The organism is Photobacterium chitinilyticum, assembly GCF_004104355.1.
In the GTDB taxonomy this organism is placed as follows: domain Bacteria; phylum Pseudomonadota; class Gammaproteobacteria; order Enterobacterales; family Vibrionaceae; genus Photobacterium; species Photobacterium chitinilyticum.
Window position 1 is genome coordinate 1 of sequence record NZ_RJLM01000002.1, and the last position, 57,671, is coordinate 57,671.

Annotated in this window: 49 protein-coding genes, 2 tRNA genes and 2 pseudogenes (1 of these 53 running past the window's edge); 26 read left to right on the forward strand and 27 right to left on the reverse strand. The window is 47.0% G+C overall.

Annotated elements, in window-relative coordinates:
- The 9 genes and pseudogenes from EDI28_RS06275 to EDI28_RS06315 all read right to left on the reverse strand — a co-directional run.
- Positions 1–235 (reverse strand): annotated as a pseudogene (locus EDI28_RS06275) (Na(+)-translocating NADH-quinone reductase subunit A); the annotation flags it as partial.
- 45 nt (positions 236–280) lie between these two features.
- On the reverse strand, positions 281–1,789 hold the full coding sequence (locus tag EDI28_RS06280; RefSeq protein WP_128783518.1) for a fumarate hydratase: 1,509 nt from the start codon (positions 1,787–1,789) through the stop codon (positions 281–283).
- A gap of 130 nt (positions 1,790–1,919) precedes the next feature.
- Positions 1,920–3,242 (reverse strand): anaerobic C4-dicarboxylate transporter, encoded by a 1,323-nt coding sequence (locus tag EDI28_RS06285; RefSeq protein WP_128783013.1) that lies wholly within the window; start codon positions 3,240–3,242, stop codon positions 1,920–1,922.
- 79 nt (positions 3,243–3,321) lie between these two features.
- Positions 3,322–3,684: a fumarate reductase subunit FrdD gene (frdD, locus tag EDI28_RS06290; protein ID WP_128783014.1), complete on the reverse strand. Its 363-nt coding sequence runs from the start codon at positions 3,682–3,684 to the stop codon at positions 3,322–3,324.
- Positions 3,685–3,694: 10 nt separating this feature from the next.
- Positions 3,695–4,078: a fumarate reductase subunit FrdC gene (gene frdC / locus EDI28_RS06295; protein ID WP_128783015.1), complete on the reverse strand. Its 384-nt coding sequence runs from the start codon at positions 4,076–4,078 to the stop codon at positions 3,695–3,697.
- 2 nt (positions 4,079–4,080) lie between these two features.
- Positions 4,081–4,821 (reverse strand): succinate dehydrogenase/fumarate reductase iron-sulfur subunit, encoded by a 741-nt coding sequence (locus EDI28_RS06300; protein ID WP_128783016.1) that lies wholly within the window; start codon positions 4,819–4,821, stop codon positions 4,081–4,083.
- The gene (gene frdA / locus EDI28_RS06305) at positions 4,821–6,635 is read right to left on the reverse strand and encodes a fumarate reductase (quinol) flavoprotein subunit (RefSeq protein ID WP_128783017.1); all 1,815 of its coding nucleotides are present in this window, start codon (positions 6,633–6,635) and stop codon (positions 4,821–4,823) included. Before frdA ends, EDI28_RS06300 begins: the two co-directional genes overlap by 1 nt.
- Before the next feature lie 138 nt (positions 6,636–6,773).
- Positions 6,774–8,363: an oxaloacetate-decarboxylating malate dehydrogenase gene (gene maeA / locus EDI28_RS06310; protein ID WP_128783018.1), complete on the reverse strand. Its 1,590-nt coding sequence runs from the start codon at positions 8,361–8,363 to the stop codon at positions 6,774–6,776.
- A 9-nt stretch (positions 8,364–8,372) separates the two neighbouring features.
- On the reverse strand, positions 8,373–9,617 hold the full coding sequence (locus EDI28_RS06315) for a 2-hydroxycarboxylate transporter family protein (protein WP_233353297.1): 1,245 nt from the start codon (positions 9,615–9,617) through the stop codon (positions 8,373–8,375).
- Between the two features lie 289 nt (positions 9,618–9,906).
- Here EDI28_RS06315 and EDI28_RS06320 point away from each other — a divergent pair, with 289 nt between their 5' ends.
- Positions 9,907–11,511 carry an ATP-binding protein gene (locus EDI28_RS06320; RefSeq protein ID WP_128783020.1) on the forward strand — a complete coding sequence of 535 codons (1,605 nt, stop codon included), beginning with the start codon at positions 9,907–9,909 and terminating at the stop codon, positions 11,509–11,511.
- Complete coding sequence (locus EDI28_RS06325; RefSeq protein WP_199287381.1) at positions 11,504–12,184, forward strand: response regulator; 681 nt, start codon at positions 11,504–11,506, stop codon at positions 12,182–12,184. Before EDI28_RS06320 ends, EDI28_RS06325 begins: the two co-directional genes overlap by 8 nt.
- A 17-nt stretch (positions 12,185–12,201) precedes the next feature.
- Here EDI28_RS06325 and EDI28_RS06330 read toward each other — a convergent pair whose 3' ends face one another.
- Both EDI28_RS06330 and EDI28_RS06335 read right to left on the reverse strand, forming a co-directional pair.
- Positions 12,202–14,166 (reverse strand): alkaline phosphatase D family protein, encoded by a 1,965-nt coding sequence (locus EDI28_RS06330; RefSeq protein ID WP_128783021.1) that lies wholly within the window; start codon positions 14,164–14,166, stop codon positions 12,202–12,204.
- Between the two features lie 114 nt (positions 14,167–14,280).
- On the reverse strand, positions 14,281–15,165 hold the full coding sequence (locus tag EDI28_RS06335) for a LysR family transcriptional regulator (protein WP_128783022.1): 885 nt from the start codon (positions 15,163–15,165) through the stop codon (positions 14,281–14,283).
- Between the two features lie 112 nt (positions 15,166–15,277).
- Here EDI28_RS06335 and EDI28_RS06340 point away from each other — a divergent pair, with 112 nt between their 5' ends.
- Positions 15,278–16,648 (forward strand): MATE family efflux transporter, encoded by a 1,371-nt coding sequence (locus EDI28_RS06340; protein WP_428431837.1) that lies wholly within the window; start codon positions 15,278–15,280, stop codon positions 16,646–16,648.
- Positions 16,649–16,735: 87 nt separating this feature from the next.
- Here EDI28_RS06340 and EDI28_RS06345 read toward each other — a convergent pair whose 3' ends face one another.
- On the reverse strand, positions 16,736–17,941 hold the full coding sequence (locus tag EDI28_RS06345) for a NupC/NupG family nucleoside CNT transporter (protein ID WP_128783024.1): 1,206 nt from the start codon (positions 17,939–17,941) through the stop codon (positions 16,736–16,738).
- A 248-nt stretch (positions 17,942–18,189) separates the two neighbouring features.
- The gene (locus EDI28_RS06350) at positions 18,190–19,125 is read right to left on the reverse strand and encodes a LysR family transcriptional regulator (protein ID WP_128783025.1); all 936 of its coding nucleotides are present in this window, start codon (positions 19,123–19,125) and stop codon (positions 18,190–18,192) included.
- 153 nt (positions 19,126–19,278) lie between these two features.
- Between EDI28_RS06350 and EDI28_RS06355 the strand changes: the two genes are divergently transcribed.
- Positions 19,279–20,592 carry an FAD-dependent oxidoreductase gene (locus tag EDI28_RS06355; protein ID WP_128783026.1) on the forward strand — a complete coding sequence of 438 codons (1,314 nt, stop codon included), beginning with the start codon at positions 19,279–19,281 and terminating at the stop codon, positions 20,590–20,592.
- A 164-nt stretch (positions 20,593–20,756) separates the two neighbouring features.
- The gene (locus EDI28_RS06360) at positions 20,757–22,394 is read left to right on the forward strand and encodes a tetratricopeptide repeat protein (protein WP_199287382.1); all 1,638 of its coding nucleotides are present in this window, start codon (positions 20,757–20,759) and stop codon (positions 22,392–22,394) included.
- A gap of 106 nt (positions 22,395–22,500) precedes the next feature.
- Here the strand turns inward: EDI28_RS06360 and EDI28_RS06365 are convergent, their stop codons facing one another.
- Genes EDI28_RS06365 through EDI28_RS06375 form a run of 3 tightly spaced genes read right to left on the reverse strand, consistent with a single transcriptional unit; the run spans position 22,501 to position 24,109 of the window.
- On the reverse strand, positions 22,501–23,169 hold the full coding sequence (locus tag EDI28_RS06365) for a hypothetical protein (RefSeq protein ID WP_233353298.1): 669 nt from the start codon (positions 23,167–23,169) through the stop codon (positions 22,501–22,503).
- 26 nt (positions 23,170–23,195) lie between these two features.
- Positions 23,196–23,663: an enoyl-CoA hydratase gene (locus tag EDI28_RS06370; protein ID WP_128783027.1), complete on the reverse strand. Its 468-nt coding sequence runs from the start codon at positions 23,661–23,663 to the stop codon at positions 23,196–23,198.
- A 14-nt stretch (positions 23,664–23,677) separates the two neighbouring features.
- Positions 23,678–24,109: a c-type cytochrome gene (locus EDI28_RS06375; RefSeq protein ID WP_128783028.1), complete on the reverse strand. Its 432-nt coding sequence runs from the start codon at positions 24,107–24,109 to the stop codon at positions 23,678–23,680.
- 136 nt (positions 24,110–24,245) lie between these two features.
- Between EDI28_RS06375 and EDI28_RS06380 the strand changes: the two genes are divergently transcribed.
- Together EDI28_RS06380 and EDI28_RS06385 are read left to right on the forward strand one after the other, a co-directional pair.
- On the forward strand, positions 24,246–24,869 hold the full coding sequence (locus EDI28_RS06380) for a cytochrome b/b6 domain-containing protein (RefSeq protein ID WP_128783029.1): 624 nt from the start codon (positions 24,246–24,248) through the stop codon (positions 24,867–24,869).
- A gap of 10 nt (positions 24,870–24,879) precedes the next feature.
- Positions 24,880–25,308 (forward strand): MarR family winged helix-turn-helix transcriptional regulator, encoded by a 429-nt coding sequence (locus EDI28_RS06385; protein WP_128783030.1) that lies wholly within the window; start codon positions 24,880–24,882, stop codon positions 25,306–25,308.
- Here EDI28_RS06385 and EDI28_RS06390 read toward each other — a convergent pair.
- Entirely contained in the window at positions 25,282–25,521 is a 240-nt protein-coding gene (locus EDI28_RS06390) for an LD-carboxypeptidase (protein ID WP_128783031.1), read from the reverse strand. The two genes, EDI28_RS06385 and EDI28_RS06390, sit on opposite strands and share 27 nt — an antisense overlap.
- Positions 25,522–25,628: 107 nt before the next feature.
- Here EDI28_RS06390 and EDI28_RS06395 point away from each other — a divergent pair, with 107 nt between their 5' ends.
- Both EDI28_RS06395 and EDI28_RS26875 read left to right on the forward strand, forming a co-directional pair.
- A complete protein-coding gene (locus EDI28_RS06395; RefSeq protein WP_128783032.1) occupies positions 25,629–26,183 on the forward strand; it encodes a TetR/AcrR family transcriptional regulator in 555 nt (184 codons plus the stop codon).
- Positions 26,180–26,335, forward strand: a complete 156-nt coding sequence (locus EDI28_RS26875; protein ID WP_164918485.1) for a hypothetical protein — start codon at positions 26,180–26,182, stop codon at positions 26,333–26,335. The genes EDI28_RS06395 and EDI28_RS26875 overlap by 4 nt, the downstream gene beginning before the upstream one ends.
- A 447-nt stretch (positions 26,336–26,782) precedes the next feature.
- Here the strand turns inward: EDI28_RS26875 and EDI28_RS06400 are convergent, their stop codons facing one another.
- Positions 26,783–27,985, reverse strand: a complete 1,203-nt coding sequence (locus tag EDI28_RS06400) for an ankyrin repeat domain-containing protein (RefSeq protein ID WP_128783033.1) — start codon at positions 27,983–27,985, stop codon at positions 26,783–26,785.
- Positions 27,986–28,750: 765 nt separating this feature from the next.
- On the opposite strand from EDI28_RS06400, the pseudogene EDI28_RS06405 reads away from it, so the two are divergent.
- Together EDI28_RS06405 and EDI28_RS27630 are read left to right on the forward strand one after the other, a co-directional pair.
- Positions 28,751–29,091, forward strand: a pseudogene (locus EDI28_RS06405) (aminotransferase class III-fold pyridoxal phosphate-dependent enzyme); the annotation flags it as partial.
- A 494-nt stretch (positions 29,092–29,585) separates the two neighbouring features.
- A complete protein-coding gene (locus EDI28_RS27630) occupies positions 29,586–29,657 on the forward strand; it encodes a hypothetical protein (RefSeq protein ID WP_128783522.1) in 72 nt (23 codons plus the stop codon).
- Between the two features lie 53 nt (positions 29,658–29,710).
- Here EDI28_RS27630 and EDI28_RS06415 read toward each other — a convergent pair whose 3' ends face one another.
- Entirely contained in the window at positions 29,711–30,721 is a 1,011-nt protein-coding gene (locus EDI28_RS06415; protein WP_128783034.1) for a DUF2860 domain-containing protein, read from the reverse strand.
- Between the two features lie 283 nt (positions 30,722–31,004).
- On the opposite strand from EDI28_RS06415, the gene EDI28_RS06420 reads away from it, so the two are divergent.
- The 9 genes from EDI28_RS06420 to EDI28_RS06460 all read left to right on the forward strand — a co-directional run bounded on the left by EDI28_RS06420 (position 31,005) and on the right by EDI28_RS06460 (position 40,096).
- Positions 31,005–32,165, forward strand: coding sequence for a DUF3179 domain-containing (seleno)protein (locus tag EDI28_RS06420; RefSeq protein WP_128783035.1), 1,161 nt, complete (start codon positions 31,005–31,007; stop codon positions 32,163–32,165).
- A gap of 214 nt (positions 32,166–32,379) precedes the next feature.
- Positions 32,380–33,243: a glycosyl hydrolase family 18 protein gene (locus EDI28_RS06425; protein WP_128783036.1), complete on the forward strand. Its 864-nt coding sequence runs from the start codon at positions 32,380–32,382 to the stop codon at positions 33,241–33,243.
- Positions 33,244–33,450: 207 nt separating this feature from the next.
- The gene (locus EDI28_RS06430) at positions 33,451–34,356 is read left to right on the forward strand and encodes an oxidoreductase (RefSeq protein ID WP_128783037.1); all 906 of its coding nucleotides are present in this window, start codon (positions 33,451–33,453) and stop codon (positions 34,354–34,356) included.
- A 57-nt stretch (positions 34,357–34,413) separates the two neighbouring features.
- Positions 34,414–35,325, forward strand: a complete 912-nt coding sequence (locus EDI28_RS06435; protein WP_128783038.1) for a helix-turn-helix domain-containing protein — start codon at positions 34,414–34,416, stop codon at positions 35,323–35,325.
- 29 nt (positions 35,326–35,354) lie between these two features.
- Positions 35,355–36,533, forward strand: coding sequence for an alpha/beta hydrolase (locus EDI28_RS06440; protein ID WP_128783039.1), 1,179 nt, complete (start codon positions 35,355–35,357; stop codon positions 36,531–36,533).
- Positions 36,534–37,187 carry an NAD-dependent epimerase/dehydratase family protein gene (locus EDI28_RS06445; protein WP_128783040.1) on the forward strand — a complete coding sequence of 218 codons (654 nt, stop codon included), beginning with the start codon at positions 36,534–36,536 and terminating at the stop codon, positions 37,185–37,187.
- Between the two features lie 210 nt (positions 37,188–37,397).
- Positions 37,398–37,727: a DMT family transporter gene (locus EDI28_RS06450; RefSeq protein WP_128783041.1), complete on the forward strand. Its 330-nt coding sequence runs from the start codon at positions 37,398–37,400 to the stop codon at positions 37,725–37,727.
- Between the two features lie 146 nt (positions 37,728–37,873).
- Positions 37,874–38,656 (forward strand): YMGG-like glycine zipper-containing protein, encoded by a 783-nt coding sequence (locus tag EDI28_RS06455; RefSeq protein WP_128783042.1) that lies wholly within the window; start codon positions 37,874–37,876, stop codon positions 38,654–38,656.
- 942 nt (positions 38,657–39,598) lie between these two features.
- Complete coding sequence (locus EDI28_RS06460; RefSeq protein ID WP_164918486.1) at positions 39,599–40,096, forward strand: copper chaperone PCu(A)C; 498 nt, start codon at positions 39,599–39,601, stop codon at positions 40,094–40,096.
- A gap of 136 nt (positions 40,097–40,232) precedes the next feature.
- On the opposite strand, the gene EDI28_RS06465 is transcribed toward EDI28_RS06460, so the two are convergent.
- Positions 40,233–40,460, reverse strand: a complete 228-nt coding sequence (locus EDI28_RS06465; protein WP_128783043.1) for a hypothetical protein — start codon at positions 40,458–40,460, stop codon at positions 40,233–40,235.
- Between the two features lie 319 nt (positions 40,461–40,779).
- Here EDI28_RS06465 and EDI28_RS06470 point away from each other — a divergent pair, with 319 nt between their 5' ends.
- The 5 genes from EDI28_RS06470 to EDI28_RS06490 all read left to right on the forward strand — a co-directional run bounded on the left by EDI28_RS06470 (position 40,780) and on the right by EDI28_RS06490 (position 48,193).
- Positions 40,780–41,406: a GNAT family N-acetyltransferase gene (locus EDI28_RS06470; RefSeq protein WP_128783044.1), complete on the forward strand. Its 627-nt coding sequence runs from the start codon at positions 40,780–40,782 to the stop codon at positions 41,404–41,406.
- A 120-nt stretch (positions 41,407–41,526) separates the two neighbouring features.
- Positions 41,527–42,408: a LysR family transcriptional regulator gene (locus EDI28_RS06475; RefSeq protein WP_128783045.1), complete on the forward strand. Its 882-nt coding sequence runs from the start codon at positions 41,527–41,529 to the stop codon at positions 42,406–42,408.
- A 172-nt stretch (positions 42,409–42,580) separates the two neighbouring features.
- Complete coding sequence (locus tag EDI28_RS06480) at positions 42,581–43,666, forward strand: efflux RND transporter periplasmic adaptor subunit (RefSeq protein ID WP_128783046.1); 1,086 nt, start codon at positions 42,581–42,583, stop codon at positions 43,664–43,666.
- Positions 43,667–43,677: 11 nt separating this feature from the next.
- Positions 43,678–46,740, forward strand: coding sequence for an efflux RND transporter permease subunit (locus tag EDI28_RS06485; protein ID WP_128783047.1), 3,063 nt, complete (start codon positions 43,678–43,680; stop codon positions 46,738–46,740).
- Positions 46,727–48,193: an efflux transporter outer membrane subunit gene (locus EDI28_RS06490; RefSeq protein ID WP_128783048.1), complete on the forward strand. Its 1,467-nt coding sequence runs from the start codon at positions 46,727–46,729 to the stop codon at positions 48,191–48,193. Before EDI28_RS06485 ends, EDI28_RS06490 begins: the two co-directional genes overlap by 14 nt.
- Positions 48,194–48,283: 90 nt before the next feature.
- Here the strand turns inward: EDI28_RS06490 and EDI28_RS06495 are convergent, their stop codons facing one another.
- The 4 genes from EDI28_RS06495 to EDI28_RS06510 all read right to left on the reverse strand — a co-directional run bounded on the left by EDI28_RS06495 (position 48,284) and on the right by EDI28_RS06510 (position 54,228).
- Positions 48,284–49,444 carry a glycosyltransferase gene (locus tag EDI28_RS06495; RefSeq protein ID WP_128783049.1) on the reverse strand — a complete coding sequence of 387 codons (1,161 nt, stop codon included), beginning with the start codon at positions 49,442–49,444 and terminating at the stop codon, positions 48,284–48,286.
- A complete protein-coding gene (locus EDI28_RS06500) occupies positions 49,444–50,529 on the reverse strand; it encodes a glycosyltransferase family 4 protein (protein ID WP_164918487.1) in 1,086 nt (361 codons plus the stop codon). Before EDI28_RS06500 ends, EDI28_RS06495 begins: the two co-directional genes overlap by 1 nt.
- Positions 50,530–50,621: 92 nt before the next feature.
- On the reverse strand, positions 50,622–53,477 hold the full coding sequence (locus EDI28_RS06505; RefSeq protein ID WP_128783051.1) for a PD40 domain-containing protein: 2,856 nt from the start codon (positions 53,475–53,477) through the stop codon (positions 50,622–50,624).
- A gap of 31 nt (positions 53,478–53,508) precedes the next feature.
- Positions 53,509–54,228 (reverse strand): winged helix-turn-helix domain-containing protein, encoded by a 720-nt coding sequence (locus EDI28_RS06510; protein WP_128783052.1) that lies wholly within the window; start codon positions 54,226–54,228, stop codon positions 53,509–53,511.
- A gap of 176 nt (positions 54,229–54,404) precedes the next feature.
- On the opposite strand from EDI28_RS06510, the gene EDI28_RS06515 reads away from it, so the two are divergent.
- Positions 54,405–55,313: a DMT family transporter gene (locus EDI28_RS06515; protein ID WP_128783053.1), complete on the forward strand. Its 909-nt coding sequence runs from the start codon at positions 54,405–54,407 to the stop codon at positions 55,311–55,313.
- 307 nt (positions 55,314–55,620) lie between these two features.
- Here the strand turns inward: EDI28_RS06515 and EDI28_RS06520 are convergent.
- The 3 genes from EDI28_RS06520 to EDI28_RS06530 form a co-directional block, all read right to left on the reverse strand.
- Positions 55,621–55,697, reverse strand: a tRNA-Asp gene (locus EDI28_RS06520).
- Between the two features lie 41 nt (positions 55,698–55,738).
- A tRNA-Ser gene (locus EDI28_RS06525) sits at positions 55,739–55,829 on the reverse strand.
- A 126-nt stretch (positions 55,830–55,955) separates the two neighbouring features.
- Positions 55,956–57,671 carry the 3' end of a tandem-95 repeat protein gene (locus EDI28_RS06530; RefSeq protein ID WP_164918488.1) on the reverse strand. 9,312 nt of this gene lie beyond the right edge of the window, so the window shows 1,716 of its 11,028 coding nt (coding positions 9,313–11,028); its start codon lies off the right edge, out of view — the gene reads right to left on this strand; the stop codon is at positions 55,956–55,958.

The window sequence follows — 57,671 nt, forward strand, 5'->3', positions numbered from 1 at the left end:
TTTCTGCAACCTTGCCGCTGGCCGGAGCAGTGAACTTAACGCCGGGGTTCTTCTTGTCTTCAAAAAGAACCTGACCTTTTTTCACTACATCCCCTACGCGGGTATGCATTGTAGGACGCATACCAACATATTCTTCGCCAAGCAAGGCAACTCGTGTGATGGTCTTGCCATCATGTATCGCCTGGGCAGGAGTCCCTGAAATGGGGATATCCAGACCCTTTTTTATTGTAATCATACGCACTTTCACCACATGAAACCCATTCATGAAACCTAGTAAGGCTTATGCATCCATTTCGGCAATGTTGATTTTCCAGGTCTCTGGTCCGGTCTGGTGAGCATTAATACCTTCAGCATCAACCGCTACCGTTACCGGCATATCTTCAACCTCGAACTCGTAGATTGCTTCCATGCCCAAGTCCTCAAATGCCACCACACGAGCTTGCTTGATTGCCTTGGCGACAAGATAAGCCGCGCCGCCCACAGCCATCAGATAGACTGCTTTGTGCTTTTTGATTGACTCTATTGCCATTGGCCCACGTTCCGCTTTGCCAATCATGCCGGTAAGGCCCGCCTGGCCAAGCATCATCTCAGTAAACTTATCCATACGCGTTGACGTTGTCGGGCCCGCGGGGCCTACCACTTCATCACCAACAGCATCGACAGGACCGACGAAATAGATAAAGCGGTTATTGAAATCAACAGGGAAATCCTCCCCTCTTGCCAACATATCTTGAATACGCTTGTGTGCTGCATCACGACCCGTCAAGATTTTGCCAGACAGCAAGACCGTCTCACCTGACTTCCAATCCTGAACATCATCCTTGGTGATTTCATCCACGTTGACACGACGAGTATTATCCCCGACCTCCCACGTCACTTCCGGCCAGTCCTCTAGCTTAGGAGGAGTTAGCTCGGCAGGGCCTGTACCATCTAATGTAAAGTGAACGTGGCGGGTAGCAGCACAGTTCGGGATCATACATACCGGCTTGGAGGCCGCGTGGGTTGGCGCGGTTTTGACTTTGACATCGACAACGGTTGTCAAGCCGCCAAGCCCCTGCGCACCGATACCGAGTTTGTTGACGCGGTTATAAATATCCAAGCGTAATTCTTCTTCTGAATTTTGCGCACCACGCTCTTGAAGCTCATGAATATCAATAGACTCCATCAACGACTCTTTCGCCAGTACTGCCGCTTTTTCGGCCGTTCCACCAATACCGATACCCAGCATGCCCGGCGGACACCATCCCGCCCCCATTAGCGGAACGGTTTTCTCGACCCACTCAGCAATATCATCAGACGGGTTCAGCATCACCATCTTGGTCTTGTTCTCTGAACCACCACCCTTTGCGGCAACCTGGATATCGACTTTGTCGCCCGGAACCATATTGATGTGGACAACGGCAGGGGCATTATCCTTGGTGTTGCTACGTGCACCGGCTGGATCGGCAACAACAGAGGCTCGTAGGGGATTGTCTGGATTCGTATAGGCCCGGCGAACACCTTCATCAACCATTTCTTGAACCGTAAGATCACTGTCCCACTGTACGTTCATCCCAATGTTGACAAAGCAGGTCACAATACCTGTGTCCTGGCAGATTGGGCGGCGTCCTTCAGCCGACATACGAGAATTAATCAGAATCTGCGCAATGGCATCTTTCGCAGCCTGGCTCTGCTCCTTGTTATAGGCCTTTTCCAACGCCTGTACAAAATCCAGCGGGTGGTAATATGAAATATACTGTAGCGCATCCGCTATACTGTCGATCACATCTTGTTTACTGATAACAGTCATCATTGCCTCGTTATTTCTTATTATTCGATGACACCCTCTCATGGTTTCTCATGCCGGGTGTTGCTAACATCATTGGTGCTTGTAAAAGAAAACCTATGCCAGCATTCCACCGGCATAGGTTTATCGATAGTTAATTAATCGCCATTGACAGGAAGTAACCGACAACCGTAGCCGTCGTTACCCCGATAAAGCCTGGGATAATAAAGCTATGATTTAACACATACTTACCTATTCGAGTTGTACCTGAACGGTCAAAGGTGATAGCCGCCAGATCGCTTGGATAGAACGGGAAGAAGAAGTACGCATAACACGCCGGCAATACACCAATGATGACTTCAGAGGGGATCCCGAGTGAAAAGCCTAAAGGCAGCATGATAGTCAGTACCGCAGCCTGGCTTTTCAAAAATACCGAAACAACAAACATTGCTATAGCAAATGTCCACGGATGAACATTGACTATGTCACTCACCATCCCGATTAAGTAAGGTTTGTGATAGCTAATAATCGTATCGCTCATCCATGCAATACCAAAAATAATAACCACGGCAGTCATACCGGCAATAAACACGTTACTGTTTACAATTTTCTTTGGTTGAACTTTCGTTGCTAACAAGATTATCGCGCCAACCGAAAGCATCAAGAACTGTATGGCTACGGACATTTTCACGCCATCGGGAAGCAAGCCGAGATCTTTGCCAAACATCGCCACAAAAATAACCGACACAATACCCAAGACGAAAACGGTTAACCCTGTTTTTGCCTTTTTATCTTCGATTGAACCTTCTTGATTTTCAGCACTGGTATCAAGTAACTCTTTACGGAACTCGTCATCCTGACAACGCGCTTTGAACTCCGGATCTTTGTCGAGATCCTTACCTCGTTTCAGGCTCCAGGTACAGGCAACGAGCAGGCCAACCAAGGTGGCAGGGATCGTCACCATCAGCACATCGAGCAAACCTATATCAAGGTTATTATCAACAGCAGTGGCCATAACAACCGCAGCGGCAGCTGCTATTGGGCTGGCTGTAATACCCATTTGTGATGCAACTGACGCCATCGCCATCGGGCGTTCGGGACGAATCCCTTTTTTATAAGCAACATCGTAAATAACGGGAAGAAGAGGATAAACAGAGTGACCCGTGCCAACAAGAACGGTTAATGAATAGGTACTAAGCGGACCAAGGAACACAATTTTGTTCGGGTGTTTACGCAGCAATGTCTCTGCATATTTTACCAATAGCTTTAGGCCTCCCGTCGCTTCCAACGTCGCGGAAGCTGCAACGACAGCCAAAATAATCAACATCACGCTGATAGGTGGCGAGCCCGGTGCCACACCAAAAACAAAGGCTAAAACAGATACGCCCAACCCTCCGAGGAGGCCAAAAGCAATGCCTCCGTGCCGGATACCAATAAAGATTACTGCGAGCAGCAGCAGCATATGAACATAAAACATTTTTAATCCTTAAATAAAAAGCATTTCGTCATTAAATAAAACAACGGGAATACCTTTAGGCAGGTATCCCTGTTAGTAACTAGATCATGAAGACAAAGATCACAGCCAACGCAGAAACGAGGAATGCCGTTGCGTAACACGCCACTTTTCCAGCCACACCCGTGTGGAACTTCAGATCATGCATACCGTGGTGCAGACGGTGCATGGCATGCCACATTGGAAGTGCCAGTGTTGCAATCGTGAATAGCGCACCGATGATGCTGGTAACGAAGCCTGTGGCACGCTCGTAGCTCATGGATTCGGCATCAAGCATACCTAGTGGCACCATGATACCCAGTACCAGTACAGTCACAGGTGTCAGCATTGCAAACCAAGTACCGCCAGCACCGAACAGCCCCCACCATACCGGCTCGTCAGAACGCTTAGGATTTAGATTAACCACGAGACTCTCCTTAAACGAGTACTAGAACAAACAGTGAAATTGCAGCAACTGCCGCCCACTGCGCCAGAACAATAACTTTCTTACCCAGCTTTTTACCTTTGATCTGGATAGGCATCACCTGAGGCATCATGCTGAAGAAGGTTTGTGCGTGGAACACGCTGCCTGCCAGCGCCAGAATGTTCAGCACAACAACGATTGGGTTGGACATAAACGCTAACCAGCCAGCCCAAGCTTCCGGGCCCTTCACAAGACAGCCCAAGCCGAACGTCAGAAAGATAGTGAAGAAAATCAGTGGTAGTACTGTTGCTTCACGAACCATGTAAAAGCGGTAGAAAGGATGATCCTTCCACCAGGTACGTGTCATTTCGCGAACGTAAGGTTTACGGTTGCTCATTCTTATGCCTCCTGAGGTTTGATCATCGCAATAACGAAATCTTTGGATGATTCCACTTTGCCCTGGTTTACCGCAGCGGCAGGATCGACGCTCTTCGGACAAACTTCAGAACAGTAACCAACAAACGTACAACCCCAAGCACCGTTTTCGCCGTTGATCAGCTTCATACGCTCTGCTGCACCGTTGTCACGGCTGTCAAGGTTATAACGGTAAGCCAGAGTCAGCGCGGCAGGGCCGATGAACTCAGGGTTCAGGCCAAACTGAGGACAGGCGGCATAGCACAAGCCACAGTTGATACAGGCAGAGAACTGCTTGTACTTGGCCATTTGCTCAGGCGTCTGGTTGTTTGGACCATCTTCAGGCTTACGATCGTTACCGATGATGTAAGGCTTGATTGCCTCTAGGCGCTCGACGAACGGTGTCATGTCGACGATCAAATCTTTTTCGATGGCAAAGTTAGCCAGCGCTTCGATTTTCAGACCGTTCGGATAGTCACGCAGGAAGGTCTTACAGGCCAGCTTTGGCACCTTGTTGACCATCATGCCGCAAGAGCCACAGATCGCCATACGGCAAGACCAGCGGTACGCCAGATCTTTATCTAGGTTGTCTTTGATGTAACCCAGAGCATCAAGTACAGACATGGTTTCGTTAAACGGTACTTCGAACATTTCGAAGTACGGCTCTGCGTCCTTTTCAGGGTCATAACGCAAAACTTCCACTTTTTGGATACGGTGGCCTGACATTATGCCTGCTCCTCTTTTTTCGCTGCGGCTTCCGCAACTTCTTTTGCTGCTGCCTCTTCTGCCGCCGCACCGTATAGACGGGCTTTAGGCTGAGACTTGGTGATCGTCACGTCGCTGTATTCGATATAAGGTGCCCTGTCGCCGTTAAAGAATGCCAGCGAATGCTTCAGGAAGTTCACGTCATCACGTTCTGTGCAGTTGTCGTCCAGACGCTGGTGTGCACCACGTGACTCGCGACGAAGGATCGCGGAATGAGCCATCGCTTCAGCCACTTCCAGGCCGTAACCCACTTCGATTGCGTAGAGCAGATCGGTATTGAATACCTTGCCTTTGTCTTTGATGCTGATGTTCTTGTAACGCTCGCGAAGCTCGGCAAGCTTGTCGATAGTCGCCTGCATCAGATCTTCCTGGCGATAGATACCACAACCCGCTTCCATGGAATGACCCATTTCAGTGCGGATGTCAGCCCAGTTTTCATCGCCTTCCTGAGATAGAAGCGTGTCGATACGGTCTTGAACAGCCTTCATTTGATTAGCAATAGACTCTTCGTTCCAGCCTTTAAACTCTGCGGCACGTTTTGCTGCGCCTTCTCCCGCCAGGCGGCCGAAGACAACAAGCTCTGCCAGCGAGTTAGAACCCAGACGGTTAGCGCCGTGAAGACCAACAGAAGAACACTCGCCGACTGCGAATAGGCCAGAGATGCGTGTTTCGTTATGCTTGTCTGTTTCGATACCACCCATGGTGTAATGCACGGTTGGACGAATTGGAATGGGCTCTTCCGCAGGGTCAACGTTCACGTATGCCTTGGCGAGTTCACAAATAAACGGCAGGCGCTCGTGCAGGTATTCTTTACCCAAATGGCGAAGGTCCAGGTGCACGACATCACCCAGCGGATGGTCGATCGTGTTTCCTTTCTGCTGCTCGTGCCAAAATGCTTGAGAAACTTTGTCTCGCGGCCCCAGTTCCATGTACTTGTTCTTCGGCTCACCAACGGGTGTTTCTGGCCCCATGCCGTAATCCTGAAGGTAACGGTAGCCATTCTTGTTCAGCATGATACCGCCTTCACCACGACAACCTTCGGTCATCAGGATACCGGTACCAGGCAAGCCGGTTGGGTGATACTGAACGAACTCCATATCACGAAGAGGTACACCGTGACGGAATGCCATCGCCATACCGTCGCCCGTTACGATGCCGCCGTTGGTATTACAGTTATACACACGGCCCGCACCACCTGTTGCCAGAACAACAGATTTCGCCTTGATACATACCAGTTCGCCTTCAGACATATGAATCGCAACCAGCCCCTGAACCTCACCGTCTTCTACCAGCAGATCAACCACAAAGTACTCGTCAAAGCGGTTGATTTGTGTGTACTTGATAGACGTCTGGAACAATGTGTGCAGCATGTGGAAGCCGGTTTTGTCCGCTGCAAACCAGGTACGCTCAACCTTCATGCCACCAAAACGACGAACGTTAACGTCACCGTTTTCTTTACGGCTCCAAGGACACCCCCATTGTTCTAGCTGGGTCATCTCGCGAGTTGCGTTTTCTACGAAATATTCAACTACGTCCTGTTCACATAGCCAGTCACCACCGCCAACGGTGTCGTTGAAATGGTTATCTAGGCTATCCTCATCCTTGACGACGGCAGCAGAGCCCCCCTCTGCCGCTACGGTATGAGAGCGCATTGGGTAAACTTTGGAAATTAGTGCTATCTCCAAGTCTGGATTTGCTTCTGCTGCCGCAATAGCAGTACGTAAGCCGGCACCGCCTGCGCCGATTACTGCGATATCTGTGGTAATAGTCTTCACATCGACCCTCCGATAGGTAATACAATAAAAATTTAAAGTGCGTAGATTTCTTGCAGAAATCATGAGCCGACACAGGAGCTGCCGGTCTCACAATTTCTGCCTATTTTATTTACTCTTTGGGAACGTGAACGCCCGACATTACAGGCTGGCTGTACCAACCTCTGGATTCCAGAAAGCATGTTCGATCATTGCGGTAATATCGGCGTCATCTGATGATGTCATCACTTCGGATAACCCTTCTTTAACTGCTTGTTTCGCAACAGCAATCGCAATCGCTTTTGATACTTCCAACGTGGATTCAATGGCTGGCAGTACTTCGTTATCTGAGCATCGCGTACAATTGAACGTTGCCAGTACATCGACCGCTTTCAATAGCATGCCATTGGAGACTGACGTCGCATTCGCCACTTTGGCACCAAGCCCAATACCGGGGAAAACGTACACGTTATTGCATTGAGAAATGGTATAGCTCTGATTGCCATACCGAACGGGTTTAAAAGGACTGCCGGTCGTGACAATGACATCATTTCCAATCCAGTCGAACACTTGCTGCGGAGTCACTTCGCAAGCACTAACAGGGTTAGACAATGGCATAATAATTGGCGTTCGGGTGTTCGCAGCCAAGGTTTTGATGGTCGCTTCGGTAAACAAGCCAGCCACACCCGTGACGCCTACCAGCACATCAGGTTTGTAGTGCTCGATAGCTTCAATCAGGCTCAATGTCGACTTCCCTGCAGGACGCTCAACAGAGGGACTAGCCAGGCTTTTCTGCATCGCAGATAGGTCCTCGGAATCTTCAAACAACAGGCCTTCGCGATCGATAATGCAAACACCATGATTGCTCTCAAATTCAAAGCTATCTTCTATAAGCCGAGCAATACCGCACCCCGCAGAACCACCACCAACCACGAATACCCGGGAGGTTGACGGCTCTTTCCCAGCTTTCAGCAACGCCCGTTTAATTGTCGCGGCACTAACTGTCGCCGTACCTTGAATATCGTCATTGAAACAACGGTATTGATCTCGGTACTTTTCCAGTAGCGGGTACGCATGATTATTGCTGAAGTCTTCAAACTGGATAATTGCCTTGGGCCAACGAGTGACGAGAGCTTGCATGATCTCATCAAGGTAATGGTAGAAAGCATCGTCGTCGATTCGATCGCCTTTATCACCCAGGTACTGTGGATCTTGCTTTAGCGCAGGGTTATTAGTACCGATATCAATACAGACTGGTAGCGTGCGCTCTGGTGGAATACCGCCTACAGCGGTGTACAGCGAAAGTTTACCAATCGAGATACCCATGCCACCAATACCCAAATCACCCAGGCCCAGCACACGAGAGCCATCGGTTACCACAATCACGTCAACATCATTTGTGATACTGTCAATGGTTGCTTTTACTTGCTCGTCGCCACGGTAAGAAAAATATAAACCGCGCGGTGCAAAATTAAGGTAGCTATATTTCTCACATGCATCGCCCACTGATGGCGTATAGATATACGGTAGGCTGTCTTTAATATTGTTACGGATATAGTGGTAAAAAAGACGTTCATTTTGGTCTTGAACATGCCTTAGCATCAGATACTTCGATAAATCATTTCCGGCAACATCTATCGAGAAACGGATCTGCGCTGTCTGATTATTAATATTTCCTAATGATGCATGAAGTGCCGAATGTTTGTTTGGTGCTGTCTCGGCGTTTGAAATATGCGGTTGTATGTATGACATAATTTTACCCTACTGCAGCATTTCAAGAATAAGAGTGGCGAGGATCAACATGAACGCACCGCCGATTCGTGATGAAATTTGAGCAAAAGGCATTAGCTCCATACGTTTACTTGCTGCAAGCACTGCCACATCACCAGTTCCTCCCATGTTAGCCATGCAAAGACCGGCAGTAATCGACGCTTCGATTGGATGGAAACCCATCAAACGCCCAATGATTGCAGTACCAATGATTGCACCGAACACAGTTGCGAATACCATAAGAAAGTACACAAGGTTTAAAGAGGCGATAATTTGGTTCAAATCGGTATAGGCGACACCGATACCGACAAGCAGCGCCGGTGTTAGGTTATCAACAACAAACTGATACCAGGCGTGCGCAGCTTTTTCTAGCTCACGTGGCATAAAGCCCATGACTTTCACTAGGGCAACAAAGATGATCATTAACGCGTAGGTGTGCATGCTAATGACGCTGCTTAGCATTGCGCCAACGAAGTACATAGTAATCGCCAGCAATGCACCAATACCCAATACGTTGATTGATGTTGGCTGCTCTTGCTCTTGCTCGTCCTGTTGTTCTTCTGCTTCCCGCATTAGCTTGCCGTTACCCGTCAGAGAGGGGTAGAACTTGCCCAGCTTGTCTAATAGACCAGCCATCACGATGGCAATAGCATTACCGATAGCCAACGCAGGTACCATTTTCGACATCAACATTTCAGCTGACATACTGGAGTTGCCCGACATAATTTCAACCAGAGGTACTGCGCCAGCGCCCATACCGCCACCCATGATAGGTAAGGCAATCAGCATGACGGAATCAAAGAACCCTTCCCCCAGGAAGCTACCGATAAGACCGGCGAACAAGAATGCACATGCGACACCACCAAAGATAACCGGAATGTACTTCAATGCGGCCTTCTTCAGCACATTGGTATCCATGCCCAGAATCGAGCCGGTTACCAAACTTGCGATGAAGAAAGACAAAAAACCCCCACCTTTTACAAACGTGGTGATCGTCCCGGCTATTTCGTGAGGAATGATGCCACTATGGAAAATGTATGAAGAACCAAAAATGATAACAATGGCACCGCCACCAAAGAACTGGTTAACGATAGGAGTTTTGTCGCCGACCACATTTAATATATAGCCGACAACCGCCATCACGCCGATGGCGCCAATGATCCCCGTCGGCATTTTATTTTGCATGGTAGCAAAAAGTATAACAGCAGCAGACAGTGCAAAAATTATATTAATCATGCGCTTATCTTTTATAGTAATTACGTCGTTGGTAAACATATTCCACCTTTCTGTGTAGGGTTATTATTATTTCTCCTGCAGTCTAACAACACTTACAAACTGGAATATTGAGTGCCCCATTAATGTAACTATCTTTATCTTTTGTAACTTTTGTAAACGGGAGTGTGGCGAAAAGGTTTAGTAATATAGAGCGGTCTAATCGTCATTATTTCTGACTCAGCACACATTAATATCCGCAGAGAGCCCGTTATACTGACCCTCATGAACATTGCTACTCTAAAGGCCTATTATGAAACTTAAGAGCTATCTGGCCTTAACTACCGTTGCGACCACCTCTTCTATTGTTATCGTCGTTACCACTGCGATCTTTTTCTTACTGCAAAATTCACATCAGGAAGGCATTGAAGCGAGGGGACTAGAACTTGCTCGCGTAATCGCCCATGACCCAGTAGTCATTGAGGCGGTTAACGCCAAAAATAAGCAACAGAGTTACTACCTGCAAAGCTATATAGAAGATATCAGAACCCGTACCGATGCTTCCTTTATCGTGGTCGTCGACAAAAGCGCCATGCGTTTAAGTCATCCAGAGCCTCAAAAAGTCGGCAAACATTTTATCGGTGACGACATTTACCCTGCATTAGAGCGAGGGAATGAATACAGCAGTGTTGCATCAGGCTCCCTCGGTAAAGCTATCCGTAACTTTTCACCTATTTTTTTGGATGGCAACGTCATTGGAGCCATCTGTATCGGCTATTTATCCGAGAAAACATCCGATATTTTGTTACAGCAATATGGTCATATCGGCATGCTTATCGGCATTGTCTATCTGCTGGGGATAGGTACGATAATCGCGTTCGTATTCAAGATGAAACGTACCTTCTTGGACTATGAGCCCGAGTTTATTGTGAATAAATTTCGCGAGCATGAAATGGTACTAGACAGTATTCGTGACGCTATTATTGCGGTAGATAGCAACATGAATATAGCAACGATCAATAACAGCGCGATTAAAATGCTTTCCATGGGAATACTGGGGCGCTATGACTATGTAAATCACCCTCTGTCACGCTATTCCACACCGCTAAGTCATTTGGTTCTTGCAAATCAAGGTGTGTTCCATCAAGGGGAGTTTAATATTGGTAAGTTAAAATACAGAGCCAATGTCTATCCAATTAACACCCCTAAAGGATTGCTTGGTCATGCCATTGTATTCTTCGCCAACCTTGACCAAAGCGAACTTGAAGGCGAAGTCACCTACCTGAAGAATTACACGGAATTACTACGAAGCAAGACGCACGAATACTCCAATAAGCTCAATGTACTTTCAGGCATGCTACAAATCGAAAAATATGATGAAGCAATTGATTTTATTCAACAAGAAACGGATCGTTACCAATCTATTATTCGCAATATCGTACTTTCAGTATCTGATAGTGCCGTTGCAAGTTTATTGCTCGCAAAATTCAACAAAGCGGCAGATATTGGTGTGAAATTCACAATCGATATAGACACTAATTTGTCAAGCTACGAGAAAAACATCTCAGAAAAACTCGTCACAATGGTCGGTAACTTAATTGATAATGCCTTACTTGCTTCATGGCAAAATAAAGAGAATAAAGAACCTGAAGTACATGTATATTTAAGTGATCGCAGTAACCACATTATTTTAGAAGTTCAAGACAGCGGTGCTGGTGTACCCGAAGATATTACCGAGCATATTTTAGAGTTCGGTGTCAGCTCCAAACTTGACGATGAACAAAGTGGTATTGGCCTGTACTTGGTCAAACAACTGGTCGATTACTTCCATGGCAGTATTGATTGGGAACGCACAGAGCAACACACAACGCTATTCAGCATTTACTTAGATAAAAATGAAATCACTAATTATGACTAAAACTACTGTAATGCTCATTGAAGATGATAGTCGAGCCAGTTACACCCTCGAATCAACCATCAACCAACACCCTGATTTCACGGTAGTTGCGGCCAGCGAAAGCTGTTCTGATGCCTTGTTGCAATACGGGGCGTTCAAACCAACATTAATCTTTGTCGACATCACACTACCCGATGGCAATGGTATTGATATTATCCGTCAACTGCGTGAACAAAATGCAGATTGTGATTTTATTATGACGACCGCCGAGCGAGAAACAGCAACGGTCGAAAAAGCCGTTCAGCTTGGTGTAATCGATTATTTAGTCAAACCAATTCGCATGTCTCGTGTTCACCAAGCCCTTGATGACTATAAGCAATACAAACAAAAGCTAGCCCGTACAGAAACCGTTGATCAAGGCGAGATCGACCAAATATTACGTAAGGCACCTGTAAAGCAATTACGCCAGACACCTAAAGGGATTGATGCAACCACACTAGCTTCGTTGAAATCAATTCTGGACGAGGAAAAACTACACGACTTTTCCGCCGAGGAAATTGGCGAACGCATGAATGTCAGTCGCATTACGGCAAGGCGCTATCTGGAGTTTTTAGAATCGGAAGGCGTGATCCGCTTAACCCTAAACTACAAAACAGGAGGTCGCCCTCGCCGTTTGTATCAAATGAACAAGTAACGAAGAACTAGAACCACTTACAGCTGTTCCTGAACATGTTCAACGGATTGCTTTTCGATCGGCAGAAAAGAGACGGTATCACCGTCCGCGGTCAGGATCTCAACCCGGCTTGGCTTGCCGTTGCTATCAAGATGCAACTCACCAATCGCACTGCGATTTATCAAACGGTGGTTTCCGGTTGTATCGGGATCGCGTTTTTTTATTTTTAGCCGCTTTCGCTTGGTAAGCCAGTTCAAGGGAGAATGCGGGCTATACAGTGCCCTGTCCATCACATCACAAAAGCGCAGCAAGGCATTAGGGAATTCATTCTTGATCCCGCTCGATGTGATTTGGTAAATATTCGGGCTGCTGCGACGAAAACGTAGCTTAACATCATAGGCAAACGAATAGTGAACATCGCCGGAGAGGATCACGAAGTTTGTCGGTGTCTTGGTATGGGTGAAGATACTGAGCAGCGTATTGGCAGAGCCCGGATGCGCCATCCAGTTTTCGGCATCAATCAACAATGGCTGTCCGAGCCAGGTCATTCCCCGCTGAAGCGTTTCAATGAATTTCACCCCAAACATAGGTGCCGCCGAGACAATGATCACCGCGGGTTCATTAAGCAGCGACTGCTGTAATTCAGTCAATGCTTCCCAGTCCATCAGCCCTGAAGGCTTATTCATTTTCGACTCAGAGCGCCAGCGTCTGGTACGAGTATCCAGTACCAGCATTTTCGGCGTTGTTTCAATAGTGTAATGCCACTGCTCGAACCGATACAGGTAATCGATAAACTGATCCTGACGCTCGCCGCTAGGCTGTGAGAAATACGCTTTGGCAAGCCCGATAAACTCTTGGTCAAAATATTCAGGCGCATTTCCCCATCCCTGACACAACCAATAACTAAGTAATCCGTTACCAATAATCCGACGGGAAAATAGATTCCCGTAAGCGGCTTTTTCCCAGCCAACGGTAAGGTTCCAGTCATCGGTTACATCGTGGTCATCAAAGATCATATAGGTCGGGATATGCGCCATTAGGCGCTGAACCTGCGGCAATCCTGCTACAAATTCATCGATATGCCGCTTTTCTTCATGCCAGAGCTGCTGCCACTTTGACTCCAAGACCCGCTGGCCCACCTGGAAACCACTTTTCTTCAGGCGTTCGCTATCAATGAGCTGCCATAATTGCGGCGACCACACCAGTAGATACATAGCGAAGAATTCACTGAGGCTCATCAGGTGGTTTTCACATTCCCGTGAGCTGAATATCGGCTTGCCACGATGCGGCAACCATTTCCTCAATCCATTATCAGACAGCCAGTTACCGCTATCTACATAATGAGGCAGGATCTTGTCCCGGCCATAGACGTTATAATCGTGCTGGTATAATGACTGAGTATTGGTAACTGGCCCTTGGGAAAACGTCTCTTCCGGCAACCCCAGCAACCCGATAACCTGCTGGATAACATCCAACATCGGCCCAGCAACGTGGTCGGCATAGATTTGATCACCGCTCATCATCAGCAACGCCGGACGCTCTGAAACAGATTGCGAAGCCACTTTCTCATCCGCAGCAACCAGACTGTCCTTGCTCGGATAGTGGGGATTTCGGCACGAGCCGTGCAACACATAATCAGCCTGAGCTTTGATACTGAATGAAAGCCGCTTTTCGCCGGAGTACAGCAAGGAAGGAACCAGCTCTGCAATATCCCCTCGCTGGGTCATCAACTGGTATTCCAATACAGTATTGACAGGAAAATTGCCTTTCATGTTCGTCATCACCACCCAGGCAGACAGGCCAACCTGGATCTGCTCCGCTGCCGTTACGCTTTCAGAAAAGAAGGGCTGTTCATCTTCTGGATGAAAAAGGGAGAAACTCGCGGTTAACGGCTCTGATGTTACAAGCCACAGCGTTAGCTCTGTCGCCGTGCATTTGCGCAGAATCGGACCAGCTAGCAGCAAAGGCAGCTTTTCGGAAGATGAACTTGTACGGGAACACATGGTTTGCACTAAATACCCAATCGATTCGGTCTTAATGCCCTAATCATACCTCGATTTTGTCTTAAAATTTGCTAGCAGAACGTAAAGTTATGCATAGATACCTCGCTGCTGCTATTAGGCACCTCCCTTAAACATTATGCTCAGCTCAGAGTACATCCAGGCCATGATCTTACCGTTACCCTTATCCCGCCGTTTCACAACCCCCATTTCCACCAGCAGCGAGTCAGGAATATGCTCTGCCGATAGCTCAACCAGCTCGCTCGCATACCACTCCTCTTTCGCCAGATGCTCAGGGACTAAGGCCCAGCCTACCCCTCGAATAACCAAAGCAGCTATGTAGTAATAGCTATCAATGTGCCAGTGATTGGATGATATTGGCTTGGCCGAGGCTTCCCCCACTCGCTCCCGGATCACTAACTGACGATAGCGATTCAGCTCACTTACGCTTGGAGCTGGAATAGATGCGAGCGGATGCCTGGATGAAACCACCAGTGACTGGTAAAACTGGCTAATAGGCATAAAATCCAATGAGTCCGGTAAACTTTTTACGTGAAAAAGAATCCCTATATCGGCTTTTTTCTCGCTTACCCACTGCGCAATATCATCCTGTGAGCCATTAATGATTGTTAGCTTCAATAACGGAAACTGCGCAGCAATTTGCAAAAAGAAGTTCTCGAACGACACAATAGGCACCGCTTCGTCCATCGCAACCGTCAATGAGATTTCTTCACCAGTAGAGACTGTCATCGCCCGGGACTGCATGCGCTGGCATTGTGCCAGTACGGCTTGTGCCTCGGTAAACATCTCTTTACCTTCAGGCGTTAGCACTGGCAGGCGAGCGCTACGATCAAACAACTCAAAACCAAGATCCGCTTCCAGGTTGGTGATTGCCGTGCTCACCCGTGACTGGGCTTTGCCTATTTTTCTTGCCGCGGCAGAAAACGACCCCTGATTAACGGCAGTAACAAATGCCTCCAACTGATCGAGTGTCCAATTCATTTCATCTCCTTATTTCGCATCTCGCCAATGTATCCGAAAAACGGATAGATACCAACTTTCATCAATCTCTATTACACGCATAATCCCCCCTAGATAACGAGAAAATGAAATGATGACTATGCAAGAAATAATAACCCCCAGTAATTCAGTCAATCGCACGTTTTGGCGATACGCGATTCCGTCAGTCGTGGCCATGCTGGTCAATGGCCTCTACCAGGTCATCGACGGTATTTTTGTTGGCCACTACATTGGCTTTGAAGGCTTGGCCGGTATCAATATGGCATGGCCTATCATTGGCGTTATCGTCGGTCTTGGCCTGTTGGTTGGCATGGGCTCGGGCAGCCTGATCTCCATCTACCGCGGTGAAGGTGCGGCACACAAAGCGCGAACCACCCTCACAACAGGACTCGGCCTCATCCTTATCGCCGGTGTGCTCATGATGGCTTTGATCTCGGCGTTCGGACCGGCAATGCTCATCGCCCAGGGTGCCGTTGGTACAACACTGGAACTCGGCATTGAATATATCGATATCTTTTCCTGGGGTGCAATCTTTACGATTGCAGCAGGTGCTATGCCGATGCTGATCCGGAATGACGACAGCCCGAATTTTTCGACAATATTGATGATCTTCGGTGCCCTGATCAATATCGCTCTCGACTATCTGTTCATCGGCAAGTTTGGCTGGGGACTGAAAGGCGCTGCCATCGCCACAATCTTCTCCCAGGTAACAGTATTTGTAATCGCGATAGGCTACTTTTTTTCGTCATTTTCCCAGCTAAGGCTTAGCTGGACAAAGTTACTATTCAGCCCAAAGCTGGCCGCTAAATCGATCAGCCTTGGTACCTCAAGTCTATTTATGTATACCTATTTCAGCTTCGTTATTGCCCTGCATAATCGGCTGTTCATGGAATACGGTACCTCGATACATGTGGGCGCATTTGCCATTGTTGGTTACCTGATGACAATGTATTACCTGCTGGCTGAAGGTGTCGCAGGCGGGATGCAGCCACCGGTAAGCTACTACTTTGGCTCAGGCCAAGTGAATAAGATCAAGGCAACCCTTATTCTGGCGATAAAAGTCGTACTTATTACTGGGATTTGCGCAGTGATCTTACTGAACCTGTTCCCCGAGACCATGATCAGCTTATTTGTCAATAACGACCCGGCACTGATGACCGAAACCGTTAATGGCCTGCGGCTACACCTGTTTTCGATGTTTCTTGACGGCTTTATTGCTCTGGCTTCAGTGTATTTCATGGCCGTCAATCAGGGCGGAAAAGCACTGTCGATATCAGCAGGCAACATGTTAATTCAACTACCGTTCCTCTACCTGCTTCCGCAATGGCTGGGCGTCAACGGGGTATGGCTTTCCGTTCCAGTCTCGAATGTTGTCCTGTTTTTGGTTGTTGCACCTATGGTTTGGCAGGATATTCAGGGGAAGGACAAAAAGGCAACAGAGCTGAAACTTGCCGAATGTAACTAGGGCGAGTATCCCTATACCGGTAACATAACAAAGGGAGCCCTAAACGGGCTCCCTTTCTGTTTTATCTAAGCGGCCAGTTATCAGGCTTTAAAGTGACAAAATCACGCCTGCAATGGCTGCACTCATCAAATTAGCCAGCACACCTGCGGCAATGGCGCGGAAGCCATTCTGAGAGATAAAGGTACGGCGTTCAGGCACCAAGCTACCTAAGCCGCCGATCAGAATTGCCATAGTCGAGATATTGGCAAATCCGCACAAGGCAAACGTCACAATAGCAACAGAGTGCTCGCTAAGCTGATCCTGAACTTTTATCAGCTCAATAAAAGCAACGAACTCGTTAACGACGATTTTATTGCCAATTAGCGAGCCGGCAGTAACAGCTTCATACCAAGGTACTCCGATCAGCCAAGCAACTGGTGCAAACACATAACCGAGGATCAGCTCGAAACTAAGCTTAATACCAACAAGATCGCCGATATAACCTAGCATGCCATTCAGCAGGGCAATCACACTGACAAAGGCCAACAGGGTAGCACCAATCGCAACCGCAATACGCAGGCCGGACATCGCACCGTCCGCCAGTGCTTCAACCACATTTGTTGCACGAGGAAGCTCAACCGAGGTAATTTCATCCTGATCAAGAACCGCGTCACTCGGCGGAAAGAGTATTTTTGCCATCAGCAAGCCAGCCGGCGCAGACATAAAGGCAGCTGCGATCAGAAAGTTCAGATCGACGCCCAAAGAGGCGTAGCCCACCAACGTACCACCGGCAACTGAAGCTAACCCGCAGGTCATTACCGCAAAAAACTGCGAGTCACTCATGTTCTTCAGATACGGCTTCACCACCAGCGGGGCTTCAATCATGCCGACAAAAATATTGGCAGTAGCCGATAACGATTCTGCGCGTCCGGTACCCAATAGTTTTTGCAGTGAGCCGCCTATTATGTTGATCACCTTTGGCATCAGGCCAATATGGTAAAGTCCCGAAATTAGCGCAGAGAAGAATATGATAATGCCCAGCACATTGATAGCGAAGACAAAACCGACGCTCCCCGTTGCCAGTCCACCGAACAGAAAGCCGATCCCTTCCTGGCCATAGTTAATCACGCTAGAGACAGTACCGGTAACGGCATTCAACGCTTCTTTTCCAGCGGGCACATATAACACCAGCAGCGCAAAGACAACCTGTAAGCAAAATGCCAATGAAACTGTTCTGAGGGGGATATTGCTGCGATCTTTCGATAGTAACCATGCGAAAAGCAGGATTGCGACAATACCTAACAACGATGTCATGCGTGAACCTTTGTAACCTAATAAAGTTGAGGCGCGCATTCTAGGCAACGCAGCTTTTCATGCAATATCTATTTGTTAATAGCATGTAGCACACAGGCAACCCAGCAAACACTGAAAAACTATCTGTTTGTTTTAAATAACTTTAGTTGCCAGCCCTGAGCCATTATTGCCAAATGGAAAAGATATTTTTGCCACTGCGAAAAACAACCATGACGAACATGAATGATTTTCCACCAGTTTTACTCCCTTTAGAGTTTTACCAGCGGCTCAAGCGCCTTATCCCAATAAGGTTTTTCACCGATATAATCTTTAAAAAACGCAATCACCGCAGATATTTTTCGCGGCAGGTGCTTCCGGCTCGGATAGACCGCATAGAATGGCATATTTTGATTGGCCTGCCAGTCCGACATCAGCTGGATCAGTTTACCGTCACGGAACTCGTTGGTTAGCAAGTAGCTTGCTAAATAAGCCACCCCCCACCCCGAAATTGCCGCATCACGGACCGCTTCTGCCAAATCTACCCGGTAATTACCCGATACCGTTACACAGAGTGCCTCATATCGGTTGGTAAATGACCAAGTACTGTAGTTTCTATGACGGCTTTGATAGGTCAAACAATTGTGATTCACCAAATCATTCGGATGGTGCGGCACTGGATGGTTTATTAGATACTCAGGCGATGCTACCACTACAAATCGGGTATCAGCCAACCTTTGGGCAACATAACCTTCGGGAATATGTTCATAGTTGGTGATCCAAAGATCGATACCGTCTTCGAGCATATTAGCTTTATGGTCAAACAAGCTAACCTCAACCTGCAACTCAGGGTATTGGCGGCGAAGCTGTTCTATCGCAGGGATAATATGCATCGTCCCAAAAGACTGTGATAACCCAAGCCGCAGCACGCCTGCCACCTCGTCACGAACATCATCCATAATGGCATCGGCATCCTGAACTGCAGTGACGACCTGCTCACAGTAACTCGCAAACCGCTGCCCGGCTTCAGTGAGAGTAAAACTACGTGTTGTTCGCTGTACGAGCTTCACGTTAAGCTCAGCTTCCAGAGCGCCTAACTGCTTGCTGACATGAGACGTCGATACTCTGAGCTGTTCAGCCGCAGCCGTAAAACTGCCAGCCTTTACCAAAGTATGAAATATGACCATCTGGCCAGCTCTATCTTGCATCAACTTACCTGTCCCCGTTTAAACTCTGAACGTTTGTATTTTTCTATATGGCAGTGATGCCAGGCAAAAGGGCGCTAAGTGTAATGGATCCGATTGGAATGTCACGTATAGTATCGCTGACTCAAAGATATCTACGACTGGGATTGCCAAGCCATGCCTGCTGAAACGAATGCATTATCTAACACCACACTTGATACCATGTTTGATGCCATCATAGTCGGCAGTGGCCCCGGTGGCGCGACGGTTGCCAGGGAGCTAGCAAATCAAGGTCAACGAGTATTGGTTCTTGAATGGGGCAACAACGCACCATTGACAGGCTCGTTTATGCAAATGGCAAGAATAGCAGCGATTCCCGGTAAAAGTGCCTACATCACACCAGATCTCTCGTTATTAATTCGAGGAATTACAGCTGGTGGCAGTTCGGCAATTAACTATGCAACCGCCATGGCACCACCTACCGAGATGTTCCTGCGCTACGGTATCGACCTGTCAGCCGAGATAGCGGAAGTAGAGCGAACGCTGCCGATCTCAACGCTTCCCGACGATCTTATTGGCCCGAAGGCCCACCGAATCAAACAGGGAGCACAGCAGCTTGGGCTCAACTGGCAGAAGCTCGATAAGTTCATTGATATCGATAAGTGCCGGGCCGCCTGTCACCTCTGCTCGTACGGTTGCCCTCATGATGCCAAGTGGAATGCCCGCCGATTCCTGGATGAGGCCACAGAACACGGTGCCCAGCTGATCACCGGAGCGAAAGTCACCCGTGTGCTCACTGAAAATAACCGTGCTGTCGGAGTGCAGTTCAAGCATAAAGGCCAGATACAATCAGTTCGTGGTAACAACATTATTCTAGCTGCTGGCGGAATAGGTTCGGCACAAATTCTACAGGCAACCGATCTGAAACAAGCAGGCCAAGCCTTCTTTATAGACCCTGTTATAGCCGTAATGGGAAAAGTACAAGAGAGCTATCCTGACGGCGAAGTTCCTATGGCTGCTGGGCTGCATTTGGCGGATGACGGCATTATGTTGTCCGATCTTAGCCTTCCCAAGCCTTTCTTCCATTCGTTTACCGCTCAGGTGGGTAAGTTCCATCATATGTTGTCAGCCAACAACACCTTATCGATCATGGTAAAGGCAAAGGATGAGCTGAGCGGAAATATCGGCTCAAAATGGGTGAACAAGCGCCTTCAATCAAGTGACAAAGAACGGTTGGAGTCAGGAGCCATCATCGCCGAGGGTATCTTGCGCGAGGCCGGTGCCGAACAGACTTACCGCACCCACCATTTTGCAGCCCATCAGGGCGGCAGCGCGAAAATCGGTGAGGTTGTCGATAGCAATCTGCAAACAGAGATCCAGGGCCTGTATGCCTGTGATGCTTCGGTGATCCCCGAATCCTGGGGACTCCCGCCAACTTATACACTGATCTGTCTGGCGAAAAGACTGGCTACCTATCTCAATAAGGGGTAACCGTTAACGACACTTTGGTGAGCCGCCACCCAAGATTCTTTCCTATACTTTTCTCAATAACTCGGCCTCGCCTGTTCACTCTGAGTAGGCGAGGTCGAGAGTAAGCCATATATTGAGCAAGAAAGCTTATCGCTATAAATAAACCATATTTTTGGAGAAAGAATATGAAAACAAATAGTAGGCATGGCTGGCTATTGGTGGCGGCCATCTTTTCCTATCCTACTTTACTTAGCCAGAGCATTCATGCAGCGACCCAAGATACCGACCAAAGCAGACTAGGCAAAGTAGAATTCCCAACCTCTTGCAATGAAAAAAGCCAGCCCATGCTGGATCAAGGCCTAGCCTTGCTCCACCACATGACTTATGTGAAGGCCAGAGCAACCTTTGAGGCTGTCATTGAGAAAGAGCCTGACTGTGCCATGGCCTACTGGGGAGTCGCGATGTCCATCGTCCACCCGCTTTGGTCAGATCCGCCTAACGAAGAAAACTTTGCCAAAGGCCTGACCATGATTGAAAAGGCCAAAGTCAAAGGGACGAAAACCAAACGAGAACTTGCTTATATCAAAGCGATCGATAACTACTACGCCCAAGGACGCAAAGAAAAAGAAACCGACAATCTGGTAGCCTTCGAGCAAGGCTGGGCTAAAGTACACGATGCATTTCCTTCCGATCCGGAAGCAACAGCCTTCTATGCATTGTCGCTGCTGGGTACCGCGTCACCAGCAGATAAAAGCTATAGAAACCAGAGAAAAGCAGGAGAAACCGCAGCTACCGTTTTGACGAAGATCCCGACACATCCCGGGGGACATCACTATATTATCCATGCCTATGACTATCCGGAGCTGGCTGAGAAAGCGCTTGATGTCGCACGCAGCTACGGCGAGATAGCGCCATCAATCCCCCATGCACTCCATATGCCGACTCATATATTTACCCGACTAGGCCTATGGGATGAGTCCATTACCATGAACATACGTTCTGCAGAAGCGGCCAAGCAACACCCGGCAGGCAACAAGGTCTCGCTGCACTATCTTCATGCGCTGGATTACCTAACCTATTCTTACCTTCAAAAAGCCCAGGATAAGAAAGCACTGGCAGTGGTCGAAGAAACACTTGCACTTAGCGACCCACTTCAGCCACATGCAGCCTCAGCCTATACATTGGCTGCAGTTCCAGCCCGTTATGTACTAGAACGGCAGCAATGGGCGGAAGCCGCCAACCTTGAGCCTAGAAAGCCAGACAGTTATCCGTGGGATAAATTCCCAGCCATGGAAGCAGTTACCCATTTTGCGATTGCCCTTGGTGCCGCTCAAACAGGCGATAAGCAAAAGGCGGAGAAAGCGATCGCAAAACTGGGCGAGCTAAAAACACAAACTGAAAAGAGTTCGACATATTGGGCTAAGCAAGTTGAAATCCAACGTTTGTCTGCTTTGGCATGGCTACAGTTCAACCAAGGCGAACATAATCAGGCACTACTGACAATGCAAAGTGCGGCCGACTTGGAGGCAACCACAGAGAAACACCCAGTGACACCAGGGGAGATTTTGCCGGCCCGAGAATTACTGAGCGACATGCTGCTGGAAATGGAAAAATACCAGCAGGCAACGGTTCAGTATGAAGCAGCTCTGAACCGCAGTAAGAACCGTTTTAACAGCCTGTATGGCGCCGCAAAATCAGCAGAGCTCGCCGGAGATAAAGCCAAGGCTAAGCTGTATTATCAAATGCTGGTTGATATTGCGGAAGCCGAAGAGGCCGACCGACCACAACTCCAGCAGGCTAATACCTTCCTGGCGAGCAAGTAGGCTTCTCATAAATTGAATAATAGATAAAATAGAAAATGCGATTGCAGCAGGAGTTAGCCAATATTGGCTAACTCCCCGTGGAACGAGTTGCCGTGGTTATGGCTGTTTATCTGGCAATTTCCAGCTTATGTCCAAGATATTGAACTTCAACAGTTGCGTAACCAAGGTTTACAGCCTCAAATTGCTTACTTAACTCACGTGCATGCTGAGCATTTTTTGCCAGGAAAGAAACCGAATATATAGGCCTCACCGTACCATTGGCCAAGGTCTGACTATCAAGATAAGAAGAAGTCACTAACCCTGCTTGGTTGAGACTGATAACACGCTGCAGATCAATTCCCAACACTCGGTCAATTTCAAGTGGTTCAATCTGATTTTTCCAGGTAAAGATAACACCATAGTTATTATACACTGGAGTATTATCCAGCCACTTTGAGCCTAGTGGACGCACATTATTGATTTTAACCAACTCTTTTTGGTATAGCGGCAAGTTAGCTAGCTTCTCATTCACTTCTTGCTTACTGTCAGCTTCAATAACAAATCGAAGCAGCTTGATCGGTTTGCCATCAATGTTACTGTCGGCGACAAACATATCTTTGATTTCGCCATTTTCAACCAGTTTGCTAAAAGCGGCTCTTTGTTCCGACATCGTATCCATCACTTCCTTCACATTGTCGGTATTCCATGCCAGTTCAACACCGAAATCAGCAGCAAAGACAGTACCTGAAAAAAGAAAAGCAATACCAGCAAGAATCATATTATATTTATTTTTCATTATATTTCCTTTTGAAGTTCGTTATATTACTTATTAATTTTCGGACCAATGGTACTCAGCACCACCATTGTGATCAGTGGGATAACATTTGAAATCCCAATCCACATCTCAGTTGTAACCGTATCCTTATAGGCTGGTGAAATAACACCAAGAATCAGATTTTCTCGAGCCAGTTGAGTCACCTCAGGCATCATGGGTACCAAAAACACCACAGCATTAACCGTCAGAAATGCCATACACAAGTAGTTGAGCTTGAGCCATGCCGGTTTGATCAAATAATCAAACGAGTGAACAACCGTCGCGATTACTTTCATCACCAGACCCGGCAAAATTAGGATATAAGCGCTCTTTTCTTTATAAACCGCCATGTAATACATTGCTTCAGGTTCATTACCTAATACCGCACCGATAACAATGTGGGACAAAATACCGCCGACATAAAAGATCATCCCCAGTTGGAACAATAAATCGCTCCAAATATGTTTATTCTTCATCATCATCTCCCGGCCTACCATCGTGAACGATAGGAACGATGGCAGCTACGGCAGGTGCCCTGAGCAGATTCCAATCCAGCTTCAGCCAAATCAACGTTCTGTTCGCGACTGGCCCTGTTCAACTGTTCGAAACCTGAATCCATCTGACTTAATAAAGCGTTAAATTTCTCTGACTTTTTCCAGACACTTTCTTTTGCTTTGCTGTCTTTCTGGCTTCCTTCAGGAAACAGAGTGAACAAAGCCGTACTGTTCTGCGAAAGCTTGTTGCTTAATTCAGACAGTTCTTCCCAATCGGTATCTTCTCCATCAATCATACTTTCAGCTTGTTCAACTATGGTTTCGATTGACGAAAATGCTTCCTGACGCTGCTGAATCTCAGCATTAAAGTCATCGGCTTTCGCTACCAGTGGCAAAAGCACAAGACAGCTCAATAGTGTCTTTTTCATTACCTGATCTCCTAAGGTTGAGTTCTGACGACTTACTTCCTCTGCCGACAATTTACACAACAACTGTTGCGCACGCAACAGTTGTTGTGTAAATTATACTCCATCATATGTAAGGAACATCATTCTGGAGATAGTTATGAAAGTTTGGGATCTGGCAACACGGTTATATCACTGGCTTCAAGCCGTGCTCTTTATTGCTCTTATTGCCTCAGGCTTTTCCGGTAATGGGCCTCATGTTCAGCTAGGCCTGGCGCTGTTTACGCTGACTCTCTGGCGGATTCTATGGGGACTAGTGGGCAGCCAGACCAGTCGTTTTAGTCAGTTCCTACGCAGCCCTATTACAGTACTACGATATCTGGCAGGAAAAGAGCCAGAAAAACCGGGGCATAATCCAGCTGGTGGCTGGATGGTAGTGACAATGATATTTACGCTGTTTCTCCAGTGTTTTTCAGGTCTTGCGCTGGCAGGGCTACTCGACAATATTCCATACATGGAGTACTGGCTGACCGATGCGGTATTCTCTGCACTTGAAAGTATGCACTATATTCTGGCACGAGCTCTGCCGTTGCTGATCTTGACCCACGTTGGTGCGATTGTTATATACAAGCTACGCTCAAAGCCTCTGGTAATGGCGATGCTAACAGGTATTCAGAGCAAGATGGCTGAAACTGGGGAACTGTATTTTGTCTCTCAATTTCGAGCTATCACCGTATTTGCTACCGCAATATTAGTGACGGTGGCAATCATTGTTTTAGCTTAAGAGAAGCACCATGGCCGTTAAGTTTGACAGACAAAGAAGTTTTGGCTGGATGATAAATGTAATTGCACATCATGCTGCAAAAAAATTCGATAACGAATTGAAAAAGCAGGGCCTTACCATCGCGCTATGGCCAACTATGATGTGCTTATGGGAAGAGGAAGGTGTCACACAACGAGACATTGCGGCGAAATCAAAGGTTGAGAATTCCACAACAACCCGAACACTCGACAAGCTTGAAAAACTGGGGCTAGTAGAAAGACGAGCCGATCCTAATAGCCGCCGTTCATTTCGCATCTTCCTCACAGAAGAAGGACACAAACTGAGGAAAACCCTGCTTCCTATCCCTGTGGCAGTCACTCAAGAGTTACTCTGTTCCCTGAAGCCAGAAGAACAGGAGCTGATAATTGAACTACTACATAAAATAGTCGCCAGAATCTAATGGGTGGGTATCTCCGGCTGCAGTATCGCTTATGGATCCTCGGCGATATTGGGCATTGCTTGTTAAGTCCATCAGGTTTGAACAATGCGCCGTTGCCCAACCTAACTTGCTGGATAGAACAGCCGTTATGGTACTCACATCTGAAAAACCCAAAATCCACTTAGGCTTTACCTTTGTCAGGGCATCGATATCTTCATTCAAGAGGAATGACATGAGCTCCTTCGGTTGTTTCTGCCTCGGTAACCCTGACTGGTTAATTACCTTGCTATATGCAGGCCTAATCGTTTATTGTCCAACTGGACTGAAACAGGAAGAGATGTATGCCAAAAATCATTGATCATGAAACTTATCGTCTGAAATTGGCCACTAAAGCTGTGGATGTGTTTATTGAGCATGGCTATAACGGCTTGGGCATGCGCGGTATTGCTGATGCTATCGGAGTGTCAAAAAGTGCGCTTTATCACTATTTTCCGAGCAAGCAAGAACTTTTTGCTGCATGTACTGAGGTGATAACTCAACCGGATGGTTTATATGGTGTGTCTGATGAGACTGTTCCTGCGACGAAAGATGAGGCAATTACAGCATTATTGGCTACGCTAGACAGTCGATTTCAAGGAGAGATGTCATTACTGCTGGATTATTTTCGGGGCAAAGAAGCGAAAGATATCGCCGGCGATCCTTTGATGGCGAAAGCCAATAATCAATATTTACATGAAATGCAGAACATAGTGGGTGGTCCCCATGCCAAGCAGGCAGTTGCCTTGATGTTGGGCGGATTGTTGATGAGGTTACTAAATGGCAACCAAACCGAGATAGACGAAATAGCCTCTTGGATAAAGGCCATGCCGCTTCAAGAGCAAAATGGTGACAAATGAAAATGCTTTTACTGACATCCCCGAGCCAAAGTAACCCCCGAGTAATCACTAAAAACAACCGTGCTGTCAAAGTGCAATTCAAGCATAAGGATCTGATACAATCAGTCCGTGGCAACAACATTATTCTGGCGGCTGGCGAAAAAGCAGGCTAAAGACTTAGATAAGCTGTAGGGACTGGCAAGAAAAAGGACAAAACCACGTTAGGTCTTATCCTCTAACTCAGGTGTTTCGGATAAAAAAGGTATCACAAACCGCGTAACCCTCACTTGCAACCAGCGGTGTGAGGCCAGGCATCCTGCCCACTGGCGATGGCAGATAAAATTAAAAACAACACATCGACCAAATTATGACGCTGATTGATGCGGGAGCGCGTGTCTTCAACTAAAGACTTTGGAGAGGGCTGGGCATATCAGTTTGCGACAAACCCTAGAATCCAACCTTATCAATATATAGCCCCACACTCGATACAGCAAAGCCAATAATAAAATGAAAAACAATTTACTATTTCCCTCCCCCCAAACATCAAGCAATAAAGACGTTTGCTAATATTAGACATTAGACATTTCCCATACCATTCATTTTGTCAAAAGATTAACTTATTACAATAATCCCATATAATATCTTTTGAAATTATCGACATTTCTAGGGCTACATATTTCTGGGTGAGTGTCTCTCTCTGACCATCTCAAACTATTCATATTTAAACAGAAAGCATCGATGGAGTTATAAGCTTTACCTTTGAATTTAAAATCGACGAATAAAAGAGGGTTTGCACCTTTTCTCAATAGATAAGATATTGTTGGCTTGATATAATCCAAATCTCTCCTTTTATAGAGAATTTTATACAGGGCATATTCCCCTTCTTTATTAGCCTCATCTATATTTGCGCCATACTCTAAAGCTGTTCCTACAACAACTTCCACCCAATTATTAACAAGACTTACTGCATTCATAATCCCCAAAGGTGTTTCACCATTATTGTTCTGTGAAGCAAAACTTCCTCCTCTCAACACAATTTTTCTAACAACTTTTCTAAACAGATCATTTCTATCAATGAGGGCAATCGCCTCCTTTTTATAATGTTCGCTACAGTCTCCGAAACATTTATTTATTCCGTTGTTATAATATTTATATAAATAATGTAGAGCTGTCATTCCATCTCTATCTTTTTTTGCAACATCAACATCGTAGTTAAGAATCAAACTCATCAATTTTAAATCAGTAGAATATGCCGCCATTGACAAAAAACTGGCCTGATTATTATTTGCCGCTTCACTATTAATATCGTAACCATGATTAAACATAAACTCAATCAGATTAAGTTCCTCTTGATTCATTGGTTTCTTACGATAATAACCGAGATATGTCTTAAGAATGAATGAGTTTTTATTTAAACTATTATAAACATCCATTGTTGCTCCATTCTTAATTAACATAGGAACAACCTCTTTGATCAAAGGAAAATTACTAATATTTTTCCTGAGAAATATAGCTAAAGAATCCTCACCATTATTCTTCCTATTAACATCCGCAGAGTAATCATTAACTAGCATTTTTATAGTCTGAGAGGAACCATAATAAGCCGCAGTTTGAAGTGCAGTATAACCTTTGTCATCTGTTGTTTCTATATCAATGCCTGCATCCAAGAACAACTTTATTACTTTTAGATCATCTTTATAAACACCTTTAGAAAAATAGTTATCTTGTGTAAAAGGGATACCAATACTCTCTAAACCTTCCTTAGAAAAAGAATTAAAGCTAACTATCAATAATAAAATTATACCTGTCATTTTTCTCAGCATTACGACATATCCTCACTATTATTTGTCATTCCAAATGATTCTCTTACACTATATAAACATGCTCAACCAATCATACATTTCCAATTATTTCATACTGCAGATAATCGGATGATCATATTATTCATTTGATCTGTATTTTCAAGTTGAGTGTTCTTAATAGTCTAACTTACCATGTAGAGACTCTATACTTTTGATTAGTAACAGTTTTGTTTGTTTCAGTTGGGGGTGAGAGCAAAGCTGCAAAGGTCAATTGTCTGAAACAATAAACTTGAAGGACATTCAGTAGAATATGTATTTACAAATCAGCAAATAGAAATTCACGTCAAATAGAAAACGAATAAAAACGCAATCTTTTCAATGATATACAAGATTTAATTTGACGAAAGCGATCAATTCGCTAAGACAGAACTAAAAATTTTAAAGAAAAATACGATAAAAAACTGTGCATCGGGAAATAGTGAAAATAGAGCTCTAAAAACAACTATACCCAATCAACTTGGCTCTATCGCAAACTGGGGACGTCTTGGGAGCCCATGCTTGAATTGATGATGTTAGCGTAGCCTGTCAAGCTTTAATTCTCCAAATTTTTCAATGTCTCATCATCCTTCAGAACCAGAATATATGGCAGATAGAACAAGAGAAATAACATCGACATAAGTAGTTCCATAATACTAAATCGGTTTGATCAGATCGCAAAAACACTTAAAAAGTTCAGCTAATTAACTGTATATGATCCCGCCCTGAGGGTGAAAACGGCATTACACAGCCAGTTTTGTATGGTTACGCAACCTTCAGGCTATTTGCAAAAACACGGGGTTTTATTGATTTTTGACGATATCAAAGCAGGTTGTAGCCGCACTGGCGATTATTTCAGTTTTGAAGAGGTTGGAATCGAACCTGACATTATTACCTTATCTAAATCTTTGGGTGGTTACGGCTTACCGTTTGCTGTTGTGCTGATGAAACCAGAATTATATCTGTGGAAACCAGGAGAGCATAACGGCACCTTTAGAGGTAATAATCTGGCATTTGTTACTGCTAAAGCGGCCATCGAGCATTATTGGTCGAATAATACATTTTCAAAAGAGATCAAACGTAAGGGTCAATATACCTCAAACCGTCTAAGAGACATTGTCAGCAAGTATGGTGAAGGCAATATTACAACTAAATGACGCGGAATGTTTTAAGGCATAAATTGTGTCAATGGGGAAATTACGGGAAAATCACAAGTTGCGCGTTCAAAAAAGGAATTGATATTGTGGAATCAGCAATTAGGGAAGTATGTGCAAGAGAGACACGAATCACAGAAGAAAAAAACTATTTTAATGAAAGTTTACTTTGACAGACAAGTCACACTCGTTGAAACCCAAAATATCCAGGAATAAGGAAGATGTATGTTCACACCCTATCTGAACTGGTCATGGCGTATCGAAAATACCCTATCCAAGCTGAACGAGTAAACTAAGCAGGGCGAACTGATGCCACGAAAAACTGGGCAACGAGAAACGTAATGCCTATTAGGATTTAATCGAACTGTTCGGGGAGAGGCAGTGACCAGAAAAACGAACAGGCATACCGTTTCATTGATGACGTTGCCATCATGACAGATACAGATAACAGCCAACGTAGCGCGGTAGTTTATTACGGGGATATTTACTTTTCCAAGCAATAAACTCCCCGTTACACCCTGATGAGTAAAAGCCTATTTAATCCAAAACTAAGTCATCAAAAACGATAAAGCATCCCGGCGTTGATCAGTCCTACTGATGCATCGTAAAAATCAATATCGCTATCCTCTTCAAACCAGACAGCACCGGCATTGGCCAGCCAGCCCTTCCAACCAAACGGTTGGGCATAAAACGCGGTAAAACTGATACCGTACCGCTCGCTGTCAGCTTTGGTACCAAATACTGGATTAGCCTCGTCGTAACCCAGATTTGCAAAAGAGGCATTGGTAACAAACCGCCAGCGATTATTCATCAAATAGATATAATTCACACTGAAAGACAAACCATCATAGGCAGTTGCACCACCGTTACGGTCTTCATCAAGGTAGGCGATGGCGGGGGTAATAAGGTGTTTCAATCCATCTCGTTTGAAAGTGTACTCTGCAGAGAAACGATTACTGTCACCGTTACGATCTAACAGGTCGCGATCAGATGCGGACAACGCCAACGCTTCACCACTACGTTCGCTGTCAATATCAACCTCACGCGCAGAGTAACGTAGCTCTAGCGCTGTTCCATATACTTGATCCCAGATGAGTCGATAGCCGTTGCTAGTTCTATCGGTTTTTGAACGTCCAGTACCAATGACAAATGGGTCTTCCCATACCTCAGTCGCAAGCGGGGTTTGCAAGAAGCTGGCGCCGATAACGCCGGCCTTCCCTATTTCCTGCCGGATACCGGCACGGGTGGAAAAATCAAAACGAATGTAATCTTCCAGCTGGTTACCAAGAAATATTTGGGTACGGGTGCTGGCGAAGGTATAGGCGACTTCCAGACCGATTACCGGCAGACCTGCAGTTTCACTATCTGGCGACTGTGAGAGCGAATCGATTGTATTATCACCAAGTTCGACACTACCGAACTTGGCGAGAGTATTGGATTCAACACTGGTTACACCGGCTCCAAGATTGATAAAACCACTGAATCCGCTTTCCTTGGGAATAGGTTCAATGGCATAGACTGATGGTACGACCGCAGCGCAGAGCACAAGAAAACTATAATATCGCATCGATAATTCTTGGTTGATTGTTTGTTCAAAATTTAGGTCATCCTCCCCTTTCTGTAAAACCATAAGAATATTAATTTTGCGAACAGTAATCAGCGCCGCAAAAAGCGAACGTTAAAAAAACCATCGCTAAATGAGCACACTCCAATTTGAATAATCTCAAAAATTCCCCCAACAAATAAACTATTCACCAACCTCATAACTGCAAATCATTCGCTCAGATTTACATGCTACGCTTAAGCGGCTTTGCCCCCATTAAGTTAACGTGACAAGCGAGAAAAGTAATATGAGAGAAACCACATCAACACAAAAGCTTTTATTCTTAGTGGTTGCTGTCGTCACAGCAGCATTTTCAATCTTCTCTGCCGTATTAATGACAGAGCCCGGGCAGAGCCTGAATCTACCTCGCAGTTGGGTGATAACGTATTTTCAATACCGGTGGTTTTTCATTGCCATAAACTTTTGCCTACTTGCCTACCTCTGGTATTTGCATATCATCCTCTCGATCTGGTCTAAATTCTGGATGAGCCTTGCCAGCATCGGGGTCATTATTTGCATCATTGCCGCCAACTTCTTACTAACAGCATTTTTCCCCTCATATCAATACGATGCCGACTACGTCTCAATCACAGAGGCTGACAAGATCTTAAGTGACAACGACGTTATCTATGCAGTAGAGATCAACGGTGAAGTACGGGGCTATCCACGAGAGCACCTTGAAGTACCACATATTGCCGGCGACAACATTGGTGGAAAAGATGTCGTCATGACATTCTGTGCTCTCAGCAATCTGCCCGTAGTCATTGAGCAGGATATCGGTTTTGGTCAGTCCGATTTAGGGATCCTGATCCAAACTCACAACAACCTAGTGATGGTTGATCGCAACTCAGGTGAACTTATTCAGCAAATAACACGTACGCCTGAGTTTTCCGAAGCCGAGGTGGTGTCTCACCCTAATACGATGACAACGTGGAAAAGTTTTAAAGAACTGTATCCGCAAGCCACGGTGTTTATTTACGAGTTTAATCGAGTCGTCGACTCACTACTGCTCGCCTTGTTCGAAGGGCCGATGGAAAAGCAGTTTAGCAATGAGCATGGAGCCATATTTCCGACGCTGGACATGGATGATAATCGCCTGCCTCCCAAAGAGCAGGTATGGGGATTTGATCTTGGCAACACTCAAGCGGCATTTACCCGCGCCTTTGCTCAGAAAAACCCAATCTATAGATTTGAGCTAGAAGGCCAGCCTCTGGTGCTGGTTTACGATGAAAAACACGATATCGTTAATCTTTTTGATGGTGCTCTTAACAACACTCTGGCTGATTTCGAGTCAATCGACTTCAGAGGCACAACTGAAATTGGCCAGTTAAACCAACTACCAATGCATAACGGCGTCTTCTGGATGGTTTGGTCGCATTGGTATCCAAGCACTCAGGTTTTTAATTAATTGCAGAAATACCGCAAGCTAGGATGAATGAACCATGCCTAAATCACAAACACCAAATGCAACAGGTTGCAACTCAATAACAGACAATATGCCGTTTGGTGCTCTCATGCATTTTTACTAGCTTGATAGATACAGTTGTGAGCGCTTCCAATAGGTAGGGAAAAACCGACGCTCACTGAATTGGTTAGGTTGATACACATAATAAGGATTAGTTATGAATAACTCACTTATGGTTGGCTACCTACAGAGCTGGTCTTCAAATGTCACTTTCACTCAGGCAGCAGAGAGTGGCTACAATGCCATCGTGTTGGCTTTTGGAGAAATTGACGGTTCAAACATCGGTATTTATGATGGCTTTTTTGCTGCGTCACATACACCAGAATTACTGAAAGAAGACATCAGTAACGCCAAGAGAAAAGGGGCGAAGCAAATTCTGCTATCGGTCGGCGGTGCGAATAACACCTATAATCCCGGAAAAACACCCTCGAACGAGCTTGCAAAGAATATCGTTAGTTTCCTCAATGAATATGGCTTTACCGGGATCGACTTCGATCTTGAAATAGACGGTGACGGCGAGTACCTGGATGAATTATGCCAAGCCCTCAAAAACGTAGAACCATCACTGGTTATTACCGCAGCGCCACAGCTCAATCAGGGCGCACATGAGACTGACCTCATATTGGTTTCAGCGGGTAATTGCCGTATGTATGACCAAGCTGTTCGCAATAATCGCTTTGACTACCTGTTTATTCAGGCCTATAACAATCAGTGGCCTGTAATTAACGATACGAATGAAACGGATGTTGAATTTATTTCCAATAGCTTTACGAACCTAACAAAAAATATTCCTACCGAAACCAAGATTGCCATTGGAGAGCCTGCAGATAGACAAGCCGCGGGAACAAGTATATTTACCGCTCCTGATGTCCCTAATAATATCTACCAGCTTATTCACGATCAATACGAAACGATTTGTGCCAATCCACAATTCGGCGGTGCCATGGTGTGGAGCATTAATCTAGATGCTCAAAACGAATACAAGTTTGTTAATGCGCTGAAAGGACTGTTGAATTCCTAACTGCCCCATCGCTAGCTCCCTTACCAACACATCAGGATAGGGCCATTCCTATCCTGACTTTCAAACTTATTCCCTCTATAAATCAGACAGTTAAATATTCACCTGTAAAATGTATAAGTATCTCTGTGATAGGTATAAGCCCACAAAAGCAACCATCTCTATAATGACGCTATCAAACGAGTTCAAACCCAAGATAGAGGTGAAATTATGGCAACATCAAACTGGAACGCCCAAGATATCCATAATCAACAAGGTCGATTGGTCCTTATTACAGGGGCAACCAGCGGTATAGGCAAAGAAACTGCCCAGATACTGGCCGGTAAAAACGCCTCTGTCATCCTTGCAGTTCGAAACATGGCAAAAGGGCAGCGTGTCATCGATGAGATCTTGGCACAGCACCCTGAGGCAGATATCTCTGCTCGTGAGCTTGACCTCACCAGCCTTGAATCTATCAAAGCGTTTTCAGATTCAATAATTCATGATTTTACGCAGCTCGACGTACTAATAAATAACGCCGGGATCATGATGTGCCCGTATTCGAAAACGACTGATGGTTTTGAAATCCAGATGGGCACCAATCACTTTGGCCACTTTGCGCTAACGGGACGTCTGCTCCCGTTATTGATGAACACCAAGGGCTCTAGAATCGTGGTACTTTCGAGTCTCGCCCATCGATTTGGCAATATTAACCTTTCTGATATCCACTGGAGCAACAGGTCGTATAACACCAACAAAGCCTACGGTGACAGTAAGTTAGCCAACCTATACTTTGCCTACGAATTAAATCGCCGCCTGAAAGGTATAAAAGATGCGCCGATAGTGACAGCTGCCCACCCGGGATGGACAGAAACAGAACTACAGCGCCACACAGGTTTTTTCTCTTTCCTGAATAATTTCTTTGCGCAAGATACCAGTATGGGGGCATTGCCAACATTGCGTGCTGGGTTCGATGATAGTGTCGAGTCAGGTGATTTCTTCGGGCCTGCCGCCTTTTTCGAAATGCGCGGCTACCCTGTCACAGTAAAGTCCAATAAAAGGGCACATGACACAACACTAGCCAATGAGCTCTGGAGACACTCAGAGGAAATGACCGGCATCGAGTTTTCAATATGATGTAATTGACGTGGCAGCGTGCAGTAATACCAATCAGGATAAGACGCCGGGAAGAGTATGAATAATATCATCAATATTAAAAATGTTTCTGAAACCCACCAGATGCTGGGCCTTGGAAAACCCAAACACCCTTTGGTTTCCGTCTTTAATAACGACTGTCTGAATATGGATCTTGCTGGTACCTGCTTTAGTTCTGATCTATATATCATTTCAATGAAAGAAGGTATGACAGGCAAAATGTCATATGGCAGAAGCTCCTATGACTTTGAAGAAGGCACCATGGTCTTCATGTCTCCGGGTCAGGTAATGACGCCCGCAGAAGCAGAAAGCACTGAGGATGATGGAGACTATGAAGGTTGGACGCTGATATTTCACCCCGACTTGATCCGCAAATCACAACTGGGGAAAAAAATAGGACAATATTCCTTCTTCTCCTATGACGTCAACGAAGCACTACACCTCTCAGAAGATGAGAAGCAAACACTGAATGAGCTGGTCGATAAAATAAGAAAAGAGATCAATCAACATATTGATAGGCACACCCAACACCTCATTGCGGGAAATATTGAGTTATTGTTGGACTACTGCACCCGCTATTACGATCGTCAGTTTTATACACGTACAAATGCCAGCGAGGACATTGTCTCTGCCTTCGAAAACCTGTTAATCCAATACTACAACAAGGATGAAGCCTTAGAGTCCGGTATTCCTACCGTAACCTACTGTGGACAGCAGCTTGGTATTTCGCCCAATTACCTCAGTGATTTATTAAAAAAAGAAACCGGAAGAAGTGCGCGGGATCATATTCACTTTTTCATCATTGACCGCGCTAAAACGCAGCTATTGGGAACCAATCAGCCGATAAGCCAAATAGCCTACAGTTTGGGGTTCGACTATCCGGCACACTTTACCAAGCTATTCAAAAAGAACACAGGTGTCAGTCCGTCCCAGTTTAGGGTTCTAAATTAAGCATGTAGCTAGAATACAGGTTACCCAGTATGAAAAAATACGCTTCTATTATTGCAATCATCATAACGATGATTGTAAGTGCCGGTTGCACCTCAAATTTGTCACGCTCGCTTCCGCTGAATCTATCGGGCGACTATTACAACTACATCCAGCCGAGCTTTGATCTGTATCTGGAAGAGACGGAAAACTGGCTGCGTCACAACCGCGATTTCATCACCAGCAACCACAGCAAAGAGCTGGCAATGAATATGCCGTTTGAGCTAACTCCCGATCAGCCTACCAACAAGGCCGTTCTGTTTGTCCACGGCCTTGGGGATTCTCCCTACAGCTTTTCCGATCTCGCCAATACCATGGCAGAGCAAGGTTTTTATGTGCAAACTCTGTTGCTGCCAGGTCACGGCAGTAAACCGCAAGACATGATGCTGCCAAGCTACCAAGACTGGCAAATTACAGTCGATCACTATGCCAACCAGCTAAAACAAGAATACGACGAAGTTTGGCTGGGCGGCTTTTCGACTGGCGCCAATCTCGTCACAATCCATGCTCTCGATCAGGGTGATATTGACGGCCTGTTGTTGTTCTCACCCGGTTTTCAGACCCAAACACCTTACCTGGAAAAACTAACCCCGCTCGTGGCAGCATTTTGGGATGGCTACCAAGCCGCAGAAAATAACCTTGCCCGTTACAATTCAGCACCGTTAAACGGTGCCATAGCCTATTCGGATAGCGCGACTGCGCTTAGGGACAAACTAACGCTGCACACGTTGACGATCCCTACCCTTATCGCGGTCAGCGAGGCCGATAGCATCATCGACCCCGATGTAGTCAGAAACCTGTTTGAAACCCGCTTTAAACATGCATCCAATCAATTGATCTGGTATGGGGAAAGTAAACAACCGAACCACCGTATCGTTCAAAAAACGATGCACCTTGAACAATTCAAGATCAGTACCGGTTCACACATGAGCCCCATTTTCGCCCCATCTAACCCCTACTATGGTGACAAAGCAGAAAAGATCATGTGTGAAAACAGCTTCAGCAGTGATGACACCAACCGGTGCAATAACGGCGAGCCGGTTTGGTTTTCGGCATGGGGATATAAAGAGAGGGGCAAGATCCATGCTCGGCTGACTTGGAACCCGTATTACAGCGAGCTAGAAAACAATATTTCACAACTAGTTCAAACTTCAGCATCGAAGGAAGGATAAATGAAACTAATCATTACTGGCGCAACAGGCATGGTAGGAAAAGGGGCATTATTGGAGGCACTTGATTCGCCTGATGTCAGTGAAGTGCTCGTCGTCGCTAGGCGAAGCTGTGGCGTCAGCCATCTCAAATTGCATGAGTTAATCATTGACGACTTTATGCAAATAGCCCAAGTAGCCGACCAACTCACAGGCTATGATGCAACGCTGTTTTGCCTGGGCGTATCGTCGGTAGGCATGAGTGAGCATGATTATCGGGTGGCAACTTATGATCTTACCTTGGCCTTTGCACATACCGTTCTCGAACATAATCCGGAAATGACATTTTGCTTTGTCAGTGGCTCGGGAACTGACATTAATAGCAAAACCATGTGGTCAAGGATAAAAGGTGAAACCGAAGCGGCGCTTCAAACACTCCCTTTCAAAGGCAGCTATATGTTCCGTCCGGCCTTCATCCAGCCACTGAGAGGGATCCGCTCTAAAACCGCAATCTACAGCGCTATGTATTCTGCGCTAAAGATAATGAATCCATTGATTATGAAGCTTTTCCCACACTACACCACCACGACAACCCAACTCGGCAATGCGATGATTCAGACAGCCCTGCATGGTTTCGAGCGTGAAATTATAGAAGCAAAAGACTTAACACAATTTTGAGTTATTTCTATGCCAAACCACTAACGGCCTAACAACATTGGCAGCCCAGTCGAAAACATGCCGAATTGGGCTGACCAACATATCTCCATATTATTGCGACTCTTATTATTACATAGGCGTAAAAGTAATTTGCCATTAGATACCATTATCATTATATGAGAAACAAATAAAATAGGCCCATATCAACAATCAACACAGAAAAGGGTTCACGTGGGCTGGATATTTCTATTACTTGGCGTAATGGCCGAAGCCACTTCGCATGTGGCATTAAAATCAACCAATGGTTTCACCAATCTATTACCAAGCACCATTGTCATTCTGGGCCACTTGGTTGCCTTCCTCTTTCTCGGTCAGGCGATGAAAGATTTACCTGTCGGCATCGTACATGCCTCATGGGCGGGACTGGCCATCGTCGTCGTTACCGCAATGTCTAGCCTGATACACAAAGAGCACCTTGATGCAAAAATCTGGCTGGGTATGGCAATTGTTGCCGTCGGTATAGCTGTTATCAATTTGTCCGGAACCTCTCACAGCCACTAGATCGTATGTCGTTTTTCTAACGATTTGACACACCTCCTTACATATAAAACACTGCTCAATTCGTACAGAATGCATTCAGAAAACGACTGCTAATCTTGGCCCCATAAAAGAACAAATCATAATCAGTTTGATAAAAGGGCACGGCAATGAATACTTTCATACAAACCTCTATCGCTTCCGTCTTGGCTCTCACGCTACTCACAGGCTGTGTCAATCCAGGCGAAGATGATCCAAATGCATCCACCAAACAAGGTGCCGCGGGCGGCGCTTTGCTAGGGTTAACGCTAGGTGCGCTAACAGGTGATGCAGAGCTTGCTATGAAAGGTGCCGTGGCCGGTGGTGTCGCTGGAGGCGTGGCTGGTTCAACCAACGATATCCAGAACAACCGGGAGAATATCCGCCACGATAGCCGCAATGATTCACTCTCTCAAATTGGCAATGGTAATAATGCTTCCACAGCACCATATCAGAACTGGGATCAGCTGAATAACTTTACCGGAGAATGGAATGTCAGTATCTGGAGCGGTGCATCAGAACAACCTGTGACAGCCAGTGCGAAAGCAACAGGTTCACTGGCGAAAACAACCGAGGCCCGAATTCAAATTCAGGATCTTGCCATCAATAACAACAAACAACCGCTTCAATTGACCGCAAACTTTGCCTACACCCCAGATGCGGGCTACACGCTATCGGTTAATAGCAACATTAACAATGTACCGGTCCAGTTTGCTGGTGAGTATCAATCAGGCATGAACCGCTACAATTATTATCCGACATCAAACGATGTCAGTGTCATTGAAGGCATCGACTCATCAACTGTCCGCCTTGAATTGGCCTTTGCCGGGCAAAATGTCTGGATGATTGATACCTATGCCCAGGTAAATGGCAAAGAAGAAAAAATCCAAACCTACCGATTCACCAAGTCATAACTCGCTCTACACTTTTTGCTAATGTTCAGCGTTATATCGTCTAAGGCTCCGGATGATATAACGCTTTTTTTTGCTTATGCCCCCTCCCCCCTTTAACAAAAATAAAAGCAACTCGTTACAAATAAACACCCGCATTATTATTAGTCCTCACAAGTATATTCGTTCAATAAATACCCCAACATGAAATCTTTATAGTAACCCTTAATAGTCAGTAGGTTAGATAATGCCGAGCAAACGTATCTTTTCAGTGTTGACATCTCAAACCGGAAACAAACCATTTACACACATAGTTACAGAGTTGTACTAAGTTTGATATTATGCATCACTCTTTTAGGTGGTAGATAATAACCCGATGAATATCAGCAGCAGGAAACATCAAAGCAGGAGATGGATAATTAGCCTTACCATCTTGGCTATCCTGCTCACTAATTTTCTCTCTTCGGTCGTTATTCTAAACCCATCCCAATATGAGGGGGGTGGAAACTGGCTGACAGGCGAGAAAGTTCTGCTCTGTACTAGCAAGGGGCTAAAGTGGATTAGCGTTGACTCACTGCAACTGCAAAACTCGGCCTTGTCAAAACAACACGATGACCAGAGCAAACATAGTGATATCAAATTCCACTGCCCGCTACTAAAACACCACCAATTAGTCGGCATTTTTCCTGCTGAAGCGCTATTTTTCCTGCTTGTATTACTCTCATTGCATCAGAAGATCCGTCTTGCGAGCCGAAAATCGGTCTCCGAGCGTATTTACTTCTCTTATGCACCTAAACATTCTCCACCATGTCATAGCTAGCTCACTTAGTAATACGGCTAAACAATAGTCGTAACAGACCAATAATAAATGTTGTCGAATAAACCTCGACAAATGAGAAACTAAAAAGTCTGATGGCAAATTATTCTAAGAATGCCCCAGACATTGAAAAAGTCATGGAGAAAGTCATGAGAAAAATCATCAATATCATTTTGGGTTGCACGCTACTATTGAGCGGCTTTGCAAATGCACACGACTACAAAAGTGGCAATCTGCACATTGATCACCCTTGGTCGAAGCAGGTACCACCAACATCAGCCGTAGCGGCCGCTTTTTTCAATGTCATGAACCACGGCGATGAAGGCGATACACTGCTAAGTGCTGAATCACCTATTGCAGGCAAGACAGAGCTTCACGCCCATATTCATGAAGATGGCATGATGAAAATGCGTGAAGTTGAAAACATTGATATTCCAGCCAATGGTACGCGTACTTTGAAGCCTGGTAGCTATCACATTATGTTTTTCAACCTGCAAAAAGTGCCGGTATTAGGCGATCGCTTTCCGCTAACGCTTCACTTTGCAAAGGCAGGCACAATTAAAATTGACGTTGCTGTTGAGAAAGCAACATATAAACCTGCAGGCCAAGAGACAAAGGAAATGAAAAACGCACACGCTGGCCACTAAGCTGAATTAAAAATAATTCTTCTCAGTTATGACAAGCCGCTTGATCTTCCAGGCGGCTTTTCCAGCCAAATTAGACTACGGGACACGACTGGGCTGCTGTTAGTCATGTCACCGGCTTATTATTACCGCGAGAAAATTACAGATTCTTGATCTCTTCCTTTAATTGATATCCTTTATCCGTCACTATTTTTTCAAGCACACCGACTCGTTGTTGCAACATCTGCAGTTCATGCCGTAATTGTTGAACCTCACCACTATTACCTTTACTCTCCAGCTTTTTCATCTCAGTCCTGTAACTAAAATAACGCTGCAGCCCTATAAAGGTAAAAACAATTGCCACAATCACTACACCCGTATGTCCCATTTCCTTGTCCTCTGATAGTTTTTCTAATTACTTCAATGACTAGCAAACTTTACACCAAGATGAGTTCAAATAAAATCAACCACTTACGATACATGCAACACGCCTTGTCAGTCTGGTTAGCGAAAACAACCAGCCAGTGTTACGAATACCACCAAAATTGAGCCATCCTGACTAACTTATGCCCAAGCTACCTCAAGATGCCGATATAAAAGGTAAGGCTAAGGGGCTAATTAACGTGATAATGTCGCTTTTGTTCAATATTTGCTGTCGGGCCAACGCTAAGATACACCAATCCACAGCGAATAAATGATACCGACATATGCAAAAACAGAAGCAAAAACAAGAGCAATACCAATTACTCAAACAAGGCCACTCCTACCAGCTGAGCGAGACCCTATCGCTTCAGCTGATCCGTCAGAGCGACCTTGCTGATATCATCAAGATGCTAGAAAATCCGAACGTAAACCAATACCTATTCTTCGCTCCGTCACCCGTTGAAGTCTACGAGGCTTTTTTCAACCCAATTATCGACAATACCCAGCAAGCCATAAAAGAAAATAATTGGCCTGACAGCCCGACATTTATTCTCAGGGATAAAGAAGGTGTTTATATGGGGATGATCGGCATCACCCCAGCAATGATGCTGGTTGGTAATTTTGAAGTCGGCCACCAGCTACCGGAACACGCATGGGGCAAAGGAATAGGGACGCTAGGCTGCCAATTTGCAACGACACTGGCATTCGAGCAGCTTGGCGCGCATAAAGTCAGTGCAGATTGCTACGCTAGCAACTTTGGTTCGGCACGTGTACTTGAAAAAACAGGGTTCATTCTCGAAGGACGTCAGCAGGATTACTATCGACTCGAAGGCGGTTTCGACGACAGGCTGTGGTTTGGCATGACCGCCAGCCAGTTTAAAGAGCAATTCCGTAAACAAGAGCAAAAGTAATACACCATCACGACAATAAAGCCCTGCACAATAGCCATAGCAGCATTTGATAGAGATTGATTGCTGCTTCTGGTTGAGCCACACTAGCCCGAGTTTCTCACTCTGTTAGGCAATGTTGTTATGCGTCTCGACGACCTAAAACTATTCACTTCCGTGGTTCAGCTCGGCAGCTTTACCGCTGCAGCAAACGCGCTGGATCTTCCCAGGGCCAATGTGAGTAGGCGGATCGGCGAGCTTGAGAAACACCTTAATGCCCAGCTATTTTTCCGCACAACCCGCAAGCTACGTTTGACCCAGCACGGCGAGGTGTACTACCAAGAGTTACTCAAAGTTGTCGAAGGGATCGAACGAGCCCAAGAAGCTATCGACAAGCTGGACGACAAGCCTGTCGGCAAAGTAAAAATAGGCATCCTTCCCGACAGTGATGAAGCTATTCAGCCGATCCTTGCCGCCTTTCAGCTACAGTATCCGGACATTGAACTGGATGTCCGATTCAGCAGCAATAGCTATCACGATATCTATGAACAAGGTCTAGATTTGGCCTTTCATATCGGCCAGCTTCAGAATTCAAGCTACATCGCACGTCGTATCACCGAGATCAGTCGGTTCCTGTTAGCCAGTCCAAGCTATATTGCGCAGCATGGCATGCCAGAAAGCGTCAATGATATCGCTAACCATCGCTGTATTTGCTACCGCTGGCCAGACGGTTCCCTAGAAGATACCTGGCATTTCACCGATAGCAAAATCAAGATTTCACCCAAGCTCAGCAGCAACAGCACCAACTTTATCCGTCACTCTATGATTGCAGGTCAGGGGCTCAGCTTTTTACCTCTGTTACTGGCCGTTAGTGCGATGGAAAACGGCGAACTCGTTCGGGTTCTGCCTGACTACCAGTCGAAAATAGAAGACTTATGGTTACTGTACCCAGACCGCCACGGCGTCAGCCGCGCGACAAGATTGCTTATAGATCACTTACTCTGTGAGATCCCCAAGATCCTCTAATTTTGTCACAGGTTTTAATCTAATTTCAGTGCGATAATTGCGATGCACCGTGAAAAAGTGGCTTAAAATCATATATTGTCACAAATTTCATGACAGTCTTTCACGCACTTGAATACATATCTATATCTAGGTTCTCCCTACAATGACTCCCAAATGACAGTGGGAGTCAATCATGAAGCATTCACCATTATTTCTTCTGGCACCGTTAGCCGCCTTCGTGCTAACCGGATGTACAGAAGCCCCAGCCAAACAAGCTGACAAATCACCCCGCCCAGTCCAAGTCATCGAACTGGGCGCAATCAACCAACAGGGGCTTAAGCGCTTCTCTGGGGTACTCGAAGCCGTCGATAGCGCCAATCTGGCCTTCAAGGTTCCCGGCACGATCGAGCAAGTTTTTGTCAATACGGGGGACTCGGTAACCAAAGGACAGACCATCGCCCGCCTTGATCCTCATGACTACCAAGTAACAGTCATGGAGCTTGAAGCCCGGCTGGAAGAGGCAAAAGCAGCTCAAGCCCTTGCAGCCATTGAGCTAAAGCGGGTAAAGCAAGCCACTGGTGACAACGCCATTGCCGCAGTCAATCTAGATCGCGCCCTGAGCGGGTACAAACGTAGTAATGCCATGGTAAAAGTGGTACAGCAGAACCTTCAAAAAGCCCAAGATGCCCTGAGCTATACCGAACTTAAAGCCCCTTTCGAGGGTATAATCGGCAAGCGATTCAACGAGAAATTTGAACAGGTTTCACCCGGTCTGCCAGTATTCACTTTGCATCAGCCGGAACAGCTTCAGGCTGTGATCGATGTACCGGAAAGCCTGGCCTCGCAAGTGAGTCACGCCACTACGGCAATGGTTAGCTGGTATGACTCTGAACAAATGATACCTGCCCAGTTAACCGAAACCAGCACCCTGCCAGATCCCATCAAGCAAACCTATACCCTCACTTACGTACTTGATAAGACAAGCAGCAACTTGCTACCGGGCAAAGCGGTTGAACTAAAGATCTCCTATGAGAACAAAGAGAACGGCTATTGTGTGCCCTATTCCGCCATTGTGAATACAGAATCAGGAGCAGGCGTTTTTGTAGTCAAAGAGGCTAAAGCAGTACTTCACCGCGTTGATATTCAGTCGGTTCACAGTAGCCAAACCTGCATCACCGGCAACATTCAGGCCGGTGACAAACTGATCACCGCCGGGACCCATTATCTCAAACCTAACCAGTTAATCGGTGCGATTGAAATCGCTTCTGCCGTCCAATAGAGGTAATGCACATGAACTTAGCTGAATTTGCTATTAAACAACGTACCTTTATCTCGTTTTTCTGTGTCCTGTGTATCGTTGCCGGCACACTATCCTATTTCAAACTGGGCAAACTTGAAGATCCATCGTTCACGGTGAAAAGCGCCGTTATCGTCACCCTATACCCGGGGGCCTCGGCATTAGAGGTCGAAGAGCAAGTCACAGACAAGCTCGAAACCAAATTGCAGGAAATGGGCTCGCTGTGGAAACTGCGCTCACTTTCCCGTCCCGGAAGCTCGATGATTTTCGTTGATTTGCAGGAAGCTACCAATTCAAAGCAGCTTCCTCAGCAATGGGACTTATTGCGCCGAAAAGTAGCCGATAGCAAACTGACCTTACCAGCCTCGGCCCAAATCAGCATCGTTCAGGATGAGTTTTCGGAAGTCTACGGCATGCTGTTTGCCATATCCGGCGACGGTGTGGAACCTAGCCAGCTTCGCCTGTATGCCAAAGAACTGCAACGACGTTTGAAAACCGTTGAGGGGATCAAAAAGATTGAGCTGCACGGTGTACGCAATCAGGTCGTCAATATTGATCTACCCGATGAGCGTCTGGCCGAATACGGTCTATCTTCTGCTCAGGTGCTAAACCAGCTGGCAAGCCAAAATATGACCTATGATGCTGGCAGCTTCAAAGCCGGTATCGAGCGGATCCGTATCGATCAGGGCAGCGAGTTCACCTCGCTTGAAGATATTCGTAACCTGACCATCAAGGGGGGCATTGGAGAACTCGGCAGCGGCCTTATCCGACTAGGCGATATCGCTCAGATCTCAATGGGCTACCAATCACCGGCATTGTCCGAGAGCCGCTTCAACGGGCTCGATGCCATTGCCCTAGCCGTTAGTCCGGTAAACGGGATCAATGTGGTATCTCTGGGCGACTCCCTCAACGCAATCATTGCCGACTACCAGCAGCTACTTCCTGTCGGCGTAGAAATCAACACCATTGCCTTTCAGCCAGAGGAGGTCGATAAGTCCATCAATAATTTCGTCACCAACCTGCTCGAAAGCGTGGCAATTGTGGTCATGATCCTGTGGCTGTTCATGGGATTCAAAAGTGCTTTAATCGTTGGCAGCAGCCTATTGCTGACTATCCTTCTCACCTTGATTTACATGAAACTTGCCGCCATCGATCTCCAGCGAGTATCACTGGGCACCTTTATCCTGGCGCTGGGTATGCTAGTCGATAACGCCATTGTGGTTACCGACATGATCATTGCCAAGCTGAAAAAAGGGACGGAACGACTCAATGCCTGCAGAGAAACAATTAAAGAAACAGCAACGCCACTATTAGGGGCAACAATCATCGCCATTATGGGGGCCAGCCCGGTACTGTTTTCCCAGACAGACTCCGCTGAATTTGCCGTATCGGTATTCTGGGTCATGTGCTCGTCATTATTGCTTTCCTGGCTAGTTGCCATGACTGTCACGCCGCTGATGTGCTGGCTCTGGATCAAACCTAAACAAGTAAACACAGATGCCAATGCTGATGCAAAACCATCACTCTATAACCGAGCGGTAAGCTTTACAGTAAGTAACCCGCTAAAGAGCCTCACACTTCTGATACCACTGCTGGCCATTACGGCCTTTGTCGTACCAAAGATACCGGTTAACTTTATGCCGAGCTCAGATAGAGCAATGGTTTTTCTCGACTATTGGCTACCCAACGGTGCCCAGATTGAGCATACGTCCAAGGACATGAAGAAGATTGAGCAATGGCTACTGACACAGCCAGAGGTCAAGAATATCTCGACCTTTGTTGGCGCCAGTGCCCCGCGTTTCTCGGTCACTGTCGAGCCCGAACCATTCGATTCGAGCTACGGACAAATACTGATCAACACCCAAAACTATGACTCGATTGCCAACCTGGTCGAGCGTGGCGACAAGTGGCTGAAAACTGAATTTCCCCATGCCGAACCACGCTTCCGTCCACTGAAGCTGGCCACCAAGGATAAGTACAGTATCGAAGCTCGTTTCATCGGCCCGGACCCAGAAGTCCTGCACCAGTTATCGCAACAGGCTCAGCAGGTGTTAGCCACAAATCCCCATACCAAGTACATCCGTGATGACTGGCGTCAGCAAAGCAAGGTACTGGTTCCGGTAATGAATCAGGAACAAGCACGCCGTGCGGGTATCAACCGTACCGATGCTGCCCTTGCCATCAAACGCGCCACCGATGGCGTAACGCTAAGCCAGCTCCATCAAGGTGATGAGCTGATACCGATTAAACTACGCAGTGCCGATGCAGATATTGACTCTCTGGAGACTCTACCAGTGCGCTCTTTACTTGGCCTCCACAGTGTTCCGCTCGGTCAGGTCGTCGACGGATTTGAGCTGACAACAGAAGAGAGCATGATCTGGCGTCGTAACCGCCTGCCGGCCATTACGGTTCAGGCCGATGTGCACGGCGATACTGCTTCGGAAGTCCGCCAGCAGGTTGCAACAGCTATCGAAGCCATCGCACTGCCGCCAGGTTACCAGTTCGAGTGGGGCGGCGAATACTACGACGAGCACCGCTCCGTGGTCGACACCTTCATGCAACTGCCAAAAGCCGTACTGATCATGGTGATCATCCTGGTTGCCCTGTTCAATGGATTCAAACAGCCGATCATTATCATGACGACTGTCCCGCTGGCGGCTACGGGAGCCAGCTGGTTCCTGCTGTTGATGGACAAGCCGTTCGGCTTTATGGCCCTGATCGGTGCTATTGCCCTGTCTGGCATGATCATCAAAAACGGTATCGTACTGATAGATCAGATCGAACTGGAACGCGCCAACGGTCGAGCGCTTGAAGAGGCAATCACCCAGGCCACCCTCAACCGAACCATGGCCATTTCCATGGGGGCACTAACCACGGCTCTCGGCATGATCCCGCTGCTTTCAGACCGTTTGTTCGACCAAATGGCGGCAACCATCATCGGCGGCCTTGCTGCTGCAACCATACTGTCACTGTTTGTGATGCCAGCGTTGTATCGCCTGTTCTACCGTTCTGATTCAACTGCGCACGCCAAGGAGCTCAACAATGAAACTGCTTAAACTATCATCAGTCGTTGTCGCTCTTGCGCTATCAGGCTGTGCAACCGGGCCGGATTACCAGCTTCCCGATCAGACACTCGATACTGAATACCTGTATCAACAGACGGCAGGCACCAGTCAGCAGGCAATACCGGCGAGTACCAGTACTTGGTGGTATCAGTTTAACGACACCATGCTGAACCAGCTGGTCGCCGATGCCCAGCAGCAAAATATACCGCTAAAAATCGCGGCCGAGCGTATCAAAGCAGCTCAGGCCTACCAAAATGTAGTGGAGTCATTCAAAGTACCGACGGTCAGTCTAGGAGCCGGGTATTCATCCTTCGGACTCAGCGAAAATGATCCTTTGCTCGGTCCGGTGGTTTCATCTAACAATCCGCTCGGCACTGCTCTTGTCGATTCGAGCCAGGGAGCATTTCATGCAGGGGCCACTATTGCATGGGAGATGGATCTATTCGGTCGGATCGACAAACAGGCTCAGGCCGCAGCCATCCGTAAAGAACAGACCGATATCTTCCGCGAAGGATTGACGACAATGATCACCTCGGATGTGATCCATAATTATTTGCAGATGCGCGGCGCTCAGACGAGAAGGGCGATTGCCACTGAAATGGTTAGCGATCAGGAAGAAACACTTGCGCTGATCCAAAAGATGCTCAAAAGCGGGTACGGATCCGAGTTGGATCTTGCCCGCGCCAAAGCAATGCTAGCTGCAACAAAATCGGTTATTCCTCAGCTGCAAACAGCCGAGAATGTCCACCAACAGCGGCTGGCTATCTTGTTGGGTGAAACACCTGCGGCGATGAAAGTTCGCCTCAGTCAGGGCCTGCCCTTACCGGCATCTCAGCCTATGCCAGAGCTGAACGGGATCATTCCAACCGGCCTGCCATCTGATCTGCTCCAGCGCAGGCCTGATATTCGGATAGCCGAACGTGAGATGGCCGCCGTCAATGCCGAGCTTGGTGCAGCCATCGCCAATCAATATCCAAAGTTCTACCTCACTGGTGCGCCGGGTGTACTGGCCAAGGATTTTGATGATCTGTTCAGCAGTGACTCGACAACCTGGATAGCTAACATCGGTGTGAGTTGGAATCTCTTTGACGGCGGTCGCAATGATGCCCTCATTGAAATTCAGGAAGCTCGCTTCAAAAGCAGTGCCCTGTCTTATCAGCACACCGTAAACAACGCCATTGGCGAGGTCGAAACCTTGCTAAACGGTTACGGGAACAGCCAGCAATACCAGACGCTGCTACTGGAATCCAAGGCTGAAACAGACAAGGCAGTGAAGAAAGCAAAATCTCTTTATGCCGCAGGTTTGACCGACTATCTCGTTGTGCTTGATGCCCAGCGTCAGCAACATATCATCGCCGATCGCGTTATTGCCGCTAAGCTGCAAACGGCCAATGTCGCCGTCGGTCTGAACAAGGCGTTGGGAGGCGACTGGGAACTACACTAATCTCGGCACAGTACACAAAGACCAATACGGCCTTTAGCTGATTAAACAGAAAGACTCCCACACTCTCTGTCAGCTAAACGGCCGTATTTTTTATGCTCGTGCTTCATTCAATATCCTATATAATCGGCTTGCCAATACCCGGGCATCAAAAGCCTGATAGAACTCGTCGCTAGAGCGATATACCTGTTGTGGGTTTTGCTGCCATTGCTGATACAACGCATTTAACTGCTGCTGATAACCTTCCGGATCCCCGATATTTACCTCATGGAGCTTTCCGGCATACCGCCGCAAAAAGCTGAGCGTTTCCCCTTCAGGTAATTCGGCCAGTATCGGCCTGCCGCTGGCAACATAGTCAACCGCCTTGGCGGCCAAGTGGGTATCTTTCTTGCCCCGGTCCGGCGGACCGTTTTGAATAAATAATGCATCGCACTGGGCCAGAACATCTTGTCCCTGTTTTTTCTCTACCTGCCCGATCATTACAACGGAGTCCGTAAGAGCGTACTGCTCTACCAAGGCGACAAAATCCGGCTGGCTATCCCCTATATTGATAAAACGAAATGAAAATGGAGCAGCTGCCAGTTGGCATAGAATACCTTTCGCCGAGCGACGAAAACTATCCCATGTTCCGCAATATCCTAGGGTGAAAACCGTATTATTCTTGGAAGCATGATCAAGGACGAAATCGTAACTATTGGGGATCCAGACAACCTTGTCTTCACCGACCAACCGCTGATAGGCAATCCAGTCTGACTGCGAGGTCACCACCAGTTTTGTTGCTTGCTTCAATGCCAGCTTCTCCCAGCACGATATTTTGCCTGCAGCGAAGTAGCTTGCTCGTGACCAACCATCTTGAAAGTCCAGCACCAGCGGCAGATCAAACCACCTCGACAGATAATAGCCGACCAACGAACTGCTAAACGGCGGACAACTGACCATAATGACATCAGGCCGATTTGCCATGATGTGCAGGCAGCACTGCCACAAACTCGGGATCACCCAGCCCCAATGCACGTTCTCCTGCCTGCGCCATAGCCACTCAATATTCCATGAGACAATAGCTTGATTGGCAATCAATGCCTCGTGCTGCCAGCAAGCTGGACTCTCTTGACGAGAGAAACGTGAAGTGCACTGCTCTCTAACCAACTGAACTTCACATCCTGTTCGGGCAAGATATTGAGCAAAACGCTGGCTGCGATTCGCTGCGGCATGCAAATGAGGGGGTGAGAAGTAACTCAGATACAACACTTTCATCACCGACTTCCATCCTGAGGGCTGAGTGCGACATCAGTTTGAGAAGGCAATAATAGCCTGTGATAAATCGAGAGTGTCTGTTGGATCTGACGGCTTAGGGCAAAGTGGCATGACGCCCAACTACGCGCTTCCCGACCAGCCTCCTTTAATTGTTCTGGCTCGGAGTGAAGCTGCTGCAAGCGATCCAAAAATGCCAGAGGATCATTAAAATCCAAATACCAGCCCTGCCGATCATGTTGAAATAACTGTGCCAGCCCACCTTTGGGCTGAGCAATAACGGCTCTTCCTACCGCCATCGATTCCGCAGCCACGTAACCAAACGCTTCCTGCCATTGCGAAGGCAACAGTATGACATGGGCATTTTTCAGCAACTTTTCAACCTGAGAGCTTTCACCCTGATAGGTGATAGCAGGATTGGCCTCCGCATGCTGTTCGACCTCGGAACGCAGCAACCCGTCACCAATGATCGTCAACTTTGCAATTGCAGCAATTTCAGGTCTAGAAAAGAGGGACAATAATAACAAGACCCCTTTTTGCTCAGTCAGATTGCCTACAAAAAGGCAACGCAAAATACCATTGAACGGTAACGGTTCCTGATAACGGAATCGATCAATATCGATACCGTTGGCGATCAAATGGATTTTCTCGGGGCTGATATCTTGCCTCAGCCAACCCTCGACATATGGTGATACGGCAATCAGGTGCGATACCAGTTTGCTATAAAACCACCTTTTGAACCGTATTCTCGCTGAATCAGTAATATTACTGGAAAGAGAGTGGTGAACTGATACTAGGACGTTGGAGCAACAAGTTCGTGCTACCAACAAAAATGGGTGGCCTAAACCATAGAAATGAAAATGCACGATGTCTGCAGGGTACAGCCATAACAGCTTGGCAAACAACCACCAATGGCTAATGCAATGGCATCGATAGCCATGCTGCTCAAGCGCAACTCGCGCACCTTCACTGATAGTAGACGTCACAAGAATATAGCGACAGTTCGGGGTTTTCAGTGCCCGCAAATAATCATAGAAGCTACTTCCTTGGCATAACTCAATATCACATACCAAATAGACGGTTTTCATTATACGGCTCATGTAATGGAAACTTTTATCAGTATAGTGATGCTAGGTTTATGCCAACCTCTTATGACGCTACATTCTCAATAATAAGGCGTTTACCAGAGACCGCCAGAAACAGTTAGGTATACTTCATCTTTGCCCTGATCGTTATCAAGCCCGTGAGCATAACCTAGTGTTACGGGTAAAGTCAGGTTATATCCCAGCTTTGCCTCAAAGGTAAATTCCGTACCGACGCCCGTTAGCTGATTGTGATTTTCTCCGGAATCCCATGCGGCACCTGAATCGATAAAGACCGAACCAGACAGGTCACCCAGACCAACCGGATACAATGACCAGTTACGCTCTACACGCCCCAACCATGTTTCCAGAACCAACCTTTGGGTCGCATAGCGATGACCTCGCTGGGTTGAATCGTCATATCCCCTCAGCACCTGTGTATCACGGCCAAACAGGCGGGATTCCTCGAACAAATCTTTCCCACCGAGACGGAAGGTCTTGGCATCGTCATCCGCATAGCCTGCCCCCAACCTTGCCGTAAGAGTGGTTCTGCCCGGTAAGTCCCAGGTTCCCTTCCATTGGGCCTGATATTTTTGCCCTTCATAGTCACTATCGAACAAGTCATTAGTTTCGGCTACTACATCCAGATAGTGTCCCCAACCGACGCCCGGAACATTTAGATATGCTTCACGGTTATCAAACGTCAACGCAAGCCCCGCCAGCGTCTCGTTGCTCTCCCTAAAAGCAATCATACTGGCAAAATCGGGCTGGGAGACAAGGCTCTCTTTGTCTAGCACACCACCAGCATGCAGGCTCAGTTGGTCTTCAAACGCCGTAACAATGTGGTTACGTTGCAGCAAGAAATAATCATCGCGGGTGATACGGTAATCACTCCGGCCATCAACCGTCATTTTATCGAAGTCATGGCTGCTACTCAGTGCGGCCATCCAACGATTGTCATACTGGTACACTAAATTGGCATCAGCCAATTCATTATCAAAATCCCATGTGGCCGTAAGCTGATAACTATGGCGTCCCAATGCATCAGAACCAAAGGTCAGTGCGCCAATCAGTGTTCTGGCATCATCAATATAAACAAGAGGCAGCCAATTATGCGGCCTAAGAGTCGACCATGGGCTATACGGCTCAGGTTCGCTTTTTTCAACTGTTTGCTCAATCACCGGCGGATAGTCATAACGACCCTGCTGGTGTTGAATATTCTGTGTCGATAGCGCCTGCGGCTGAGCCAAGTACCGTAACTGATAGCCGTTCGTATCATAGGCCTGATAAACCAACCCAACCCCCGGCTGCCAAACTGGCCGTAGTGCCCCGCCCAACTCGCGTGTCCAGCGCTCAAGCTGACCACGGCTTTCATCAAGAACATAAATATCAAACACGCCATCATAATCGGCGCTAAACATGATACGACCATCAGGCAGGTAACTCGGACTGCTTTCAGCCGCTTTGGTATCGGTTACCGGTAGCCACGTTTTGCTATCCATATTCAACTTTTCGAGATTCCAGCCTTGCCGAGGGCGCTTCATCGCAGCAACCAACTCTGTCCCTGTCGGTGAGATATCGAAAGCGCCCAGTACCGTATCTGAATCACCGCGCCAAATTCTTACGGGCTCTTGCTCCGGTGATTGGGCATCCACTAACCACAGCTCGCTGACACCTGCAACCTTACGACTAGCAACCAACTGTCGGCCGTCAGGCATCCAGCGCACATTACGAAAGCGCTGACGTTCGGTCAGCTGTTGCCATTGACCATGGTTAAAAAGAAACAGATCGTTGTAGCTTCTGCCGTCGGCATAGTGAATAAGTCGAGAGACTGCCAGCCCGGACTGTGGATGAGATGACATTGCAGAGATATCTTTGCTGGCCGTTAGTGACGTCCACTCGCTCTGTTGCGGATCAAGCGATGATATTTTCGGACGGTCTTCACCATTGTTACGGTTGACCAGCAGGCCACTTGCGCTATGAGTAACAACCTGAAGATACGGTGTCTGCTTCAGATCCTTGCCAACCTCTTCACCAATATCTTTACCAACAATCAACTGCTGCTGTAGCAGAGTCAGCTGCGGAGTAAATTCTGACTCGAGATAAGCCTGAAAATCTAACCACAACGTATTGAAGTCTTTGCCAAATGACTGCTGGGCTGTTCGGTTGATCAAGAAATACGGGATGATCCGACGGCTATAGCCCGTTAAGAACGCCTGAACTTTCTCCTCACCATAGGTCTCTGACAGATACTGGATAAAATACGCACCATAAAGGTACTGGTAACCCAGTGGCCACTCTCGGCTTGCCACCGCAACCTGCTCCAAGTCTTTGAGCTCACCGCTGGCAACTTCCATTCGCATCTTCATTGCATACTGGCTACTCTGCAGACGGCCGTAGCCGAGCTCTTCATTCGTTTCCAAATATACCGCCAGTCCTTCGAGCAATAATGAAGGTGTTAGGGCATGGGGGAAGAAAAATGCCTGACGCCCAAACACTTTCTGCAGAATTTTAGGGGCCCCGTTGGCAAGCTCCATATGCATGATATGGGCGTATTCATGCCGGATCAGCAAGTGTAGCCAGTCATCGCTGGTAGCCAAATCACCGCCGTCTTCCGGCGGACTCATAAACAAGCGGATCTGGGCAAAAGGCAGGGGCGTGGCCCAGCCATTCGAAAAGTCAAAATCATCGACCAGCACAATTTCAGTTCGGGCTTCCGGAGCTGACTGAAAAAAAGGAAGTTGCTCTTGGCGTACCCGCTCAGCAACATCCAGTACCTTGGCGGCACTTTGCTGGTGACCATCAACAAAATGCACCGAGAAATGCTCAGATTGCTGGCTCAACCACTCTTTTCCTGCTTCATCCCACCCGACGGGAGCGGCCACTGAGGCTGCTGACAGGCTAGCGCTAACCAGTATTCCTAATAGCGTGCGTTTAAGTATTTTCCCTAACATGCTTTACGACCTTAATTATTATTTCAACACACTACCAACTCTCTGGTGTGAATAAATACCCTTTACTTCTAACCGTTATTATTTTTTTTGAAAACGACGAAGTATCACCAAGCTTCTTACGCAATGTCGCTACCTTATTGTCGATGGTGCGATCTATACCGTCATAATCTATGCCCCGGATCGTTTTAACTAAAAACTCACGCGATAGCACTTCATCAGCTCGTGAAGCCAGCAACCACAGCAGATCAAACTCGGATCCTGTCAGCGCTACTGGCTTATCGTCCAACATACAAACTCTACGGGTGTTGTTAAGCTTCAGGCTTCCGCAGACAAGCTGCTCATTATTTGTTTGAACCTTCGATCGCCCTGTTGATTTTTTTACTGCGGATTCAATATGTTGACGCCGTAATAACATCCTGATCCGAGCCAATAACACCCTAAGTGAAACCGGCCTTTGAATAAAGTCATCTGCACCTAACTCCAACGCCGCCACATGTTCGATATCATCTTCAAAAGGGGTTAACAACAGAATTTTACTCGATACATACGGCCTAATCTGACGACAAAGCCCCAAACTGTCACATCCGGGATTTACGAGGCTAATAATTATTAGCTCAGGTTGTAATGACTTGACCAACTCAGCGGCAGATGCCTCGTCCGAAAGCACTACTTCGTACCCATGTTTTATTAGGTAGCTCTCTTGCTGAGATCTAAGGTTCAAATCATCTTCCACTAACACTATTTTCATCATATCTATCTTATATCTAGCGTCAATTGCACATCGTTCAATACTGGGGCATATATTACTAGAACTAAGCTGGTTGTAAATCTAAAGCAGAAAAAAGCGTCTATATCACTTTGCACAATGGTAACATTTTAGAAAATTAGCCTTAAGATAGCCTTCTAAACAGAGCACAAGGACGCGTAATGAATTTTGATAGCGCAACGGCGAATAGCACTTCCCCCTATCTATTGTTGGCCTCTTTATCGGCCATCTTCATGGGAACTATCGGAGCCATTGCCGTCTATGCAAACCTCAGTTCTGAAACCGTGACTTTTTTCCGCCTCTTTCTTGGTGGGATCATCATGCTGGTATATCTGGCCGTTGACAAAAAACTCGCTTTATTGCGGTGCTGGCCCTCCTGGCAAGTAATCATCAACGGTGCCTTTCTTGCTGGCTTCATTGTTTTCTATATTCAGGCTATGAGCTATACCAGTATGGCCAACGCCATCATGACTATCTATCTGGCTCCCGTCGTCGCTTCTATAACGGCCCATTTTCTTTTTTCGGAAAAGTTAAATGCGCAATCTTTTGGCCTGATTTTGTTTGCTTTATTAGGCTTCGCAATGATGATGGAGTTTAAGGTTGAGTTCGGTTCAGGATCGCAAGACGCACGAGGTATGCTGTATGCCGTCCTTGCGATGGTGTGCTATAGCTGCTTTATCTTGATTAACCGCTCAATTCCGCCGCATGTACATGTTTTTACCCGCAGCTGGTACCAGCTCATGGTCGGCGCAGTCTGTATGTTACCGTTTATGCTGATGCAAAATGAATCCATAGCTCTGACTCAATGGGCCTGGCTGACGATAGCAGGACTAATACCCGGATTCTTGGCCATCCTGTTCGCGGTCATCGCATTACGGGAATTACCATCTGCCACTTTCGGCACTCTGTCCTACCTAGAGCCTATTGCGGTCGTTTCACTGGCCTGGATGCTTTTCGGCCAAACCCTAAGCCCACTCCAGCTCGCCGGCTGTATGGTAATTATGGCCTCTGGCATCATGCAGGCTGTCGCCGCGCAAAAGCCACAGTCAAAGCCAATCGAAGCAAATTAAGGTATTTGATAAGTTTCGACCGCAGGGCGAATATAAATTCAACGCACACAAAAAAGCCCCAGCATTTCTGCTGAGGCTTCGTTGTATTGGCGGAACGGCTGGGCTTGCATTCAAGCGGGACTCATTCGACCGCAGGACGAACCCAAATTCAACGCATACAAAAAAGCCCCAGCATTTCTACTGAGGCTTCGTTGTGTTGGCGGAACGGCTGGGCTTGCATTCAAGCGGGACTCATTCGACCGCAGGACGAACCCAAATTCAACGCACACAAAAAAGCCTCATCATTTCTGACGAGGCTTCGTTGTATTGGCGGAGCGGACGGGACTCGAACCCGCGACCCCCGGCGTGACAGGCCGGTATTCTAACCAACTGAACTACCGCTCCAATTCTGTATGATGCTCAAAATAAATCAAACATCTAGAATGTGGCGGAGAGATAGGGATTTGAACCCTAGATACGCTACAAACGTATGCCGGTTTTCAAGACCGGTGCTTTCAACCACTCAGCCATCTCTCCGTAAGTGCGGCGAATAATACGGTCCAACGCCAATCTTGTAAAGCGGTTTTTTAAACTTTCCAAACAAGCGCTTAAAGCTTGAACCAATACGACCCACACTGCTTTTAACACAACCAACCGAGGTGACTATTCGTCCTCGCTAAAGAGATATTTCAGCTTGAGTGCAAAGCCGTCAACATCATTAGCATCAATAAAGTACCGGGTCGCACCCAGCCCTATAGTCCAGCTATCATCAATCTCGTAGCCAAGCTCGACACCCAGATAAGGATCAACGCCATCATCACTGCTGCTGATAGTGTTTCCTTGATAGGTGCTATCAAAATCGGTTTCCCAATACATACCTCCGGCACTCACATCCAGATAGACTGAATCTGCCTGCCAGAGCGAATAACGCACATCAAGTCCAATTCCACTTGCCAGCACAGGTGAAAACTTTGCAACACTTTGATGGTACTCCTCTGGCGTAGCCGTATTGTTGCGGATCGTTGCACTACCCTGTCCCTGATCGATATAGCGTGCTGTCAGCGCCCAGTCCGAGCCGAATTCATACCCGACGCCTACCGTCCAGTAAAAATCAGAATCATCACTGTCGACAACAGTCCCCGCTTCAAGCCCAGAACGCTCATCTGCATTGCTCACACCAAGATCTGATTCGACAAACCAGCTGGCCTGGCTATTAAAACTCAGCAAAGCCAGCAGCATCAACCATCCACGTTTTCCTACTCGTCGAGTAAGACCAAGCAGAGCTAACAGGGCTAATGTCAGCCCTCCAAGGCTACCGCCCGCTTCATTTTCCACAGTCACTGACTGAGTCAATTTCGTTGTGACTTTAACCAAGCCTGTATCCTCCAGCCCATTCGAATCCCGGATCACATAGGTGATGGTATCCACACCTTCAAACCCGACTTTTGGTGTATACGACAAGGTCTGATCGCTGGTAATCGCCACAATCCCGTTTTGCGCCACCGCAGAGACAATGGTTAACGTGTCAGCGTCCGGGTCACTGTCGTTACTCAGCACTTGGATAACCAGCGACGTCCGATCATCGGTTACTACTTCATCATCCACCGCCACCGGTGTCTGACTGTTCACGACTTTCACAGTAACATCCGCAAAATCAGTCCCGCCATTATTATCCGTCACGCTGTAGCTAATAGTCGCCACACCATAGAACTGATCCTTGGCGGTATAACTCAGCCAGTTATTGACCACATCTACTGAGCCGAAGTCCGCCGTGGCATTGGCAATGGTCAGCGCATGGCCATCGGTATCACTGTCATTGGCCAGAGCATCAATCATAATATGGCCATTACGGCTAACGGAGACAGTATCCCCCTGTGCTTTCGGTATCGTGTTGCTGGTCGCTTTCGCGGCAACACCGCCCGGATCCACCACGCTGCCGTTGGCGACACCATCATCATCGTTCGGGCCACCATCCTGAATAGTCAGCTGCACACACCAGTGACCTTCTGTCAGTCCCTGCGTCCAGCTGGCATCCCCCGGAGGCGGGCAGTAACCTGCTTCACCTTGTGCCGAGGCCAGTGAATTCTCGGCATCTTCAACGAAGTCGACCCAACCTTTTATACCATCTTCTTCCTTATTCCTATACTTACGGTATACGGCATTGGCCGGGATCGGACGACGCTGCGGGAAGACCACGCGATAGCTTTGCCCCACCTGCGGCAGACCCGTTGCAACAAAATCAAAGATCCCGCCAATATTATCCGCGGCTTCATCCTCACCCAACTGTGTAGTCACCTCCGTATCGAGCAATTGGGTTCCGCCAGTTTCATTGCCAGCTACAGTCACCCCTTTGCGCAGGCAGACCCCCGGATCCCCTTC

What these genes read in the sequence shown, in the direction of transcription:
- EDI28_RS06280 (WP_128783518.1), bottom strand. Translation starts at nt 1,789, where the DNA reads ATGACTGTTATCAGTAAACAAGATGTGATCGACAGTATAGCGGATGCG.
- EDI28_RS06285 (WP_128783013.1), bottom strand. Translation starts at nt 3,242, where the DNA reads ATGTTTTATGTTCATATGCTGCTGCTGCTCGCAGTAATCTTTATTGGT.
- frdC (WP_128783015.1), bottom strand. Translation starts at nt 4,078, where the DNA reads ATGAGCAACCGTAAACCTTACGTTCGCGAAATGACACGTACCTGGTGG.
- EDI28_RS06300 (WP_128783016.1), bottom strand. Translation starts at nt 4,821, where the DNA reads ATGTCAGGCCACCGTATCCAAAAAGTGGAAGTTTTGCGTTATGACCCT.
- maeA (WP_128783018.1), bottom strand. Translation starts at nt 8,363, where the DNA reads ATGTCATACATACAACCGCATATTTCAAACGCCGAGACAGCACCAAAC.
- EDI28_RS06315 (WP_233353297.1), bottom strand. Translation starts at nt 9,617, where the DNA reads ATGATTAATATAATTTTTGCACTGTCTGCTGCTGTTATACTTTTTGCT.
- EDI28_RS06320 (WP_128783020.1), top strand. Translation starts at nt 9,907, where the DNA reads ATGAAACTTAAGAGCTATCTGGCCTTAACTACCGTTGCGACCACCTCT.
- EDI28_RS06325 (WP_199287381.1), top strand. Translation starts at nt 11,504, where the DNA reads ATGACTAAAACTACTGTAATGCTCATTGAAGATGATAGTCGAGCCAGT.
- EDI28_RS06330 (WP_128783021.1), bottom strand. Translation starts at nt 14,166, where the DNA reads ATGTGTTCCCGTACAAGTTCATCTTCCGAAAAGCTGCCTTTGCTGCTA.
- EDI28_RS06335 (WP_128783022.1), bottom strand. Translation starts at nt 15,165, where the DNA reads ATGAATTGGACACTCGATCAGTTGGAGGCATTTGTTACTGCCGTTAAT.
- EDI28_RS06340 (WP_428431837.1), top strand. Translation starts at nt 15,278, where the DNA reads ATGACTATGCAAGAAATAATAACCCCCAGTAATTCAGTCAATCGCACG.
- EDI28_RS06345 (WP_128783024.1), bottom strand. Translation starts at nt 17,941, where the DNA reads ATGACATCGTTGTTAGGTATTGTCGCAATCCTGCTTTTCGCATGGTTA.
- EDI28_RS06350 (WP_128783025.1), bottom strand. Translation starts at nt 19,125, where the DNA reads ATGCAAGATAGAGCTGGCCAGATGGTCATATTTCATACTTTGGTAAAG.
- EDI28_RS06355 (WP_128783026.1), top strand. Translation starts at nt 19,279, where the DNA reads ATGCCTGCTGAAACGAATGCATTATCTAACACCACACTTGATACCATG.
- EDI28_RS06360 (WP_199287382.1), top strand. Translation starts at nt 20,757, where the DNA reads ATGAAAACAAATAGTAGGCATGGCTGGCTATTGGTGGCGGCCATCTTT.
- EDI28_RS06365 (WP_233353298.1), bottom strand. Translation starts at nt 23,169, where the DNA reads ATGAAAAATAAATATAATATGATTCTTGCTGGTATTGCTTTTCTTTTT.
- EDI28_RS06370 (WP_128783027.1), bottom strand. Translation starts at nt 23,663, where the DNA reads ATGAAGAATAAACATATTTGGAGCGATTTATTGTTCCAACTGGGGATG.
- EDI28_RS06375 (WP_128783028.1), bottom strand. Translation starts at nt 24,109, where the DNA reads ATGAAAAAGACACTATTGAGCTGTCTTGTGCTTTTGCCACTGGTAGCG.
- EDI28_RS06380 (WP_128783029.1), top strand. Translation starts at nt 24,246, where the DNA reads ATGAAAGTTTGGGATCTGGCAACACGGTTATATCACTGGCTTCAAGCC.
- EDI28_RS06385 (WP_128783030.1), top strand. Translation starts at nt 24,880, where the DNA reads ATGGCCGTTAAGTTTGACAGACAAAGAAGTTTTGGCTGGATGATAAAT.
- EDI28_RS06390 (WP_128783031.1), bottom strand. Translation starts at nt 25,521, where the DNA reads ATGTCATTCCTCTTGAATGAAGATATCGATGCCCTGACAAAGGTAAAG.
- EDI28_RS06395 (WP_128783032.1), top strand. Translation starts at nt 25,629, where the DNA reads ATGCCAAAAATCATTGATCATGAAACTTATCGTCTGAAATTGGCCACT.
- EDI28_RS26875 (WP_164918485.1), top strand. Translation starts at nt 26,180, where the DNA reads ATGAAAATGCTTTTACTGACATCCCCGAGCCAAAGTAACCCCCGAGTA.
- EDI28_RS06400 (WP_128783033.1), bottom strand. Translation starts at nt 27,985, where the DNA reads ATGCTGAGAAAAATGACAGGTATAATTTTATTATTGATAGTTAGCTTT.
- EDI28_RS06415 (WP_128783034.1), bottom strand. Translation starts at nt 30,721, where the DNA reads ATGCGATATTATAGTTTTCTTGTGCTCTGCGCTGCGGTCGTACCATCA.
- EDI28_RS06420 (WP_128783035.1), top strand. Translation starts at nt 31,005, where the DNA reads ATGAGAGAAACCACATCAACACAAAAGCTTTTATTCTTAGTGGTTGCT.
- EDI28_RS06425 (WP_128783036.1), top strand. Translation starts at nt 32,380, where the DNA reads ATGAATAACTCACTTATGGTTGGCTACCTACAGAGCTGGTCTTCAAAT.
- EDI28_RS06430 (WP_128783037.1), top strand. Translation starts at nt 33,451, where the DNA reads ATGGCAACATCAAACTGGAACGCCCAAGATATCCATAATCAACAAGGT.
- EDI28_RS06435 (WP_128783038.1), top strand. Translation starts at nt 34,414, where the DNA reads ATGAATAATATCATCAATATTAAAAATGTTTCTGAAACCCACCAGATG.
- EDI28_RS06440 (WP_128783039.1), top strand. Translation starts at nt 35,355, where the DNA reads ATGAAAAAATACGCTTCTATTATTGCAATCATCATAACGATGATTGTA.
- EDI28_RS06445 (WP_128783040.1), top strand. Translation starts at nt 36,534, where the DNA reads ATGAAACTAATCATTACTGGCGCAACAGGCATGGTAGGAAAAGGGGCA.
- EDI28_RS06455 (WP_128783042.1), top strand. Translation starts at nt 37,874, where the DNA reads ATGAATACTTTCATACAAACCTCTATCGCTTCCGTCTTGGCTCTCACG.
- EDI28_RS06460 (WP_164918486.1), top strand. Translation starts at nt 39,599, where the DNA reads ATGAGAAAAATCATCAATATCATTTTGGGTTGCACGCTACTATTGAGC.
- EDI28_RS06465 (WP_128783043.1), bottom strand. Translation starts at nt 40,460, where the DNA reads ATGGGACATACGGGTGTAGTGATTGTGGCAATTGTTTTTACCTTTATA.
- EDI28_RS06470 (WP_128783044.1), top strand. Translation starts at nt 40,780, where the DNA reads ATGCAAAAACAGAAGCAAAAACAAGAGCAATACCAATTACTCAAACAA.
- EDI28_RS06475 (WP_128783045.1), top strand. Translation starts at nt 41,527, where the DNA reads ATGCGTCTCGACGACCTAAAACTATTCACTTCCGTGGTTCAGCTCGGC.
- EDI28_RS06480 (WP_128783046.1), top strand. Translation starts at nt 42,581, where the DNA reads ATGAAGCATTCACCATTATTTCTTCTGGCACCGTTAGCCGCCTTCGTG.
- EDI28_RS06485 (WP_128783047.1), top strand. Translation starts at nt 43,678, where the DNA reads ATGAACTTAGCTGAATTTGCTATTAAACAACGTACCTTTATCTCGTTT.
- EDI28_RS06490 (WP_128783048.1), top strand. Translation starts at nt 46,727, where the DNA reads ATGAAACTGCTTAAACTATCATCAGTCGTTGTCGCTCTTGCGCTATCA.
- EDI28_RS06495 (WP_128783049.1), bottom strand. Translation starts at nt 49,444, where the DNA reads ATGAAAGTGTTGTATCTGAGTTACTTCTCACCCCCTCATTTGCATGCC.
- EDI28_RS06500 (WP_164918487.1), bottom strand. Translation starts at nt 50,529, where the DNA reads ATGAAAACCGTCTATTTGGTATGTGATATTGAGTTATGCCAAGGAAGT.
- EDI28_RS06505 (WP_128783051.1), bottom strand. Translation starts at nt 53,477, where the DNA reads ATGTTAGGGAAAATACTTAAACGCACGCTATTAGGAATACTGGTTAGC.
- EDI28_RS06510 (WP_128783052.1), bottom strand. Translation starts at nt 54,228, where the DNA reads ATGATGAAAATAGTGTTAGTGGAAGATGATTTGAACCTTAGATCTCAG.
- EDI28_RS06515 (WP_128783053.1), top strand. Translation starts at nt 54,405, where the DNA reads ATGAATTTTGATAGCGCAACGGCGAATAGCACTTCCCCCTATCTATTG.